This window comes from Chryseobacterium binzhouense (assembly GCF_007474545.1).
GTDB lineage: Bacteria > Bacteroidota > Bacteroidia > Flavobacteriales > Weeksellaceae > Chryseobacterium > Chryseobacterium binzhouense.
Window position 1 is genome coordinate 403,700 of record NZ_VKOG01000003.1, and the last position, 57,671, is coordinate 461,370.

A 57,671-nucleotide genomic window follows, 5' to 3' on the forward strand; every position below is an offset into this window, starting at 1 on the left:
AAAACCAACCTGAATATCTTTCAAATTTTTATTTCTTTTTTGAGTAATTTTTACAATTCTATCAACTGCTTCCTTACAAGCCTGTTGCGGATTTCTACCTTGTCGCATCAATTCAACCACCAAATGAGTTCCCACAGTTCTGATCACTTCTTCACCATGACCTGTTGCCGTCGCTGCACCTACTTCATTATCAACAAACAAACCTGCACCAATAATGGGAGAATCTCCTACTCTTCCGTGCATTTTGAAAGCCATTCCGCTGGTTGTACACGCGCCGGAAAGATTTCCCTGTGCATCCAAAGCGATCATTCCTATCGTATCATGATTTTCAATATTGACAATCGGTTGATATTTGCTGTCTTTCAGCCATTCTTTCCACTCTTTTTCAGATTCTGCAGTAAGAATGTTTTCTTTTTTAAACCCCTGAGAAACGGCAAACTGCAATGCTCCATCACCGACAAGCATCACGTGAGGCGTTTTTTCCATCACGGCTCTTGCTACAGAAATTGGATTCTTAATATTTTCCAAAGCTGCAACCGAACCGATATTGTAGTTTTCATCCATTATGCATGCATCCAAAGTTACTCTTCCGTCTCTGTCGGGACGACCTCCGTAACCAACGCTCCTTTCCATCGGATCATTTTCAACCAAACGTACACCTTTCTCTACTGCATCCAAAGCTCTTCCACCTTTTTTTAAAATTTCCCAAGCTTCTTCGTTGGCTTTTAAACCAAAATTCCAGGTTGAAAGTACAATAGGTTTATTTACCGGCTTACCATCTTCAGGTATATCTTTCGCAATCAAATCCAAAGGATTTAACAATAATGCTGAAGATATGAATGCTGTATTTTTTATAAATTTTCTGCGTGAAGACATTTTATATTAGTTTTTAGGTTGTGAGTTTTAGATTTCAGTTAAAATTAATTCGCTCCGATTTCATCTACAAAAAGCCATGCTTTTGAATCTGCTCCGGGATTTCCTGCAGGGATAATTCCTGCATTTTCTATTTTAATTTTAAGATATTTAGAGTTTTGATTTCCTACATTTAATTTTATTTTTCCCTGTAAGGAAAGAATTTCATCTTTTCCGATTTCTTTAATCATTTTAAAATCTGTACCGTCATCAGAAACAAAAACCTGAGCAGATTTTGCTAAATGAATCCAACTTCCTTTATTGTCTAAAGTATTAAAATAAACTTCTGAAAACTGAGTTTTTTGTCCGAAATTTATTGTTGCTACAACATCTTTACCCTGAAAACCTAACCATGTTTTTCCCAATTGTCTTTTATTCCCAATGATTCCATCAACTAAAGTAAATGCTCCACCAAACGAATAATTTTCGCTCGGTTGTTGTTCTAAAACAATACTTTTTCCTGTTGTTTTGGAAACAGAAAATGACTGTGAAGAAATTGCTGATTTTAATTTTGCATTCTCAAAATACGCTGATTTCACCGTTAATGATTTTGAAACAGGAATGGGATTTTCATATCTCTGAGAGTTTTCAGTCGGATCTGTTCCATCCAAAGTATATCTTATTCCGCTTGGATTTTGTGAAGTGGAAAGTTCGTAAAGTACACCATTATTTGCAGCAATCACTTTTCCTGAAATGTTGTAAATACTTTTCGCATAGTTTACGTTCATTTTATCTAAAACTTTAAAATGCTCTACCACTCTGTTTTCAAATTCTTTATATTTTTTTGGATCTGAAGTTCCCCATGCAACTTCCGAAAGCGCCATTAGTCTTGGAAAAATCATGTATTGAACCTGCCTAAAATCCAGAATATATTCCGTCCATAAATTTGCCTGAACTCCCAAAATATATTTTGCCTGATCTGCATTCAATTCAGTCGGAATAGGATTGTAAGAATAGACTTTATCCAAAGGGGTAAATCCTCCGAAAGCATTAGGTTCGGTTGCAGGATCTCCTTGGTAATGATCAAAATAACAATAAGAACCAGGAGTCATTACCGCAAAATGATTGCTTTTAGCGGCTTCAATTCCCCCATTTACACCCGTCCAGCTCATTACTGTAGCATTGGGAGCTAAACCGCCTTCCAAAATCTCGTCCCAACCAATGATTTTTCTGCCTTTTGAATTGACATACTTTTCAATTCTTTGGATAAAATAACTTTGCAGACCATGTTCATCTTTCAGATTATTTTTTCTGATTAATTCCTGACAATGCGCACATTCTTTCCATCTTGTTTTCGGGCATTCATCACCACCAATGTGGATATATTGCGATGGAAAAAGAGTCATTACCTCATCCAAAACATTTTCTAAAAATGTAAAAGTTTCATCTTTCGGACAAAAAACATCATCAAATACTCCCCATTTTGTAGCCGGTTCGAAAGGTCCTTTTGTACAAGCCAATTCAGGATAAGCCGACAAAGCAGCCAAAGCATGACCCGGCATTTCAATTTCCGGGACAACCGTAATATGACGTTCTTTGGCATATTTTACAACTTCTTTAATCTGTTCCTGAGTATAAAAATAGGGTCCATATGGTTTTCCGTCAAAAGTATTATCAACATAAGCACCGATCATGGATTCTTTACGTTTTGAGCCAACCTGCGTAAGTTTTGGGTATTTTTTAATTTCAATTCTCCAACCCTGATCGTCTGTTAAGTGCCAATGAAAAGTATTCATTTTATACATAGCGAGATAATCAAGATATTGTTTTACTTCTTCAACTGTAAAAAAATGACGGGAAACGTCTAAGTGCATTCCGCGCCAGGCGAATTTTGGCTCGTCCTGAATTTTCATTGCAGGAATTTTCCCTGAATTTTTGTATTGCTCAAATAACTGAATTAATGTCTGAAGTGCTAAAAAATATCCCTGTTCTGTATATGAATTAATTGTGATCCGTTTTGAAGTAATATGAATTAAATATCTTTCTTTTGACTGAATTTTACTCGAAGGTAAATGACTCAGTATAGGTGGAAATGGAGAATATATCAATTGAACAGCATCGTCTTTTTTCCCATATTTGAATCTCATTTTCTTACCTAAATGCTTTTTGAAATATTCTGTTTCCTGTTTTGGTAAATTTTTATCTAATATAAAATTCTTAGGGATAGTAAATTCACCTTCCTGAAACTCAATTTTCTGAGGATAAGGAATGAGATTGAGTTTTGTCTGGGAAAAGAATACTCCCGAAAATAATATTGAAAATAAAAGTAAAAAACGCTGCATTCCGAATTTGATTTGAGTTTAGCGAATATAATTCTTTTCTGAAAAATTTAATGAATGATTTAACTTATAAAGCTATAAAACATCTAATTTTGTAAAAAATAAATGATGAGAAAAACAATTTTATTAGTTGGCGGATTATTATTTTCTGTTTCTGCAAACGCACAAATTTTTGATGCTATAAAATCTACCGTTAAAAACCAAACAGGAGTTGACCTCAATAAACCTGTTAAAACGACAACAACTACTTCTACTACTACAACGGCTACCACTCCAGCTAAAAATTCTCCCATTAACCTTGGAAGTCTTACATCAACTCAAATATCATCCGGTCTGAAGGAAGCTTTGTCTCTAGGAGTTACAGAAGGTGTGAAAAAATTGGGCGTAACAGATGGTTTCTTAAAAAATGAAGCCGTAAAAATTTTAATGCCTGAAAAATTAAGAGTTATTGACACCAAACTCCGTGCATTCGGGTTGGGAAGTCTAGCCGATCAAGGTGTAAAATTGCTGAACAGAGCTGCAGAAGATGCCGTAGTTGAAGCTGCTCCTATTTTCACTAAGGCAATCACTTCAATGACGATTACGGATGCAAAAAATATTTTATTAGGAAGCAATAACGCAGCAACCAGCTATCTTCAGACAAAAACCCAAAATCAGTTATTTACTGCTTTTCAGCCAAAAGTAAAGGCTTCTTTAGGAAAAGTTGGCGCCGATAAAGTATGGACAAATTTAATTTCAAAATACAATACTTTAACAGGACAAGCTGTTTCTACAGATCTTAATGAATATGTGACCAATGAAACCATCAACGGTGTTTTTAAAATGGTTGCCGAAAAAGAAAGCGGTATCAGAAATACACCTGCAATGAGAACTACAAGTGTTTTGCAGAAGGTTTTTGGAGCGCAGGATGGGAAATAGTTTTTTTTATATGATTAACAAAAACGAATTCAAGTTTATTTTAATTTTTTCTTTTGTCTTGAAACAAAAGAAACAAAAGTTCAAGACTTGGAAACCTAAGCTAAAAATCTTCAGTAATTCCTAAAAAATCTAAACTTGCGCGGATTGTAGATTGATTTATTGAAGACCGATTTTTTCTCGCGCTTCAAACAATAGATTTTTCTTAACGGATTTTTTAAAGATTTTCTTAACGCCTCCGTTCCCTAAGTCGGTTATAATCGTGTACAAAAAGCAAAAAACCTTGTCGGTGTGACAAGGTTTTGTTTTATTTAGAATTGCATTTCAGGGATTTCTCCTTCAATGATGAGATCGGCTTCGGTGGATTTGATGATGTGTTCTACGGAAACTCCGGGAGCTCTTTCAATAAGCTTGAAACCTGCAGGTGTTACATCCAAAACTGCTAATTCGGTTACGACTCTTTTTACACAGTTTACGCCCGTTAAAGGAAGTGTACATTTTTTCAGAATTTTACTTTCTCCTGCTTTATTAACGTGCATCATCGCTACGATAATATTTTCTGCAGAAGCTACCAAATCCATTGCACCACCCATTCCTTTTACCATTTTGCCTGGGATTTTCCAGTTGGCAATGTCTCCGTTTTCTGAAACTTCCATGGCTCCGAGAATTGTAAGATCAACTTTCTGACTTCTGATCATCCCAAAACTGAAAGCCGAATCAAAAAATGAACCGCCATCTAAAATGGTAATGGTCTGTTTTCCGGCATTGATAACATCTGCATCTTCTTCCCCTTCAAAAGGGAAAGGTCCCATTCCCAAAACGCCGTTTTCACTCTGAAATTCTACATTGAGATTTTGAGGGACATAATTGGCAACCAAAGTTGGAATTCCGATTCCTAAATTAACGTAATATCCGTCTTTTACTTCTCTGGAAATACGTTTTGCTATATCTTCTTTACTTAACATATGTTTTAATTTGAAAATTTGTTGATGTAGCAACTTGAAAATTGACTACCATCTTTTTTTTAAACGCAAAAGGCGCAAAGATCTTTTTTAAATATCACCCCTTTTTACAAGTTCGCGAAGGCGTTCCACTCAGCAGAGGTCCCAAAAGATAATTATCCCTTTTTGTAGATAATTTTTATATCTTTTTTCTCACAGTTCGCTGTTCGATTCTTTTTTCAAACTTTTCTCCCTGAAAGATTCTTTGAATCATAATTCCTGGAATATGAATCTGATTGGGATCTAATTCTCCCGGAGCAACCAATTCTTCTACTTCAGCAATGGTAATTTTACCCGCTCCTGCCATAGGATGATTAAAATTTCTTGCAGATCCTTTGAAAATAAGGTTTCCTGCATGATCACCTTTCCAAGCTTTCACGATAGAATAATCTGCCTCAAATGCATGTTCCAAAATATGTGGTTTTCCTTTGAAATCTTTCACCTCTTTTCCTTCTGCTACTTCAGTTCCGAAACCTGCAGGTGTATAAAAAGCCGGGATTCCTGCTTGTGCAGCTCTGCATTTTTCGGCAAGTGTTCCCTGTGGTGTTAATTCCACTTCCAATTCTCCCGAAAGCATCTGTCGTTCGAATTCAGCATTTTCTCCAACGTAAGAAGAAATCATTTTTTTGATCTGCTTTTTCTGTAACAATAATCCCAATCCGAAATCATCTACTCCTGCGTTGTTTGAAATACAGGTAAGATCTTTTACATCACTTTCTACCAAAGCATTGATTGAATTTTCCGGAATTCCGCAAAGACCGAAACCGCCCAACATTAAAGTCATCCCATCCTGAATTCCTTCGATGGCTTCTTTGGCATTTTTTACTCTTTTATCTATCATTTTAAGTATAAAATTTTAAGGTCTTAAATTAGTGTTTTTATGCGGAACTGAAAAACTTGTGTTATTTAATAAAAACAAACATAGATTTTCACTTAGCGTTCCATGACTTTTGCTGATATGATTTTGTATATTTAATACAATTGGATTTACATCAAATCTCCAAATTTTTAAACTAGTTTTAATGCGCTTCCAGCCAGTTGTCTCCTACACCCACTTCAACCAATAGCGGAACCTTTGTTTCAATAGCCGATTCCATTTCTTTTTTGATGAGCTGTGTAGCAGTTTCTACTTCTTCAACAGGAGATTCAAACAATAATTCGTCGTGTACCTGAAGCAGCATTTTGGTTTGAAGATTCTGCGCTTGAAGTTGTTTATCTATTCTAATCATTGCAATTTTTACTACATCTGCCGCACTTCCCTGAACCGGAGCATTAACAGCATTTCGTTCTGCATGACCTCTTACCACAAAATTTCCGGAATTAATATCTTTCAAATGACGTTTTCTGCCTAAAATGGTCTCCACATATCCCAGTTCACGTGCTTTAGCGACCTGTTCAGACATATACGCTTTCAGTTTCGGATAGGTTTCAAAATAAGCTTCGATCATCTGCTTTGCTTCCGTTCTTGAAAGTCCGGTCTGCTCGGCTAAAGCAAAAGCACCCTGCCCGTAAATAATTCCGAAGTTGACCGTTTTTGCCTGACTTCTCTGCGTTTTAGACACTTCTTCCAACGGAATTTTGAATAATTTTGCTGCTGTAGAAGCGTGAATATCTTCTCCGTTCTGAAAAGCCTTAATCATATTATCTTCACCAGAAATTTCAGCAATTAAGCGAAGTTCAATCTGAGAATAATCGGCTGAAATGATTTTCTTTCCTTCACCGGAAACAAATGCGCCACGAATCTGCTGTCCTCTTAAAGTACGAATCGGAATATTCTGTAAATTCGGATTTACACTCGCCAGACGACCTGTTGCAGCCGTTGTCTGTGAAAAGTTGGTATGAACGCGGTTATCATCTTTATCAATCTGTGACGGCAATGCATCTACATAGGTAGATTTCAACTTTTGATATGTTCTATATTCTAAAATATGCTGAATGATTTCATGTTTTGAAGCCAGTTTCTGCAATATGTCTTCAGAAGTTGCATATTGACCGGTTTTTGTTTTCTTTGCTTTAGGATCAAGCTGCATTTTTTCAAACAAAATCTCTCCCAACTGTCTTGGAGAATTCATATTAAATTCTTCGCCCGAAATTTCAAAAATTTTTGATTCCAGCTGTCTTAAATCGTTCTCCAGATCAATACTTTCCTGAGCCAGCCACTTTTCGTCAAGAGAAATTCCAGCCAATTCCATTTTAGCCAGAACTTCCATCAGCGGCATTTCTATTTTGAAGAATAAATCTTCAAGGTTTTCTTTCTTAAGCTGCGGTGCAAACAATTCATACAACTGAAAAGTTACATCAGCATCTTCTGCTGCGTAATCAGTCTGTGTTCTAAGATCAGCATCTCTGAAATTACCCTGCTTCTTTCCTTTCTTTCCGATAATCGTCTCAATTGAAACCGGTTTATATCCAAGATAAACCTCAGAAAGATAGTCCATTCCGTGTCTTCCGTCCGGATTGAGAAGATAATGGGCAATCATGGTATCAAACATTGCTCCCTTAACGGTAATGTTGTATTGCTGAAGAATTTTATAATCATATTTAAGGTTATGAGCAATTTTGATTACATCTTCTTTCTCGAAAAATGGTCTGAAAATTTCCAAAGTCTGCAAAACTTCACCCTGATCTTCAGAAAGCGGGACATAATAAGCCAAACCTTTTTTATAGGAGAAGCTCATTCCTACTAATTCGGCCTCCATTTCGTTGAGCGAAGTAGTTTCTGTATCAAAACATACCGCTTTTTGGAGCAACAAATTCTGAACTAAAATTTTCTGTGCTTTCGGATTGTTTATAAACTGGTACAGATGATCGTTATCCTCAATAGTTGATTTCGTTGAAGTTGCCTGATCAAGTTCTTCATAGGTAGCAAAAAGATCTAACTGACCAACATTTGCTGCAACTTTCTGCTGTGGAGTCTGCTTCTCTTTTTCATGATTTCCTTCCAATTTTGCAGTATTGGTTTCAGCCGGAGCAAAAGCACGGTACAGATTTTCATATAGTCTTCTGAACTCTATTTCATCAAAAACTTCTTTTACTTTTTCAAAATCAGGAGTTTCTAGATCATACTGTTCCTGATGAAATTCAATTGGGGCGTCACAGATAATAGTAGCCAGTTTTTTAGATAAAATTCCACGTTCAGCAGATGCTTCTACTTTCTCTTTCAATTTACCTTTAAGCTGGTGTGTATTAGCTAAAAGATTTTCAATACTTCCAAATTCTTTGAGAAATTTCATAGCGGTTTTTTCGCCAACGCCTTCCAATCCGGGAATATTATCAACAGCATCTCCCATCATGGCTAAGAAATCAATGACCTGTTTCGGATCTTCAATTTCGTATTTAGCTTTCACTTCATCAACGCCTAAAATTTCTATATCACCTCCTTTTAAACCGGGTTTATAAATCTTAATTTTATCCGTAACCAACTGGGCAAAATCTTTGTCAGGCGTTACCATAAAAGTTGTATAACCTTCTTTTTCGGCTTTGCAGGCAATCGTTCCTATAACGTCATCTGCTTCGTAGCCTGTAACTCCCAAATGCGGAATATGCATGGCTTCCAAAATTCTTTTAATATAAGGAAGAGCAATTGTTATGGCTTCCGGTGTTTCACTTCTGTTGGCTTTATATTCAACGTAATCATTCGTACGTACACTTGCTTCACCAACATCAAAAACTACTGCCAAATGCGTAGGTCTTTCTCTTCTTATTAATTCTATCAAAGAATTAGTAAACCCGAAGATTGCTGATGTATCAATTCCTGTACTGGTAATTCTTGGACTTCTAATCAATGCATAATATCCTCTGAAAATCATTGCATACGCATCAATGAGAAAAAGCCTTTTATCTTGTGTTGCCTCCATAAGTTGAATAATGAGCAAATATATGAAATCGACTTGATTTGAAAACACAAAGAGTCATTAAGATGATGTGTACAGCTACAAAAAAAACCTCCAGAAAACTGAAGGTTAATTTTTTATTTTTTGATTGAATCTTTTTTCCAATTGGCTCTGAAATCACAGTTGTCATATCTGCCATCTATGGAAATGAATGTTGCAGGAAGTCTGGAATTGACAAACTTTTCTACCATTTCGTTTTTCCTTTTATTGAGCGCCATTTGTTTGATTCTGTCGTAATCGGTTTCCAGTTTTATCTGATGAGCGGGGATCACATCTTCAATTTTAATGATTTTTACTACTTTTCTGTCTCTGTCTGCAACATCATCAAAAGCATTTGTAATATCTCCTTTATTTAAACCCGCAAGTTCGTAACTGATTATTCCCGAAACATTTTCTCTTTCGATTTTGTTTGAACCATCATTTCCTGTAATAACTCCTGCATTAAATTTGGTTCTTTTATCATCTGAAAACTTGAAAGCAGCATCTTTAAAAGTGATTTTCTCTGCCAAAATCAGACCTTTGATACTGTCTAATTTTTTCCTTGCAGTCATCATTTCTGATTCTGTAGGAATTGCTTTCAGCAGAATATGTCTTGCATCATAATTCTTACCTGATTTTTTCACAAGCTGAATAATGTGATACCCAAATTCTGATTCTACCGGATCTGAAATTTCACCTTCCTGCAAATTGAGAGCTGCTGCTTCAAATGGTTTTACCATCTGACCTTTATTGATATTTTTGTACAAACCTCCGTTTGCCGCAGAACCTTCATCTTCAGAATAAATTCTTGCCTGGCTTTCAAAAGTTTCGCCTCCTTCAATATCTGCTTTTATTTTTTTAAGCTTGTTGATCAATTCATCTTTATGAGCTTCCGTAAGTTTAGGATACATCATAATCTGGGAAAGAGAAATCTCATCTTTGATTTCCGGAAGCTGAGATTTGTATAAATTATAAAAATCTGTCACTTCGTTTGGTGTAACGTCCGCTTTTTCGGTGATTCTTTGAAATTTTGCCTGCCCGTAATACTGATCGGTATCAATTTTTTCGATGGCATTTTTCAATTCATACTGGTTTCTGAATTTGTAAGCTGCAAGCATTGATTTTTCATCCGGAAACTGAGAAAGCAATTGATTGTATTTTGCATTTACCTGCTCTTTGATCATTGCCGAACGGTTTTCGATAAGAGTATCTCTCTTGGCTTCGTATACCAAAAGCTTATTATTGATTAGGTTTTCCAAAAACTCACATCTGTTGGTAACAGCAACCCCTTGCTGCTTTCCGTAATTGATCTGTTCTTCAACATCAGATTCCAGCACGATTTCGTCACCAATTACCGCTGCGATACCATCTACCAACTGTCCTTTTTTAAGCTGAGCATTGATGTTTCCTGAAAAAAACATCACCAATACTCCCAGAAGAAAAGTGATTTTTAGTTTATTTACCATTTTAAATTTTTAAACAAGTTGCAAATTTATAATTCTTAACGAATTGCACTCAATTTTTTATTATAAATATTTCTTAAAAAAAGAATATTACTGAAGTTCTACATTAAAAGTTGTCAATTCCTTAAATTGCTTCAACCTGTTTTGAATATCTGCCTCCTTTACTTCTTCCAATCTTTCGGTACCAAATTTTTCTACAGTAAATGATGCCATTGCAGAACCTACGATCAATGCAGACTTCATGGTATCAAAATCGAATGTTCCTTTTTTGGCAAGATAAGCTGCAAAACCTCCGGCAAAAGTATCTCCTGCTCCTGTCGGGTCAAAAACTTCTTCCAAAGGCAGCGCAGGAATTGCAAAAATTTTGTTATCATGAAATAAAAGCGCGCCATGCTCCCCTTTCTTAATGATTACAAACTGAGGACCCATTTCATGGATTTTTTTAGCAGCTTTTACCAAAGAATATTCTCCTGAAAGCTGTCTCGCTTCTTCATCATTAATGCTGATTACATCAGTTTTGGCAATCATCTGCTCAAGAATATCCATTGCAGAATCCATCCAGAAATTCATTGTATCCAAAATAACCAGCTTGGGACGGTTGTTCATTTTTTCCAATACAGAAAGCTGTACTCCCGGATGAAGATTTCCTAAGAGTAAAATCTCTGCATCCTGCATTGAATCCGGAATTTTAGGATCAAAATTCTCCAATACATTAACTTCGGTTACCAAAGTATCTCTCGTATTAAGATCATTATGATATTTTCCCGCCCAGAAAAAAGTTTTTCCTTCTTTTACAATTTCAATTCCTTCAATATTTACATTTCTGCTGGTAAACATATCAAGATGCTCCTGAGGAAAATCGCCTCCCACTACAGAAACAATTCCTGAGTCTACTCCAAGAATCGAAGATGTAATCCCGATATAAGTAGCGGCTCCGCCCAAAATTTTATCTGTTTTACCAAACGGCGTCTCAATTGCATCAAATGCCACGCTTCCTACGACTAATAGTTTCATATAATTATCTATTGTATTTTTTAAAGTTTATTTTTTCCATTCAAATGTGTCCAGAAGATGCATTACATCTCTTTTGATATAATCTACCGCAGGAGCAAGAGAATCGGGTTTCGGTCTTGAATTGAAGTACAGATAACCGGTAACAAAATGTTTTGTGCTGTCTGTTGCGTAAAACTGCAGGTTTGATGCAGCCTGACCTTTCAGTTCGTAAAAATTGCCAAAGACTTTCTTTTCAGGATATTCAAAAGATTTTGTATCAATTGAGCTGGCTTTTATGGTATGCTTATACACCATTTTTTCAGTTTCCTGAATCTGCTGTGCAAAATCGTTATTGATGGGATAATATGTAAGAAAGATCTTAGCTTTCATTTTAGGATAATTCAGATAATACCAGCAAGGTTTTTTAGCATCATAAATTTTAGCGAAATCTGAAATTTCGAAGGAATACATACAGTTGGGCTCAAACTTCTTATATTTTGGTGCAGGATATTCTAATCTGAGCTCACCGTAAGGCTTTGGTGATGCCTCCTTACCGCAGGAAATTATCATCAGCGAAACAAAAATAAAAATGACCTTTTTTATCATTTGGCAAAAATACAAATTAGATTTGACTTTGCAGAGAATGCACTTTAAATTTCACTTTTTCAACCGGTCTTGTAGATAATTTTCTAATGGTTTCGGAAAAGATCTCATTAATGATGATTCAAAGTTAGTGATAAGATATTCATTTTTTGATGTAAAATCATTCCAAACCTCTTCGGAAGAAATTTCAATATCATGTACTTCTATCGTTAAATTTTTGTGTGTAAGCTTGTGCTGTAAGGTTTTACTTCCTTTGTTAAACGGCTTCAAAGCTTCGGGAATTGAATTAGGAAATTCAAATAATTTTTTCCAGATAAAATCATCTTTTCTCTGCTGAATTAAAAAATTTCCGTTTCTGTGAACAAAAAAATAGCTCAGATCCAAATTCTCTGCTTTTACCTTTTTGGTCTTAACCGGAAATTCATTCGTTTTATTCAAAGAAAAAGCAAGACAGTCTTTGTTAAGAGGACATTCTAAACATACAGGATTTCGTGGTTTGCAGATCTCCGATCCCAAATCCATCATTGCCTGATTAAAATCTCCAACATTATCCGGCATAATAAGGTGGGACAATTCTGAAAAATACGCAAAAGCTCTGGATGATGAAATATCAAAATCATCAGCAAAAACACGGCTCAAAACTCTGTAAAAGTTACCATCTACCGCAGGCATTTTTCCATGAAAGCAAATACTTGAAATTGCAGCTGCAGTATATTTACCCACTCCTTTTAGTTGTAAAATTTCGTCATACTCAGAAGGAAAAATCCCATTGTAATCTGACATGATCTGTTTTGCAGCTTTGTGAATATTAATCGCTCTTGAGTAGTATCCCAAACCTTTCCAGTGCAATAAAACCTCATCTTCAGAAGCTTCTGCCAAAGTTTTCACATCAGGAAATCTTTTCACAAAATTATTATAATGATTCAATCCCTGCGAAATTCTTGTCTGCTGGAAAACAATTTCACAAATCCAGATTTTATAAGGATCTTTTGTTTTTCTGAAAGGCAGATCACGTGCATTTTGAGAATACCACTGGAGGAGCTTGTTTCCTAAATGAAGAAAATCTGAGTTATTATTTTTCAATTTAAAATGAAGAAAGTTATTATTTGCAACAAAGATAAATATTGTTTTCAGTGTTTTGAATCTGAAAATAAAAAAGCACGCTAAAAAACGTGCTTTCTAAACAATTACCAGATTTTTATTCTTTCTGCCGGTGCTTTGTACAATTTATCGCCCGGTTTTATATCAAAAGCTTTCATAAATGAATCCTGATTAACCAATGGACCAAAAGCTCTGAAGTATCCCGGTGAATGCGGATCTGTCTTTACCTGATTCATCATATACTGATCTGTAGATTTTGTTCTCCATACTGTTGCCCAACTCATAAAAAAACGCTGATCCTGTGTATAACCGCTTATCAATCCCGGATTTCCATGATCTTTAAGATACATTTGAAGTGCATCATAAGCAACTGCTACTCCACCCAGATCTCCGATATTTTCTCCGCTTGTAAACTTTCCGTTGACAAAACTTCCTTTTACAGGCTCGTATGCGTCGTACTGTGCAGCCAACTGACCTACTTTTGCATCAAAATTTTTACGATCCTGTTCTGTCCACCAGTTATTTAAGTTACCATCACCATCGAATCTTGAACCGCTGTCATCAAAACCATGTGAAATTTCATGTCCTATAACAGCACCAATTCCTCCAAAATTTACTGCTGCATCAGCTTTAGGGTTGTAAAAAGGAGGCTGAAGAATTGCTGCAGGAAAAACAATCTCGTTGTTTGATCCACTGTAGTATGCATTAACGGTTTGAGGAGACATTCCCCATTCTGTTTTATCAACCGGTTTGCCAACCTTTTCCAGACTTTTCTGGTATTGCCATGCTGAAACATTCTGCAGATTAGAATATAATGTTGCTCCCTGAGAAGGAGATCCCACTTTTAACTTAGAATAGTCTTTCCATTGATCAGGATATGCAATTTTTACTGAAAACTTAGAAAGTTTTTCCTGCGCTTTTACTTTGGTTTCAGGAGACATCCAATCCATCTCATCAATGTGATTTTTGAAAGATTTTAAAATGTAATCTATATACATTTCCATCTGTTTCTTAGATTCTGGGCTAAAATACTCATCCACATACAGCTTTCCAAACGCTTCACCTAAAACTCCGTTTACCAAAGCAAGACCTCTTTTATCCATCGCACGCTGCTCTTTTTGCCCCTGCAAATATTTAGAATAAAAATCGAAACGAATATTGTCGAGATTATCTCCAAGATAGCTTGCATTTCCATTGATGACATGGTATTTAAGGTAATCTTTCAGCAAAGAAAGATTTTTCTGGTTGATGAACTGATCCATATTCTGATAATATTTCAGCTCACCGATAATCACCTTATCTGTATTGACACCAGCTTCGGTAAGATACTTTGAAAGATTGACATTCTTTACCAAACCTGAAAGCTCCGAAACATTTTTAGGATTGTATCTTAAATTGGCATCTCTGTTCTGCTCAAGTGTTAAAAGATTATTAGCCAGCTGCTTTTCAAAATCAACTACATTTTTTGCTGCCTGATCAGAATTTTTATACCCTAAAACGCTGAACAGTTTTGACACATAATTCTGATATTCTGCTAAAGTTTTAGTATTGGCTTCATTAACTTTCTGATAATAATCTCTTCCCAGTCCCAAATCTGGTCCGCCAAGATAAACAGCATTCATTTTAGAGTTTTTCAGATCCGCACCTACCCGCCATCCATAGAAAGAATTATCGCCGAGCTTTGTGGCTTCTAACAGATATTTCTGCAGATCATTTACATTTTTGATAGCATCAATTTTAGCCAAATCAGACTTAATAGGTGCAATCCCTTGCGCATTTCGCTTTTCTACATCCATAAAAGATGCATAAAGATTCTGAATTTTCTGACCTTCTGTACCTTCTGCGTAGTTTTTGTTTAAAATTTTATTCAAAATACCTAAAGAAGCATCATCTACATTCTCCCGTAAAGCATTGAAAGAACCCCAACTTGCTTTATCTGAAGGGATTTGCGTGGTTTTGATCCAGTTTCCGTTTACATAATTGAAGAAATCATCCTGCGGACGAACAGTTTTATCCATGTAAGCAAGATTCAGACCTTCTTCTTTTTGTTCAGCATTTTTTACCGGTTCTGCACGGACTAAATCAATTGTTACTTCAGGTTTTTCAGCAGCTTGTTTAGCCGTTCCGCAAGAATTTAAAAATACAACACCTGAAAATGCAAGCGCTGCGATATTGAGTTTTTTCATATTGAGATTGATTATCTTAAATTATATTATTGATTTTCATTGGTGTTTTATACAAATCTTAAACTTATCGTAAGCTGCGAAGTTTATTCTATGCTAATAGATCAAATATAAGCAAATATGTTAAATCTCGATTAGATATTTATCACCCTAAAATATTACCTTTGAACTTTCAAATAAAGACAATGAACAAGCAGATTTTAGATTTTTGGGTAGGAGACTTCACAAGTGAAGATGATTTTTACCAATTTGTAGAAGAAGATGAAAACTATTACATCAACGAAGAATCTGATGACAGCTATGTTTCAAAATTTGCAGAATCTCAGGATACCGTATGGTTTGATCAGGATTTTCTGGAATACGGTTTTGAAAACAGCATCCAGCATTTTGCAGAATATTCTTTTGCCGAGCAATGGCTTCCTGTTCTTGTCAACCGAATAAATGAAATGAATCTGCAATTTGAAGTAAATTCTCTGATCTTCGTAAGTCACGGGCAAATTCCACAGCCAAAATCAGTAGAAAACGATAATTTTTCTTTGACTTATATAGGTGGAATTGAATTTGAATTTTAAGATTTTGTCTCACTTCTCAGTTCAGAAAGAAAATTACCTTTCAAAACATCATAAAGCGAATGTCTGCTGACCAGAATAGAAAAGATTGAAGAAATCATTCCTGCAAGCATCAGATGAAAAATAAGCGAATGGCGGTCTGTCATTTCCAGAACAATAATTGCTGATGTAAACGGAGCTCTCGTTATTCCTGTAAGAAAAGCGACCATTCCACCTAAAACAACAACGTTAGTTTCGTTTGGTGTTAAGTGAATTATACCCGAAATTACAGAACCAATACTTGCTCCCGCAGTAAGAGCCGGTGCAAAAATACCTCCTGCTCCGCCAGAAGTAAATGATAAAGCCGGCCCAAACATTCTTAAGACAGGAACATACCATGCTTCGTGCTTATCCTGAGTAAAAAGCACACGTTCCATGATTTCTTTTCCAGATCCGAGAATCTCGCGGCTGATAAAAAACGAAATACAGGCAATAATTAAAGCACAGCCAATCAGAAAAAGTATATTTGAACGATCTGTTTTCAGTTTTCTTTTTTTCCAGTGATTTATTCTAAGCATAATAACGGAAAGCTGACTGGCTAAAATCCCGGCAACTCCTGCCACCAAAATTATTGGAAACATCACCATTAAAGATACGTCATTGGTTTTGGGATATCCTAAATAAAGATATGATCCGGCCAAAGTCTGTGCTGTAAGACCAGCAATAATAACTGCGGTAAATAATGCTGTTTTAAAATAATTGATATGTGTTTTTGAAAGTTCTTCCACCGCAAAAACAATTCCTCCTAATGGAGTATTGAAAGCTGCTGCTAATCCGGCTGCAGCTCCGGTCATAATCATGTTTTTCTTTGAAATCTTGGGCCACCAGTCGGGAAGATACTCATTTACTTTCCTGAATATGGAGCCTGCAATCTGAATGGTAGGACCTTCTCTTCCGACTGCACCCCCACCAATCACCAAAACTACTGATGAGAGAATTTTAAAAATAATTATTTTTAAACTTAGAAGACTTCTTATCTTACGGTGTTCTTTCGGATTTGCCAATTCTACCGCTGCCATTACCTGCGGAATACCGCTTCCTTTAGCATTCGGAGCAAATTCTTTTACCAGCCACCACGAAAGAACAAAACCTATCGGTGCAATAATGAAAATCATCCAGTCGTGCCAGTTGAGAATAAAATGCAGAAGGTTTTCTCCCCAAGCAAAGATTTTAGCATACATTACGGCAAAAAAACCGGTAATCACAGATCCTATCCAAAAAGGAACCGCCTGAAGAAGATTGTTTTTCAACTGTTCGTTTCGGATATTGTCAAAAGATTTTTTGAGAGCTCTTCGGAAGTAGACCATTATTCTACGCATACTTCAAAATTAGGCTAAATTTTATTAAATCCGAAAAAAAATATTCAATAATGATGTTAAAATTTAGAAATCTATAATTTTAAAATTCCATCTTAAACATTTAACAAAAAACCTCCGATTTCTCGGAGGTTTATATCTGACTTAGCAATATCCATCATTGCCAAAAATTCATTACTTATATTTCTGTGTTCAGATCCCAGTTTTCAAGATAGTCATGAACATGTTTCAGCATCATTCCGCCTAAAGAACCGTCAACTACTCTGTGATCGTAAGAGTGAGACATAAACATCAGATTTCTGATCGCAATAACGTCACCATCCGGAGTTTCAAGAACTGCAGGCTTTTTAACGATTGCTCCAATGGCTAAAATCGCTACCTGTGGCTGAGGAATAATAGGTGTTCCCATAAGATTTCCGAAACTTCCTACATTTGAAATGGTATATGTCGCACCTTGAGTATCTTCAGGTCTTAATTTTTTATTTCTTGCTCTGTAAGCCAGGTCATTGATCGCTTTTGCCAAGCCTGATAACGACAGCTGATCTGCATTTTTAATGACAGGAACAATAAGGTTTCCGTCTGGCAAAGCTGTCGCCATACCAATATTGATGTTTTTCTTTTTGATGATATTTTCACCGTTAATAGAAACATTAATCATTGGGAAATCCTGAATTGCCTTTACAACTGCTCTTACGAAAATAGGCATGAAAGTCAGTTTTTCACCTTCACGTTTTTCAAAAAGAGATTTGTTTTTGTTTCTCCATTTTACAACATTGGTAACATCAGTTTCTATGAAAGAGGTCACGTGTGGTGCAATTTGCTTTGCTTTTACCATGTTTTCAGCAATGATCTTTCTCATTCTGTCCATCGGAATGATCTCATCACCTGCAGCAGCGGTAATAGTAGATGCCGGAGCAGACGGAGTTACAGGCTGAGAAACAGGAGCTGACTGCTGAACAGGAACAGCTTGAGGAGCAGGCTGGTTTCCTCTGTTTTTAACGTATGCTAAAATATCTTCTTTAGTGATTCTTCCTTCTAAACCGCTTCCTTTAATAGATTTCAGTTCAGTTTCAGAAATATTTTCCTGCTGTGCAATAGATTTTACAAGCGGAGAAAGATAAAGATCTCCCGAAAACTCAGTCGAAGCAGCTGTATTTAATGGTTCTTCAATAGTTTTTAAGGTTTCAGCATCCGGAGCTGAGGCAGTTTCAGCCTTTGCTTCTTCTGCAGAAGTACTTCCACCCTCACCTTCAATTTCTAAAATAGCGATGGCTTCCCCCACTTTTGCAACCTCATCTTTTTGCTTCAGAATTTTTACGATTTTTCCCGAAACCGGTGTCGGAACGTCTGAATCTACTTTATCTGTTGCAATTTCCACTACCGAATCATCTTCTTTTACCTGATCTCCTTCGTTGAACAACCAAGTGATAACTGTAGCTTCCATCACGCCTTCTCCCATCGAAGGAAGCAATAATTTGTATTCTGCCATTTTTAAATTTTAGATTTTGACAAATATATAAAAAAAATCGGTTTTTTTATGAAATAGATAATTTTAGAAAAATTCGATGTAGATATTTTCTCCTACATTGAGTCCGAAAAGTGTTTTAGCACCGTTTTTTTTACTGCCTTTGTAAATCGTGAGCTCCAACTGTCCGCTATCATTGAAGATTGCCGCAGATTGCCCGTGGTATTCGGTTTCTCTTTCCCAGTCTGCAACTACTTCACAATGGCTTGAATAGATTTTTGAAAGGCTCAGGTTTCTGAATTTAATCGTAAAATTTTCATAACCTTTTGCTAAAGTTTCAAAAAAATCTCTGCTGATATTTGATATTATATTTCCGAAATTATCAATGTACATTACTTCTCCTATAATCATACTTTCGTTTTCATTAAAAACCGGTCTGGGAAACAAAAGCTGTTTTGCGGCATCTATCTTCCGCCCGATCACCTCAGGAAGTCCGCCGTTTGCCAAATGCACCGCAACGGGAATAAAAACATCTGTAGATGTGAAGTTTACAATATCGTCGAAACGATTATTCAGCGTAATTTCATAAATAGCTTCCGGTTTTATATCAAAAAAAATCAGACTTAACAAGCCGTTATCTGCTGCAATAAAATAAGATCCGTCAGCTTTATATAAGATATTTTTTCTTGATTTATGAAAAAAACTGTCGACTGAAATGACATGAATGGTTCCTTTTGGAAAATATTTGTACGCATTTCTTACGATATATGAAGTCTGAATTAAATTGTGAGCCTGAATGTCGTGTGTAATATCAACTGTTGTGACTTCACTGTTTAAGGACAGAATTTTCCCTTTCATTGCTGAAACTCTGTAATCTATGCGTCCGAAATCTGAAGTGAGGGTAATAATTGACATGAGATATATGTGATAGAACTGCAAATTTATCTAAAATAAAAGGAAAGGAATAAAATTTGTGGATAAGAATTTTGACGAAGATCACAAAAAAACTATTAAATTTAAAAACTAAAAAAAATTTGCATGTTTGAATTAACGTATGACTTAGAAGGTATTGATGCAAAAAACTTTTACGGAGTTAATAACCAATATTTTAATTTAATCAAATCCAGCTTTCCTACATTAAAAATCACCGGAAGAGATCATTTTATCTTTGCCATGGGCAATCAGGAAGCTTTAGATATATTCAGAAAGAAACTTGATGACATTGTTTCTTACATATCACAAAATAATTCTATTGAGCTGAAAGATGTAGAAAATATATTAAACATCAAAGACGAAAACGAGAAACAGCTTGTTTTTGATCAGGATATCATCGTAAAAGGTGTTAACGGAAAAATTATTAAAGCCAAAACTACCAATCTCAAAAAACTTGTAAAAGAAACCGAGAAAAAAGATATGGTTTTTGCGATCGGACCTGCCGGAACGGGTAAAACATATACCAGCGTAGCTTTGGCAGCAAAAGCATTGCGTGATAAGGAAGTTAAAAGAATTGTTCTTACCAGACCCGCTGTAGAAGCCGGAGAAAGCCTGGGTTTTTTACCGGGAGATTTAAAGGAAAAGCTTGATCCTTATCTTCAGCCTTTATACGATGCGTTGCGTGATATGATTCCGCATGAGAAGCTTGAAGGTTTTATAGAGAAAAAAGTGATTGAGGTTGCACCCTTAGCTTTTATGAGAGGACGAACTCTGGACGATGCATTTGTCATTCTGGATGAAGCGCAAAATACCACTCATGCCCAAATGAAAATGTTTCTTACAAGAATGGGAATGAATGCCAAATTTATCATTACAGGAGATCCTACGCAGATTGATTTGCCGCCAAAACAGCATTCCGGGCTGAAAGAAGCCATGAGAATCCTGAAAGATGTAAAAGAAATAGGTTTTGTTTACTTAACGGAAGAAGATGTGGTAAGACACCCTGTTGTAAAGAAAATTATACTGGCGTACAACGAGGAAGAAAAGAGAAATCGGGAATAAGTTTTTTTAAATACACATAAGTTTTCAAATTTAAAAAAAAATATTTTGCACTTCTATAAAAAGTGATATATTTGGTGCCTAAAAATTATTATAAAAATTTGAAACTATGAAAAAACTATTACTAGTTGCTGCAGTAGCAATCATGGGAGCTACAGTTAGTGCTCAGGAAAACTCTATTAAAGCTAATCCAGCTGCTTTGTTAGGTGGTACAGATTTAATTTCTTACGAACATAAATTCGGAGATCATTTCTCAGGAGTTGTTGGTGCTGGATATGGTGGATTTAAATTAGGTGGTTATAAATATAACAGTATTGGAGGAGGTCTTCAGGGTCGTTATTATTTTACTGAAGCTATGACAGGGTTTTACGGTGCCGTTGTAGGTGATTATCTTAATGGAAATGTTAAGATTGACTCTAATGGATTTGGATTTAACTTTGATGGTATGGATATGGGAACCGGAACCAATACCGAAATTAAGTTTTCAGGATTCGGAGGAGGTCTTAGAGCAGGTTATCAGTGGATTTTTGACTCAGGATTTACATTGGATGTTAACCTGGGAGCTTCATACAGATCTTACACTTATGACTGGAATAATCAAGCTGAAGAATCTATGTATGAAGGTGCTTTAAAAGCTAGTGGTGTTCTACCTACTGGATCAGTAGGAATTGGATATTCTTTCTAAATATGATTTATAGAAATTAAAACTAAATGTTATAATAAAAATTCCGATTCAGAGTGACTGAATCGGAATTTTATTATAAATGAATTAACAATACTTTCTAAACAGTTCATTAACAATTAATTTGATATTTTTAAATGTATTGGGAAAAACTTCACTTTCTATCTGTGCTTTATTTTTCCACGCCACTTCTGTAATACCCTCTTCTATTTGCGGCTTAAATGTGTCTTCACCGTCAAAGAACATTTCAAACCAGTGGGTATACTTCAAAACCTGATCTCCGTTTCTTTCTGTGTAAATATGGTAGGTTGTATTGATAAAATCTTTTAACACTACATTTTTCAATCCTGTTTCTTCCTCAATTTCTCTTACAGCAGATTCTTCCCGGGACTCCCCTCTTTCCATTTTACCCTTCGGAAGATCCCATTTCCCAAGCCTTTTAATAAATAAAATTTCTCCTGAAGGTTTATTTACAATTCCGCCCGCTGCTTCTATAATTCTGAAAAGTTTTTTAAATGACTCCCAAATTTCATCAATATTTTCTCCGTAAACATTCAGTTCTGATGTTGAGGTATTCTGAAGAAGATCCAGCGCAATCTCAAAAGTGGTAAAATTTTCAAATGGAAGGATTTTCTCTAAGTTTTCGGGATTCTTAGATATTAATAATTTTTTTTCGTTCACAAAAACTTTATACATTTGTAAGAATTTAAATACAAAAATAAAAAATGAATTTAGAAGGACGAAAGATTATTGTCAATAAATCATCTAAAGACTTATCTGAACTGCTTAAATCTCCGGAAAATTACAAAGAATTTATGCCGGATGGTCTTCAGAAGTTTGAAACCAGAGAAGACGGCTTTAAATTCGGACTTCAGGGAATGCCGGAAATTGCTTTAAAAATTGACGAAGTCACCGACGAAAAGGCAGTTTTGAAATCAGCCAGCTCAAGTCTTGATTTTGCACTGACTGCAACATTAAAACCGCTGAACGAAAACCAGACAGAAGTTCAGATGCTTTTTGAAGGAAAATTCAACCCTTTTATCAAAATGATGGTCGAAAAGCCTCTTCAGAACTTTATCAATACTTTAACGGATAAGATTGAAGCTTATAAATAGTCTAAAAACCTTCAGAAATGAAGGTTTTTTTACGCAATAACTCCTGAACTGTGGTCGCAGAAACTTCCTGTGGCAGAAGACAGTATATTTATTTCGTTTCTGTATCTCAAAACGCCCATGAAAGCAAAAATCAGAGCTTCTTTGAAGTCAATAATTTCTTTTTGCGGAATCACGACCTGAGAAGAAGTTTTTATTTTAATTTTTTCAATCAAAAAGTTGTTGTACGTTCCACCACCTGTAAAAAGAACTTTTGAAAATTTAAATTTATTGAGAACTTCCGAAATCTGATGTGCAGCATGCTCAGTAAATGTTGCCAAAAGATCAAAATGATCTTTAACATAAAGCAAAGGCAAAATCTCAGCATTACAAAATTCAATTCCTAAAGATTTCGGATAAGTTTGTGAATAAAAATTAATATCGTTAAGTTTTTCCAAAAGATCGCAGTCAACAGTTCCCTTTCTTGCCAAATTACCGTTTTCATCAAATTTATGTCCCGCATTTTGTGCGAATTGATTTAAAACAATATTGACCGGGCAAATATCAAAAGCTATTCTTTTATTATTAAGCTTAAAAGAAATATTCGAAAATCCGCCCAAATTAACACAGGCATCATATTCTGCAAAAAGAAATTCATCACCAACCGGTACTAAAGGCGCGCCGTTTCCCCCCATCAAAACATCCTGAGAACGAAAATCGTAGACAACAGGAAGTCCGGTCTCAAGCTTTATTGCCCGTCCGTCCCCAATCTGTAGTGTAAACTTCTTATAAGGTTGATGAAATACGGTATGACCATGGGAAGCAATAAGGTCAACTTTTTCTATATTATTTTTTGAAACGAATTTTTTCACTTCTTTACCAAGATAAAAACCGTATTCCGAATGCAGAGCCAGCAAATTCTGCGACGATAAATGAATTGCATTTCTCAGCTGATTTTCCAAAACTTCGTGATAAGAAACAGTTTCAGCCTTTAAAATAGTGAATTTCCATCCGGAATCTTCTTTCAGGAATCTGGCAAAGCAGATATCAAGACCGTCAAGACTTGTTCCCGACATTAAGCCGATTGCATTGATCATCACACTATGGTTTTGGCTGAGCCATTTTAGCTTTGCTGATATCCAGATCTCCCGAATTTTTATAAAACGTATATTCGGAAAAATCATCTTTGGCTGTCATTCCGTTGGCGTGGACAAGTGTAGAACCATCTTCCATCGTGGCATAAACCGTATCTCTGGTGTAAATTCTTTTTCTTTTTTGATCCCAGAAAACACTTTGCGTAGCAAACCTCTGTCCGTCGCTGGTCAAAATCTTAACATCACCTCTTGCTTCGTAAAACTGCTTATATTCAAAAATTTTGGCATATTTAGCCGTAATATTTCCAGGATTTTTAGGCTTTTTCTTGTCGAAAAACTCAATGCGCATCCCTTTTTTAGCAACAATATAAGGACTATCAATCAGCTCATATTTTTCAATAATCGGAGCACTTGCCCGAAGTTTTACTAAGCCGGAATCTCTCTGGATGATTTTAGCATTGTAAATAATCTGCGACGGAAAATTTTTGTCATCGTTTCCATTCAGTTTCGTCAGATCTTCTTCACAGGAGGTGAATATAAAAAATATAGCACAACTAAAAAGGTATGCTATATTTTTAAATGTTTTATCTGAAATAAATTTCATTATTAATTGTAAAGAGATTTTCTAAACCATTTGTCTGCAAAGTTGAAACCAACTCTCACGTTTACAAAATTCTGATTGATAAGGTTATCCTTCAGAGTTCCTCTTTTTCCTACTTCAACACCAATTTCCAAACCGCTCATTCTGGTAATACTGCTGTTTTTGAAAGGAAGTAAAACTCCCGCAGAAACCCCGAACTTATTGATGCTGTTTCCGCTTAATTCAATGCTTCCTTTTTCATAGAAAGCTCCGTAACGGTAAACCACTCTCGAAAAATAACTTCTGAAGTTGTTGTAATTCGGCAAGTACCAACCTCCTGCAGAAATCCTGTAAGAATCTTTAAAATCAAAAGTATTTCCGAAATAGCTTACTGTTTCCCCTTTTTTGTAATCAATTTGTCCTGAAACAAACCATTGGTTTTCGCTACCGTACCCAACTCCTAAAGATGCCTGCAAAGGCAACAGGTTATTGGAGGTTGTATTTTTTCTTTCAATAACTGTCTCACCTGCTTTTATATCTACATCAGAATAATAATATGTACTGTTGATGTATTCATTTGTCATATCACTTGTATTTCCGAATGTAGCTGTAGCTCCGACAGTGAATTTTTTGTCTGTTCTTGTGTCTAATTTCTGATAACTTGTACCTAATGTAAAGTTGAAATTCTTAATGCTGTTTTTAGTCTCATAACCGTTGATCAATTCGGCATTTGATGAGGTAAATTCATTCAGATCATAAAGATTTCCAAAGTAATAATTGGCACGTGCACCTACTGAAAATTCAGAATTAATTTTGTAAGAAACAGCAGCCTGAGCCGTATTCAATGTCCCGCTCCCTTTAAATCTGTTACCATATACAGTACCGTCTGATAATGTTTCGGTATGAATTATATCATAGCTTTTTGAGCTGTAGGGCTGATAAAGAAGTCCCATTTTCACTTTGGATGAAATAGGAAAAGCTAAAGCGATATTGGATAAATAAGTAGAATGTTTTGTAGATTTTGTATTGTTGTAATTGGTTTTAAAGTAATTATTTTCATTAGTAGCTTCAAGTCTGATGCTTGTCAGATCAAAATTACTGTTATTTGCCGGGTTTCCGAAGTTAAAATTGCTTGTAAAGTCACTGATATAAGCAGTAGATATACCTCCCATGGAAGCAGTTTCAATCGTATTATCATATTTTACATCTCCAATTCCATAAACTGCGTAAGGAGAGTTGCTTAAACTCTGCGCGTTAAGGAAATATCCCACCGAAATGAATGATACTACAAAAATTTTTTTCATTCTAGATTTTTAAAATAATGCGCAAATATCTTAAATATTAATGAATTGTAAAAATTTACTGAGGTTAAAGTTTGTTAAGGGGAATTTGTTGCGAATTTCTACAATGAATAGTGAATCAGCTTTGCTGTGAATAGTGAATTTCCAAGATCAATTAAATAGCAAATCATTTGATAAATTAACGATTGACTTGCAAAGCAAAATTGACTATTCAAAAAATATGCGTTCTAAAAATTCTTATCTTTGAAACATGAATTGGGAAAAAATTACCGGACAGCAAAATCTTAAAAAATTACTGAAAGACAGCATTACTGAAAACAGAGTGAGCCACGCCCAGCTTTTCATAGGAAAAGAAGGCTACGGAACACTGCCATTGGTTTTAGCATACGCTAAAGAGATTCTGATGAGTGAAAATGAGCATGCCGCATCCAAAGTCGAACATCTTAACCATCTTGATCTGCACTTTAGTTTCCCAGTTTTTACTGAGGGAAAAACTTCAGTAAGCAAAAACAGATTCGACGATTTCCGGGAAATGATTCTTCAATCTCCGTATGCAAGCTATGAGGATTGGTCTGCCTATCTGGAATCTGAAAACAAACAGCTTTTTATCTCTGCTGATGAGATTGATGAGCAAAATCAGAAATTTTCCCTTAAAAGCTTTGAAGGTGGTACAAAAATCCTGATTGTCTGGAGAGCTGATAAGATGAATATCGCAGCATCCAACAAATTTCTCAAATTTTTGGAAGAGCCGCCTGCAAAAACCCTCATTTTTCTTACAGCAGATTCTACAGATGATATTCTGCCTACCATTTTATCCAGAACTCAGATTATTGAAGTTCCGAGGATTTCAGATGAAGATCTTGAAGCTTACCTGAAAAAAAATACTGAAGCAGCAGAAGACAAAATCAAAGAAATCGTGCATCAGGCACAGGGAAATCTCAATGATGCATTACGATATTTAAAATCTGAAACTAAAAACCCTGAGTTTGAAAAATTATTTGTCCAGTGGGTTCGGGATGCTTTTATGGTCAAAAAGAAACCGGAATTTCTAAAAAATATTATTTTGTGGGCGAGGGAAATTGCAGGATGGAACAGAGAAAAACAGAAAAATTTTTTAGATTATGCTTCTGAAATTTTTAGGTTGGCATTGCTGCAGAATTATCAGTCTCAAAATCTGGTGTACAAAAAAATTGATGCCAACGGATTTAACTGGGAAGGATTTTCAAAATTTATCAGTGGAGCTAATATCAGCAGTATTTTAGATGAGATCAGCACAGCAGACCTTCACTTGACCAGAAACGGAAATCCCAAAATAGTATGGACGGATTTAGGAATTAAATTATCCAGATACATCCATAAAAATTCTTAGTCTTTTTATCATTAATTATAATCTTGCGTTTTCTTTCTCAGAAAGCGCTTTTTTATTTAATTATTTCATTTTGATCACGCTTAATATTATTAAAAATAAAAAATCAATCAATCGTTTGATTATATTGAAATATAATGTAACTTTGCACCCGTAAAACATCAATCTTATGATTTCAAAAGAAGAAAATATTTTATTTGCCGCCGAAAAACTCTTTGCTGAGAAGGGATTTCCCGGAACCTCGACAAGAGAAATATCAAAAGCCGCAAACGTTAATATTTCGATGATTTCTTATTATTTCGGATCTAAAGAAAAATTGTATGAGAAACTTGTAGAGTACAGAACCAACGAAGGACAGTTTTTCGCCAAAGATATTTTAGAAAGAACAGATATTGATGAAGGGCAGAAAATGATGATTATCGTAGATAAATTTGCAAGCCGTATCCGTGAGCAAAAATATTTCTACAGAATTATGCAGCGCGAACAGCTTTATAGCGAAAATCCTCAGATCGTAAAATCTTTAAAAGACACCAAAATAAGTTTCCTTAATACCTATTCTAAAATATTAGAAAGCGGAATCCGCAAAGGAGTTTTTACTAAAAACCCACCGATATATCTTCTCCACTCCACGATCAGCGGAACACTTTTCTACGCTTCCAACTCAAAGGAAATGTACAAAGAGTTTCTTAAAAACAGCGAAGAAGAAGATTTGTTTGAAAAAAATTACTACAACGAACTCACACAACATATCAAACATATTTTAAAAGACCTTTTAGGTTATGAAGAGAATAAATAATTCAGTCATTGCACTGCTTTTTTGGGGAGCAATGTCTTTTTTTCAGGCGCAGGAAGTAAAACAGCTAAGTCTTGATGAAGCAGTACAGCTTGGAATAATGAACAGCAAAAGTCTAAAAATTGATGCTGCAAAAATTGAAGAAGCCACAGCAGATCTTCTGGAAGCTAAAAACAGACAGCTTCCGGAGCTGAAAGTTTCGGGAAGTTATATGTATCTGCCTTTGAAGCCAACTATTGATCTGAAAATCCCTGGTGTTTCCACAGAAGGCGGACCGGAAGTTCATCAGGTAGCATTTAGTTCTGCCAATCTGAGCGTTCCGCTTTATAGTGGCGGAAGAATTAAATACGGCATTCAGTCTGCAAAATATCTTGTAGAAGCTTCTAAACTGAATACAGAGAATGATAAAATAGCCATTGCTTATAATATTGCACAGGCATACAACAATTTGTTTAAGGCCAATCAGGCAATTAAAGTACTGGAAGAAAATCTTACTGCATCACAAAAAAGAGATGAGACTTTTCTTAAACTGGAAAACAATGGCGTTATCGCCAGAAATGACCGCCTGAAAGCAAATCTTCAGACCTCCAATATTGAGCTGCAGCTTTTAGAAGCTAAAAACAACTACAATATTGCCAATATCAATATGGATTTGCTTTTGGGACTTCCCGAAACTACAGAATTAAAGGTTGACGAGAATTATATTGATGAAATTTCAGATTTAAAACCCGTCAATTACTATCTTACTGAAGCACAGCAAAACCGTAAAGATCTTCAGGCACTTGACCAGCAAAAAAAAGCAGCCGAATTGGGAACAAAAGTAGCAAAAGCTGAAAATTTACCTTCGATTGCATTAACAGGAGGCTATGTTGCAGCAGATATTCCGAAGTTTTTCACAGTTTATAATGCAGTGAATTTTGGTGTGGGCATTTCGTACAACTTATCAAATATTTGGAAAAAGAACTCCTCTCTACAACAGTCGATGGCAAGAGAAATGCAGCTATCTGCAACCAATGATCTGTTGAACGACAATATTAAATTAGAAGTTAACAAAGAGTATCAAAATTCAGATTATTCAAGAAAAAGAATTGCCGTCTTTGAGAAATCAGCCGAACAGGCTAATGAAAACTACAGAATTACAAAAAATAAATACGACAACGGTCTTGCAACAATGACCGAACTTCTGGATGCTGATGCTGCCCAAATTTCAGCCAATGTAGGCGTAATCAATGCTAAAGCCGATGCAGCTCTGGCTTACAGAAAGCTTTTACAGACCACAGGAACATTAACTATCAAATAATAAACAAAGAATATCATCCAAAATGGAAAATAACAATACAAGCAATATTGAACCTAAAAAGAAAAAAAGTTTAGTTTTTCCCATTATTTTAGCTGCAGTTCTCATTGGAGGCGGTATTTTCGGATACAGATCTTATACATACAGCCAATATCATGAGGAAACCGATGATGCACAGATTGCCTCCAACATGAATCCTGTAATATCTAAAATATCAGGGTATGTGGCAGAAGTAAAAGTAAAAGATAACCAATTTGTAAAAAAAGGAGACACTTTGGTCATTTTAGACAATAAAGATCAAAAAATGGCTTTGGAACAGGCTCTTGCCGCTTTGGGAACAGCAAAAAGCAATATTTCATCTGCACAGTCTGCTACCAATGCCACTTCAAAAAACATCAGCAGTTCTGAAGCAGCCGTAAAAACTGCCAACGCACAGATTGAAGCTGCCAAAGTTAACGTCTGGAAAACCTCTCAGGATCTAAAAAGATATGAAATTTTAGTAAAAGACCATTCTATCACCCAACAGCAGTACGAACAGGCTTTAGCAGCAAAACAATCTGCCGACAAACAACTGCAGGTACTGGTAGATCAGAAAAATCAAATTGCACAGCAAACCAATATTGCATCTTCGCAAACTGCAGCAAGCACTCAGCAGATCTCTGTTGCCAGTTCTATAGCAAAACAAAGAGAAGTAGATGTAGAAAATGCAAGACTGAATCTTTCTTACACAGTAATTTTAGCTCCGGAAGACGGTTTCGTAGGAAAAGTTCCTATTCAGGCGGGACAATTCTTACAGGCTGGTTCACAGCTTTTTTCACTTATAAAAAACGATCAGAAATGGGTAGTTGCCAATTTTAAAGAAACCCAAGTTGCAAAAATGGCAGAAGGTCAGAAAGTTCATATTGAAATTGATGCTTTTCCTGGTAAAGATTTTGAAGGAAGAGTAAGCTCTTTTTCTCCGGCAACAGGTTCTACATTTTCTATTCTTCCTCCGGATAATGCAAGCGGAAACTTTGTGAAAGTCGTACAGCGGCTTCCGGTGAAAATTGATTTTGTAAACTTAGACAAAACAATTGTTCAAAAACTGAGAACAGGAATGAATGTAAAAGCAGAAGTTTCTTTAAAATAATATTGAAATAGCGAATTGTCAGTTTTCCTGAATCATATCAATTATAATCGGAATGAATAATTGATGGTATTCTGGAAATGTAGCAGTAAAATTAGCCATAAAGTTGATTGACCGCTGACAATTTACTTTTTACATTGTAAAAAACTATGCAGGATTCATTAGTAGAATACGGAGCACGGCGGGTAATCATTACGATTACTGCCATTCTATGTGCTTTGCTTGAAATTGTAGACTCAACCATCGTCAATGTTGCGCTGAATGAGATGAAAGGAAATCTTGGTGCTACGCTTTCTGAAGTGGGCTGGGTAATTACAGCATATGCTATTGGTAACGTCATCATTGTTCCTATGACGAGCTGGCTTTCTCAGCAGTTTGGAAGACGGAATTACTTTGCGGCTTCCATTATGATATTTACTTTATTTTCATTTTTGTGCGGTAATGCGACCAATATCTGGGAACTTGTTTTCTTCAGACTGATGCAGGGAATTGGAGGCGGAGCTCTGCTTGTCACTTCACAGACTATTATAACCGAATCTTATCCGGTTGAAAAACGCAGCATGGCTCAGGCGATTTATGGTTTAGGAGTAATTATTGGTCCTACTCTTGGTCCGCCATTGGGAGGATATATCGTAGACAATTACAGCTGGCCATATATTTTCTATATTAATATTCCGATTGGAATTGCAGCAACTTTAATGACACTACAGTTTGTAAAAAGTCCGAAATTTTCTGAAAAAAGAAAAGTTTCTGATGTTGACTGGCTCGGTATTATGTTGTTGGCATTAACGGTAGGATCTCTTCAGTTTATTTTGGAAAGAGGACACGAAGAAGATTGGTTTGAAAGCGGAATGATCGTAACATTTACAGCAACTGCAGTTATAGGATTTATTTTATTTCTGTGGCGTGAGCTTACCTTTAAATATCCGATTGTAGAATTAAGAGTCTTAAAAAACGGAAACCTCAGAATCGGAACCGTAATGTCTTTCGTTTTAGGTTTTGGTTTGTACGGTTCCACTTTTATAGTTCCTTTGTATACTCAAAGTATTTTAGGGTGGACGGCGTTACAGTCAGGAGCTTTAATGATCCCTGCCGCTCTCACAACAGCTTTTATGATGCCGATTATCGGAAGATTATTATCAAAAGGAGCGAAACAGCAGATTTTAGTTTCATTAGGATTACTTATATTTTTCATTTACAGCTTTTGGGGATATAAAATTCTTACTCCCGACACCAGTAAAGATGCATTTTTCTGGATGCTGATTGTACGGGGAATGGGATTAGGGTTACTGTTTATTCCTATAACATCACTTTCCTTAAGTACATTAAAAGGACAGGAAATCGGACAGGGCGCCGCATTTACGGGAATGATGAGACAATTGGGTGGTTCTTTCGGAATTGCTGCAATTACAACCTTTATTGCTAATGCGAGCCAAAAATACAGGGTGAATCTCATCAGTCATTTAGACTCCAATGACTTCGATGTACAACAAAGGTTGCAGGGCTTAAAAGCCAGTTTCATAGCAAAAGGAATGACTCCCGATGCCGCAATGAATGCTGCTTATAAAATCCTTGACCTGAATGTCACCAAACAAGCAACCGTTCTATCTTATATGGATGTTTTCCTCTATCTCGGTGTAGCGTTTTTAATTTGTATTCCGTTTATTTTATTTATAAGAGAAAGGAAAAGCAAAGAAAAAATAGATTTGAGCGAAGCATTACATTAAACATCAGCCTCTGAAAATTTTCGGAGGTTTTTTGTTTATTTATAAGCTTCAAAACTCATTGAAAAGCATAAAAAAACAGCTTACTATTTTAGTAAGCTGTTTAAGTAATCAGTAGACCCACAGGGATTCGAACCCCAGATGACTGAACCAAAATCAGTAGTGTTACCGCTACACCATGGGTCTCTGTTTGTTTTGTGGTGCAAATATACAGCGTTTTTGTTTATTTGCAAATACTTTTAAAACTTTTTTTTAAATTTACTCAGAATTTATAAGGCTTACAACGTGAAAATCGACTTCAATAATCTCAAAATTAATCAATTAAATCCCGAAAATAAATTTCAAAAAAAAATCATTTTTTTTTTAGAAGAATGGTTGTCTCACACGGAAAAAGTCAAAATTCAGACATCCGGCTCTACCGGAACACCCAAGATTTTTGAAATCGAAAAAAGCAGAATGCTTAGTTCCGCAAAAATGACCTGTGATTTTTTAGATTTAAAAAAAGAAAATTCAGCTTTGCTGTGTCTTCCTATTGAATATATCTCAGGAAAAATGATGATCGCAAGAGCTTTTGAAAGAAAACTTACACTGATAACAAACGAACCTTCCACAAATCCGCTGCAGGAAATTAATGATTTCATTGATTTCTGTGCAATGACTCCTTTGCAAGTAGAAAACTCCTTAACCAAAATTCACTGGATTAAAAATTTAATTATCGGCGGAGCTTCTGTTTCAGAATCATTAAAGAAAAAAATCTCTCAAACTCTGATAAACTCCAACTCATTAACCCGAATTTTTGAAACTTACGGAATGTCTGAAACGCTTTCTCATATTGCATTAAAACAACTTTACCCGGTACAGGAAGAGTTTTTCACAATTTTGGATGGCGTTAAAATCTCTACGGATGACAGAAAATGTCTTACAATTTCTGCCCCGAAACTCAACCCGGAAATTCTGCAAACGAACGATATTGTAGAATTAATCAGCGAAAAACAATTCAGATTTTTAGGACGGCATGATAACGTTATCAATTCCGGAGGCGTAAAAATTTTTGCTGAAGAACTCGAAAATTTAGTTAAAAGAAATATTGACGGAGATTTGATATTCATCGGAAAGCCAGATGAAAAATTGGGCGAAAAACTGACTCTGGTTATTGAGGGTATTGCAACTGAAGAAATCAATCATCACCTTTCTCAGATTAATTATGAAAGTAAATTTCATATTCCAAAAGAAATTCTATTTTTAGAAAAATTTCCCAGATCAGAAAACGGAAAAGTTTTAAGACGAGAAGTTTTAAAATTAATTTAAAAGACATTTCCCATTTTAGCATGAAAAAATTCCAACACGAACTTTCTTACAAAACCTCACGAAGCAGCGGAAGCGGCGGGCAAAACGTAAACAAAGTAGAAACTTCTGTAACCGTCATGTGGAAGATAGAAGATTCTGCTGTTTTTACCGAGACTGAAAAAGAAAGAATTTTTTTCAAGCTTAAAAACAGAATAAATTCCGAAGGCATTTTACAATTCACCGTTTCAGAAAGCAGAACCCAGCTGCAGAACAAAAAAATTGCAGCCGAAAAAATTCAGGAAATTGTAAATCTTGCATTGATTATTCCCAAAAAAAGAATTGCCACCAAACCCGGTAAAGGAAAAATTGAAAAACGTCTGGAAAATAAAAAGAAAATTTCCGAGAAAAAAGAAAACAGAAAATTCAGATATTAAATCCCCTTATTTAGAGAAAAACTCTATTTTTGCAAAAAAAATTTAATAATGCTTAAAAAACTAATAATTGCAGGAGTTATTTTCGCTCCTTTTCTTTTTTCAGCACAGGATACAGAAGTGAAAGTTTCGGAATCTAAGGTTGCAATCATTCCTTCGGTAGGATATGCGTGGAGACTTGCTAAAATGCCTTCAGGAATCTCAAAAGACACAAGAGATTATCTGAAAGGACTGAAAAGCGGTGTAGATGTAGGCGTTTCTGCGTATTACCTTATCAAAGGAAATGTTGGTGTCGGATTAAAATATTCAGGATATTTCGCTTCAAGCAATGGGAGAATTACCGTACAGGATAGTAACGGGCAAACGGTCGGAGGATTTGTAAGTACAGAAGATCAGATTCACTTTATAGGAGCTGCTTATATGTTTTCAAACTTCAGCAGCGACACAAAGCACAAACTATTTTATGACGTTGCATTAGGAGTTATTACTTATAATACTACAACCGGCAACATCAAAGGAACAGGATCAAATTTAGGTGCTGAAATCAATTTTGCTTATCAATATGCCATTACCAACAATATATTTATAGGACCAAAAATCGGAATGACCGGAGGTACTTTAAGTAAAATGAAACTGAACGGAACAACAGTAGATTTAGGAGATGAAAAAGAAGGTTTAACAAGACTTTCTTTGAGCGCAGCCGCTACTTTCCGTTTTTAAATTTTATCTTTGCAAAAAATAAAATAATGAGCAAGCCGATTACCGAGTTTATAGAAAAATATTACCTGCACTTCAATGCAGCTGCTTTGGTAGACGCATCAAAAGGATACGTTGCCCACCTTAAAGACGGCGGAAAGATGATGATTACTCTTGCAGGAGCAATGTCTACCGCAGAATTAGGAAAAATTTTAGCAGAAATGATCCGTCAGGGAAAAGTTGATTTTATTTCCTGTACAGGAGCCAATCTTGAAGAAGATCTGATGAATCTTGTCGCTCATTCTCATTATGAAAGAGTTCCTCACTACAGAGATCTGACAGCTCAGGATGAATGGGATCTTTTAGAAAGAGGCTTAAACAGAGTAACTGATACGTGTATCCCGGAAGAAGAAGCTTTCAGAAGACTGCAGAAACACATTGTAGAAATCTGGAAAGATGCCGAAGCTAAAGGTGAAAGATATTTCCCGCACGAGTTTATGTATAAAATGATTCTTTCCGGAGTTTTGGAACAGTATTATGAAATTCCGAGAGAAAACTCGTGGATGATTGCTGCAGCCGAGAAAAATTTACCAATTGTGGTTCCAGGATGGGAAGATTCTACGATGGGAAATATTTTTGCTTCTTACTGCATTAAAGGTGAGCTGAAAGCAACCACTATGAAATCAGGAATTGAATACATGACTTATCTTGCAGACTGGTATACCAAAAATTCCGCAGGAAAAGGTGTAGGATTTTTCCAGATCGGCGGTGGAATTGCAGGAGATTTCCCAATCTGCGTAGTTCCGATGCTGTATCAGGATATGGAGATGCATGACATTCCTTTCTGGTCTTATTTCTGCCAGATTTCAGACTCTACAACATCTTACGGTTCGTATTCGGGTGCTGTTCCTAATGAAAAAATTACCTGGGGAAAATTAGACATCACAACCCCAAAATTCATTGTTGAAAGTGACGCTACCATTTGTGCTCCTTTAATGTTTTCATATATTTTAGAAAATGCATAGACACTATTAAGTAAATTATTTTACTCAATATATTTAAGGAAGTTACCATTGATTTTTTTCAGTGGTAACTTTTTTTATTGCGATAAAAGCTTAAATTAGCCTTAAATTATACACAAATGATTTTAGATTTGTTATTTCCCAACCGCTGTCTGGAATGCAACCGGATTATCGAAAGCGAATCATTGGTTTGCCCAGTCTGTTTCAGCCAGATTCAATTTGCTTATCATGACTTTTTATCTGAAAATTCATTAAAAGAAAGATGTAAATTACTCTTTCCGCTGGAAAATGCTTTTGCACTGATGGAATTTGAAAAAGAAAGCCTTAGCCGAAAAATTATTCATGAATTAAAATATAAAAGCAGAGAAAAAACCGGAAAGATTTTAGCAGAATGGACTACAGAATATCTTGATTTTAAAGATGAGAAACCAGACTTACTGGTTACCGTTCCACTGCATCCCAGGAAAACAAAAGAGAGAGGATATAATCAGCTTCACCTTTTTACCGAACAGCTTTCCGGATCATATCAAATCCCTTTTGACCATACTTTAATCAAACGAAATTATTATTCATCAGCACAGGCTCTCAAAGACAAGAAACGCAGGCTCGAAAACCAAAATACATTTTCGGTCACCAAAACAATCGAAGACACTCATATACTGCTTATTGATGATGTATTTACAACAGGAAACACGCTGGCTTCCGTTGCATGGGAAATTTTAAAGAAAGGAAATAATAAGATAAGCGTCTTGGTTATGGCAATGGATGTGTGACGAAATAAAAAAGCTGTCCTTGTAGACAGCTTTTAATTCTTATCATTTGAAAGGGTTACTCCACTTCTTATTTGTATAAACATCTGTTCCGGATAGTGTTTTCAGAAATGCTACAACGGCATTTACTTCTGTCGCGGTAAGATTTAATTTTTGTCCGTTTCCGTTTGGTCTTAGGCGCGGATCTAAATTTGTATTTCCGGGAGCAATATTGATATTTCCGTAATGTCCGATTACCTGTTGTAATGTAGTGAAAGCTCCGGTATGCATAAACTGTCCGTTTTCTATACCATTAGGGTTGGTTATATTTCTCAAACTTGGCGCTCGGGTATTTGTAATATCAATGCCGATTCCACTGATATTTCCGATGATTCCGTTGTTTCTTGAATTAGGGTCAATATCAAATTCAGGCGCACCATGACAGCCGGCACAGCCCAAACCGCCGCCGGTTCTGCTTCCTGCAGCATCAAAAACAGGAGGTGATAAAAACAAATTTTTACCCTGATTTTCCTGTGCTGTAAAATTTGGAAAAGACTGCTGGTCATTAGCGCTTACTGCTCTGCCTGCATCATATTTAGAATCAAAAGACTGTATACTTCTGATGAACTGCGCCAAAGCACTCTGAACTCTTGCTTGGGTAACTGCAGCATCACCATAAACAAATTTGAACATTTCCTGATAATATTTTAAATTTTGAAGTTTTGCAATCAAATCCTGAAAGTTACCGTCTCCATTAGTTCCGCTAAAACCCATTTCAATATGATCCTGAATTGGAAAAGTCGTTTGTGCTTCCAGAGTCGCTGCTCTCTCGTCCCAGAAAAACTTTGCTTCGTTTCCAAATCTTGCGTTGACTAGTCTCATAGAATGTCTTCCGGTAGTTCCGTTTACACCCACGCTTGCCACAACGTTATCTCCAAAAGCCAATTCCTGCTTATGACAGCTTGAACACGAGATAGTATTATTCTTAGAAAGATTTTTGTCGTAAAACAACATTCTTCCCAAAGTAGCTCCTTTATCGGTAATAGGATTACCTGCGGAATTATCTCTTGTTATATAATTGGGTTTCGTCTGGTTGGCGTAATTTTCAAGACTGCTAAGGTTGATATTAGAACCGAAAGCCGCCAAAATTCCCGGATATTCATCTGAAACAGGCGTTCCTTCATAAACATCGTCTCCGGAACAGGAATACAAAACTGCTGCAACAGCGAGAACAGGAACAATAAGTGTTCTTATCATTTTTTTCATAAAGAGGTTTTTAAGTTTTATTAGGTTAGTATTTTTTCAGATTTTTAAATTGACTTAACGAGGTGGCTTACCTGGTCGATTAAACAAGTTTTCAAACTCATCAATAAGATGATCAAAATCCTGCAACTGATCGGGATAGCAAATTTTTCTGATATCCTGAAAGTGTTCAAAATTGATTTTCTCTGTTTCCATACTTATTTTTCCGATCTGCTGAACCAGAGAATCTTCTTTTTTCTGATTTTTATTTTTTAATAATGAATAATACTGCGTTTTCATATCCATCATTTCGTGTTCTTTTTCTCTAATCTGCATTCTGTGCTGTTCAATCAGTCCGTCATACTGCTGTACCTGTTTTTCATCAAAATGCAGCCGTTGTATAATGAGATCTCGCGGACCAGAATGATGCGGAGGTTTTCGCGTAAGCATGAAGATCACCAACAGAAGATTGGAAATCAGCAAACCGACAATCATAAAAATATAAAACCTGTTCTTAGTCATAAGAAAAAGTATTTTCTGGTTTCATCATAAACAAAGTTTCAAAATCTGATCTTGAAGAGTCTTTTGTATTTTGAATAAGTTTAATATTAAAACTGATCAGAATAACAATAACTGCTGCAGCTGCGAAAATCCATTTTGGAGAAACTACATCTTTCCTATGATTCTCAATTTTACTGAGAATTTTTTCATATAATTCTGAAGGGGCTTCCACTTTCTGAATTTTTTCTAATAGCTGCAACTGATCTTCCATTACATACTTAGACGAGTTATTTTTCATATTCCTTCTGTTGATTTAGTTTTTGGATAAGATTTTTTTTGGCGCGCTGAAAAAGAGATTCCACAGCTTTTTGACTCACATTCATGATTTCAGCGGTTTCCTGCTGAGAATTCCCTTCAATTTTCAGTAAGATAACTGCTGTTTTCTGATCATTCGGAAGCATATTAATAAAGCTGAAAATTTTCATCACTTCCTCCTTCTGTTCCAGAACAACACCTGGATGATTAAAATCTACCGGTTCGTACTGCCTGTTTTCAGAATCATCTTTAAACAAACCAAAAAAAGATTTTTTATTTGAGTTTTTGGATTTTATGTAATCCAAAGAAGTATTAATCGTGATACGATAAATCCATGTTTTTAGAGATGACTCATTTTTGAAGCCATCTATTTTTTGTGATATTTTCACAAAAACATCCTGAGTTATTTCTTCTGCATCTTCTGTATTCTGGGTGTACTGCAAAGCAAGATTATACACCATTTTCTGATACTGATAAAAAATAAACTCGAAATTCATATTTCGGTTTTCATTACAGTCACTTTTTTAATTAGACGAAAAAAAATATTTTTTCCTTCGCTTTTTTAAAAATTAGTTTCCGTAAATTTAGCAGAATTTAGAATGCAAAATTATTTGAGGAAAAATAATTTATCGCTGTAATTTTTCGCCGTAGCTGAGATCTCCGGCATCGCCCAATCCTGGAGTGATATATCCTTTGGAAGTAAGATTTTCATCAATAGCTCCAACCCAAATCTTTGCGTTTGGGTACGCTTTTTCGATGGTTTCAACACCTTGTCTCGAAGCAATAGCAGCAACAATATGAAGTTGTGTTGGTTTTCCATTTGTTAAAAGATCTTTGATGGCTTCAATAAGAGAAGCTCCGGTTGCCAACATAGGATCGGCAACGATTAAAGGTCTGCCTTCGATATTCGGACACGTTAAATAATCCTGTTTAATAGAAAAATAATCGTTGGCATCGTGTTTTCTGTAAGCGGCAACAAATCCGCAATCTGCTTTATCAAGATAATTCAAAATTCCTTCAAACAAAGGAACTCCGGCTCTCAAAATGGTGGTAATCACAGGCTGAACCGCAATTTCCTTCACTTTAATCGTATCCAGAGGTGTCTGAATTTCAATTTCTTTCTGCTCCAGTGTTTTGCTGATCTCGAAAGCAGCAATTTCGCCGATTCTTTCCATATTTCTGCGGAATCTCATACGATCTTGCTGGATTTCTACGTTTCTAAGTTCATTGATCCAGGAATTAACTAAAGAAAATTGTTCTGATAAAACGATGGTGTTCATTATTTTGAAAAGCTTTTAGCTAAAGTATAAAATTTAATTAAGAATAAAATCCCTCTCAGGAAAATCTGAAAGGGATTATAATTTATTTTTGTCTGAAATACACTTCGATAGGAACTCCGGTAAACCCGAACTCTTTTCTCAGCTGGTTTTCAGTAAATCTTTTGTATGGTTCTTTTACATACTGAGGTAAATTGCAGAAGAATACAAACTGTGGTGACGGCGTTGGAAGCTGTACGCAATATTTAATCTTGATATATTTGCCTTTGTTTGCAGGTGGCGGTGTTGCTTCAAAAATCGGAAGCATCACTTCATTCAGTTTTGAAGTTTTGATTTTTTTCTTACGGTCTTCATAAACAATCATTGCCGTTTCTACTACTTTTAAAATTCTCTGCTTTGTAAGTGCAGAAACAAAAAGAATTGGAATATCACTGAACTGACCGATTTTATCTCTGATAGATTTTTCAAAATCCCTTACTGTATTTGTAGTTTTATCTTCAACCAAATCCCATTTATTAACCACAATCACGATACCTTTTCTGTTTTTCTGAGCCAGACCGAAAATATTCATATCCTGTGACTCCCATCCCAAAGTAGCATCTACCATGATAATTACCACATCAGAATATTCAATAGAACGGATCGAACGCATCACGGAATAAAATTCAAGATCTTCCGAAACTTTAGATTTTCTTCTCATTCCGGCGGTATCTACCAACACAAATTCGTGTCCGAATTTATTATATAAAGTCTGAATACTGTCTCTGGTAGTTCCTGCAACATCGGTTACGATATTACGGTCTTTATCGAGCAGGGCATTGGTAAGTGTTGATTTTCCTACGTTAGGACGACCTGCAATTGTAATTTTCGGAAGCCCTTCAAAAGGATCTTTATATTCTGTAGTAGGGAAATCTTTCACCACATCATCCAGCAATTCTCCGGTTCCGCTTCCTGTTGCAGATGATAATGTATAATATTTTTCTATTCCAAGCTGATAAAATTCTGTAGCATCCAGCTCTTCTTTAGAAGAATCTACTTTGTTGACCACAATATACACCGGTTTGTTTGATCTTCTCAGCATCTCATGAATTTCATAATCTGTATCTGTAAGACCTTCTTCCACATTCAGCATGAAAATAATTGAAGTTGCCTCATCTACGGCAAGCTGCACCTGTTTTGAAATTTCGCCCTGAAATACATCATCATTATTTACATCATAACCACCGGTATCAATAACGGTAAACTCTACTCCGATCCAGTCAGATTTTCCGTAATGACGGTCTCTGGTAACACCTGCAGTAGAATCTACAATAGCTTCTCTCCTTTCTAGCAAACGATTAAATAACGTGGATTTTCCTACGTTGGGACGCCCAACAATGGCAACAATATTTGACATAAAATTTGTTTCTTTTAGACAAAAAATAAAAGAAAAACAATCTAAGAGATTTTCTTAAAAATCTTTAAACCGCTAATTTCCAAATCTTTTGCCGTACTTATTAAGAATGGGTTACTTCGTCTTTCGAAGCCCAAAATTTTTTGCAAAGATAAGTCTTTATTGTCTATAATGCATAAAAATGATTTTTGTAATTAAATATAAACTCAAAAAGCCACTATTTTTTTGTACTTTTAATTGATTAAAAATTATTAGGATTAAGATGCAATTGCAATAAATGAAAAATAAAAATTCCCTATGAAAAAAATTCTTGTCGTACTACTGGTTGCTTTCATTATGATTCAGTTTTTCCCGATTGATAAAACAAATAAACCTGTAAATCCCGGAATGGATTTTTTGAAAATAAAAAAAACTTCTCCAGAGATTTCAAAACTAATCAGTAACTCTTGCTACGACTGCCATTCGGATGAAACGAAATACCCGTGGTATTCCAGCATTGCACCCGTATCCTGGTGGCTTAAAAATCATGTGGATGAAGGCAGAAAACATCTTAATTTTTCCATTTTTGCAACCTACGAACCCAAAAGACAGATTCACAAAATGGAGGAATGCGTAGAAATGCTGGAAAAACATGAAATGCCTCTAGAATCTTATTATCTAGGACATCAGGATGCAAAAATAACCGATGCCGAAAGACAAGAACTCATACAATATTTCAAAAGAGAAATAGAAGAAACCAAAATTAAAATGAAATAATCTATGCCGGAAAAATGGGAAGAAAAACATATCGTTTTCTACGATGGAGAGTGCGGATTTTGTAACTTTTGGGTACAGTGGATTTTGGAGCGCGATAAAAATGATGAATTTATGTTTGCTTCATTACAGTCAGATTTCGGACAGCGATTTCTAAAGGAGCGAGGCTTAGATACAAATGAACTTAGCACATTGTATCTTTGGAAACCTCATCAGTATTATCTTGTAAAGTCTAAAGCTGTTCTTAAAATTGCCAATTTGCTGGGCGGAATTTTTAAAATTTCTTCTGTTGCCAATTTATTTCCCAGAATAATCACCGACAGTATTTACGATAAAATCTCAAAAAACAGAATGAAGCTTGCCAGTCAGAAATGTTTTTTGCCGGATCAGCATCAAAAAAAGAAATTTATAAAGATGTAAATTAACTCCAGGTTATTAAAATTAAAATGCCCCAACATCGGGGGCAATTTTTTTAACTTGTATTTTATTACTGATTAAGTGACCAAACCGAATAGCTTTTCGGCGGACACTGAATTTTCACCCATTTGTCTCCCTGAGTAGTCGGATGCCAGTTGGAGTGTCCTGTAAAGTCTTTAATCTGCTGATTGCTCCAGTTGGTTTGAATCCATCTTTCCTGCCAGTTTGATGAATTGTTGATATAAACAACCAGACCCGGATTTCCGTTGTAACCGTTACGTCTAGCAATATATTCGTCATTATCCGTGTAAAGAATAGAAGTATTCCCTGTTGCTTTATTATTATGGATCCAGATCAGGTTATTCAGTCTTTCTTTATTCAGCCACTCTTCATAATCTCTGTAAAAAATGGTAGGATAACCTTCGTGCGTTAAGATATAAGCATACGCCAGCATTTTGTTCCAGATAATATCCGTATCATGATTGGCTACAAATGTTACTGCTTTAAACGGATTCCTTTTCCACATCATATCGTCATTTAATATATTCAGGTTTCCGTTATCAAATGCCTCGTCCATCTTATAATATGCTGCAAAATCAAATACAGAGCTGTTAGCATTATTTGCCCACCATTCCAATGTATTCACATTTGAATCCCACAATTCTCCCACGGAAAATCCTCCGATATTAGAATTCCATGTATTGACCACCCATGGTCCGAAACCTTTCACATAATCAAATCTCCAACCGTCAAATTTCATCACGTTTTTATAATACTTTCCTACAGAATCTTCCCTTCCCCACAACCAGCTCTGCACATAAGGATTGGCATGACACAAATCCGGAAAACCACCAAAAGCCCCCTCGTCATTATTTCCGTATGAGTTTTTATAAAAATCATTGTAATTTCTAGTAAACTTCCCTGAAGCTACGCCAGAAAAATTTGTCCATGTATTGGTTCCGGTAAAAGGATTGGCTTCAGACTGTCCTCCGCTGTTATGGTTGAGTACAATATCAGCATACACCTGCATATTTTCCTCATGAGCCTTTGAAATCAATGCTTCAAGTTCAGATCGGGATCCAAAACGTGTTTCAACAGTTCCATTTTGGTTGTATTCTCCAAAATCATAATAATCTGTAGGATCATATCCCATTGAGTATGGACCATTTTGCGCTTTTGATACAGGAGGAAGCCATAATGCACTAATTCCGGCATTTGACCAGTCTGTAAGTTTCCCACTTACTGTATTCCACCAGTTTCCGCCTGCTGGAACATCCCAATAAAAGCCCTGCATTAAAACTCCGCCACCCGGTCCTGCTACAAATTTTCCGTTGAGGTTTCCTCCTGTACTAAAAGGTCGCCCATCGTGATTGGTAACATTTACTATCTTGTCATGAACTTCTAATTGATTCGAAGTTTTATCAACCAATTCGTCATTCTGACAAGAAGACACTAAAACTAGCGTCAATACAGACGCTAAAAAATGTAATTTTTTCATTTAAATATTTTTTTTGAATTAGTTTATAAATTGCAATTTTAATAAATTATATTCAATAAATACAAATTTTAAATGAAAATATAAATACTTAAAGTTATTTAAATTAAATAATTTATATTATGTTAAATTTAAATTAAATAAAATTTTATCCCTCGTTAATCTGTCCTGATCAGAACTTATATTATGATAGCAATGTTCATATATAAAAAAAATTTTCGAGTGTTTTTTTATTAATCCATATATTTGCATTACTATGGAATATAATACCCAAAAAACACATCTTAATATGCCGGAATACGGCAGAATTATACAGCAGCTGGTTGAGCGTTGCAAAGAAGTTTCAGACAAAGGACAAAGAAACGAAATGGCAATGGCAATCATTGATTTTATGGGTCAGAGAAACCCACAGCTCCGTGACGAAGAAAATTACAAACATAAACTTTGGGATCACCTTTACATTCTTGCCAATTATGATCTGGATGTAGACTCTCCCTACCCTTTTCCTACAAAGGAAGAACTGGAAGAAAAGCCTAAAAGAATGGAGTATCCAAAACTTCAGGGTGATTTTAAGTTTTACGGAAAGAGTATTCTTCAGCTAATCGAAAAAGCAATTGAACTTGAAGCAGGTGACGAGAAAGAAGCCTTAATAGAGGTAATTGCCAACAATATGAAGAAATCTTATAATGTTTATAACAAAGAGCACGTTACGGATGATGTGATTTTCCGACATTTAAAGGAACTTTCGCAAAACAGATTAGACCTCACCGGAATTGACAGCCTGGAGAAAAGTAAAATCTACTACGCCAACAATGCCAACAGGAATAACAACAATAATAAAAACTCAAACAACAGAAATCAGCCTGCTAAAAGAAGATTTAATAATAACAATCACAAGAACAGAAGATAATAATGAGTGGAACATTTCAAATAAGAGGAGGGAAAAGACTGCAAGGTGAAATCACTCCACAAGGAGCAAAAAATGAAGCGCTTCAAATTTTATGTGCAGTTTTACTGACAGATGAAGAAGTAAGAATAAAAAATATTCCTGATATTCATGATGTCAACAGACTTATTGAAATTTTAGGTGATTTTGGTGTGAAAGTTACCAAAAATGCTCATGGAGATTACACTTTCAAATCAGACAAAGTCAATTTTGAGTATATAAAATCTAAAGAATTTAAAAAAGACGGTGCAAAACTGAGAGGATCTATCATGCTGATGGGTCCAATGCTTGCTCGTTACGGTGAAGCCTATATGCCGACTCCGGGTGGTGACAAAATCGGAAGAAGAAGACTTGATACACATTTTCAGGGATTGGTAGAATTGGGTGCGGAGTTCAATTATGATGAGGAAGAATCTTTCTATTCATTAAAAGCCAAAGAGCTCAACGGTAAATTTATCCTTCTGGAAGAAGCTTCTGTAACAGGAACTGCCAATATCGTTATGGCAGCAGTTTTAGCGAAAGGAAAAACAAGAATTTATAATGCAGCCTGCGAACCATACCTGCAGCAACTGTGTAAAATGCTCAACAGAATGGGAGCAAATATTTCCGGAATCGGATCTAACCTTCTTACTGTTGAAGGTGTTACCCATTTGCGCGGCACAGAACACACAATGCTTCCGGATATGGTAGAAATTGGGTCGTGGATTGGTCTTGCTGCCATGACGAAATCTGAAATTACCATAAAAAATGTCAACTGGAATCAGCTGGGTGTAATTCCAAACACATTCAGAAAACTGGGAATACAGCTTGAGCAGAGCGGTGATGACATTTATATTCCGGCTCAGGAACATTATAAAATACAAAAATTCATCGACGGATCTATCTTAACAGTATCAGATGCACCTTGGCCTGGTTTTACACCAGATTTACTTTCTATTATATTAGTAGTGGCAACTCAGGCAAAAGGCAGTCTTTTGGTACATCAGAAAATGTTCGAATCAAGATTATTCTTTGTTGATAAACTTATTGATATGGGGGCACAGATTATTTTATGTGATCCTCACAGAGCTACAGTTATCGGCTTAAATCAGGAAGCACCTTTAAGAGGAACAACTATGGTTTCTCCCGACATCAGAGCCGGAAATGCTTTATTGATCGCTGCTCTTTCTGCAGAAGGAAAATCTATCATTCACAACATTGAGCAAATTGACCGAGGATATGAGAATATTGACGGAAGACTAAAAGCAATCGGTGCAGATATTGAAAGAATTTAGAAATTTTTGATTCACATATTTTATCGAAATAAAAAACGTTCAGAGTTTATCCTGAACGTTTTTTTATGAAAAAAAAGCGCCCAATATTATTGGAACGCTTATCAAACTATATGGACTTACATTTATGAATATTTTCGGCAGGTATACTCTACCGTGGTATTTAAAAGCTTGTTTTTATTAAGGAAAAACTCAACCTGTTGAGATTCTTCATGAGTTGCATAAATACGTAATTGAAATGAACCGAAATTGTTTCCGTCAATATACTCCACATTTGCATTGAGTAATCTGTAACAAATGCCCATTTTCTGATTTATAATATCCAGAATCTGATCAAATTTCATCTTTCCGTTCAATTCTACCTCAAGAATAAGATCTTTCTTGATACTGTTGGCTATTTCAGATTTTGTCTGCACAATTGGAATAATCATCACTAAAACATTTTTAGGTTACACTTCAATTACATTTTTAATCATTAATTCTTAGCAAAAATATAAAAAATAATTAGTCTACCAAATTAGTAGGGTAAATATTTTACATAAAAAAACAACCACTGAAAATTCAGCGGCTGTTTTTTGCTTTTAGTAATGGGCTAAATATTTAAGATTATTACTTTCAATTATATAAAAAACTTTAATGTAAACCCTGCAAAGAGTCTTAGACTCACAAATGCTTTACTTTCACTTCTCAACTCGTAAAGTCGTTAAAATTTATTGAAGTTTGCAAAGATTTTCGATATAATTAATTACTAATATTCAAAAATTATTTAACAGTTTCCATTTTCTTTTCAGCAGCTTCGCTTTTTGAAGCTTTTTCCCATCCGTCTTCAGGCATTAGTGTAGCAATCACTTTTTCTTTAGTTAAATATTTCTTAGCTACGTTCTGTAAATCTGCAGTTGTGAGATTGGCAAAAGCAGATTCCATGTTTAGGAAACCATACTTATCTCTTCCATCCAATTGTGGCTGAGAGATCTGCCCCAACCAGAAATTATTTTCTTTCAGTCTGGTCTTATAATCATTAAGCTCTCCTTCTTTATATTTGTTGAGATCTTTTTGTTCTGGTCCTTTTTTAATAATTTTATCCAGCTCAGCTAATGCAATCTTTGTCAATTTATCCGCATTTTCAGGACCACAAGGAAACTGCATACTGAAAGAATATGAAGAATAAGGAATTCTGCCCATTCCGCCGTTTGCACTCGTTGTATAAACACCTCCTGCTTCTTCTCTTAACTGTTCAGTTAATTTTATTTTTACCACTCCGCCTAACGCTCTTAGTGCAAGATCTTCTTTTTCATTGTAAGGAGCTTCTCCTGAATAAGTAATCTGAACCATACTTTTAGGATCCTTTCCTTTTTTGTAAGTCTTATTAATTTCTCCTTTCAACTGTCTGTATCCAACATCTTTAAATGTTGTGCTTGTTCCTTTTGTAGGCAGACTTGCAATATATTGTGTCACCAATTGCTTAAGTTCCGCTTCATCAATATTTCCTACAAAATAGAAATGGAAATTACCGGCATTACCAAATTTTTCTTTATAAATATTGTATGCTTTGTTATAATCTGTATTATCCCAATCTTCTTTTAGAGGAATAATATTGGTAAATCTTGGATTTTTCTGGTTCATATACTTCATATGCTCGTTCATGAAATAGAACTGAGGATTTGAAAGCATATTATCTAAGAAAGCAGACTGCTTCGTTCTGAAAGCATTGAAACTTGCCGGATCATTATTAAGCCCCGTGAAATAAGCATACAAAAGCTCCATCATCGCTGCAAAATCTTTTTTGGTGGATCTTCCTGTGAACCCTTCAAATAAACTGCTGATTGTAGGATTTACAGAAACCTGTTTTCCTGCCAAATATCTGGTTACGTCGTTTTGTGTAAATCCGTTAACCCCGGCTTCTGTTAAAGCAGCGAAGGCGTGCTGTGTTTTCAGAACATCAGAATCAGAAAGAAGAGAAGTTCCTCCTAAGCTTCTTGCAGAAAACATAATTTCATCATCTTTAAAATCAGTTTTCTTGTAAGTAACTTTTGCTCCGTTACTTAGGGTAAAAGTTGTAGTTCCTAATTTGCTGTCTGTTTCTGTTTTAGCAATGCTTCCAGTTGACTGGAACGGCTTCACAAGGTTTTTAATGCTTTCTTTTTCCTGATAAGGCTCTATTTTTGCCATTTTCAAATCAGAAAACACTTTCAAAACATCTGCTTCAGCAGGATATTTTATCGTCTCTTTTTTAGGTCCGGTAATAACAATTACTCTACTGTCTTCTTTTACATACTTCTTTAAAACATTATTGGTTTGTTCAAGAGTAATTTTTGGCAGTTCTTTTTTGTACTGTTCGTATTCCCAGGCAATACCAGGAATAGATTCCTTTTCTAAGAAATTTCTTACGTATTCGCCAATCAATCTTCCGCTTTCGGTTTTGTCTCTATTATTGTAAGATTCTTCATATCCTGAAAGTAATTCGGTTTTTGCTCTTTCCAATTCAGATGCAGTAAATCCAAATCTGTTGGCTCTTTCTACCTCTTCCAGCAAAACTTTCAAAGCTTCCAGCTGACCTCCTTCTTTGGTCATAGCATATCCTTGAAACGCCTCCTTGGTTCTTCCCCAAGATCCGCCGTGATAAACATATCCAAAAGTAAACGGAGGATTATTAGATTCCACCATATCATTATAGCGGTTGTTTATCATTGTAGTAACTACATTATCTAAGATACTCTTATTAAAATCTTCCACAGTAAGATCCGGCGTATAATTTTCAGTGTCTTTCATTACAAACTGAACGCTTGAGCCTGTAGCATCGGGATCACTTTCAATAGAAACTAAAGTTTCCTTGTGATTGGGAATTTCAAAAACATTTCGTTTTCTTGGAGACGCAGGATTTTTATATTTACCAAAATTAGCTTTTATCTTCTGCTCGATCTCATCTACATTAATATCTCCTACCACTACCAATGCCATTAGATCCGGACGATACCAATCTTTATGAAATCTTCTCAGTACATCTGGATTAAATTTTTCTAAAATTTCTTTTTTCCCTATTGGAAGCCTTTTTGCATATGCAGAATTATACATCATTTTTGGCAGCCATTTATCCATCATTCTTTTATCTGCACCTAATCCCAAACGAAGTTCTTCCAAAACTACTCCTCTTTCTTTGTTGATCTCTTTGTCGGTAAGAAGCGCATTAAAAGCCCAGTCTTCCATTACTTTAAGACCTGTATCCAGATTACCCGGCTTATCTAAAGGAACGGGGAGCATATAAACTGTTTCATCAAAACTGGTATAGGCATTAAGATGCTGACCAAACTTAATTCCTATGGATTCTAAAGCATCAACCAATTTGTTTCCTGGAAAGTTTTTAGTTCCGTTAAAATTCATGTGCTCCATGAAGTGAGCCAGGCCTTGCTGATCCTCATCTTCCAAAATAGAGCCAGCATCTATAGCAAGGCGCATTTCTACTTTTTTTTCAGGCTTTACATTTTTTTTAATATAAAACTTCATTCCGTTGGGAAGAGTACCCGTTCTCACAGAGGGATCCATCGGTATGTTCTGTGCAAAAGCACTAGCCGACATCACTACAATGGCGACTGCAGACAAAAACATTTTTTTCATAGATGTTTATTATTTATTTTATGGTTTAAATATACTATTCACTTAACGAAGAAATAATAACAATATTATATTCAAATTGAATATGTAATTTTAGTTGTTATATAAAGAGAGAGATAAATTCAGAAACAGAATGTTCTAATGTAGACTGTAAGGTATTTTTTCATCATTTATTAATTTCAGACAAAAATAGAACAATCTTAAACAAACTAACGGTTTGTTTATAGTTAAATATTAGTTAAAGTACCTTAAATAATAAAAAAACCGGAATAAATCCGGTTATATTATGTTAAATTAATAATTTTCATTTAAAGTCTGTTTCACTTACTCCTGAGTTCAGGGTTACTTTGTTGGTTTTAATAACTACTTTCTGACCGCCGCCTTCTGCTTCAATTACTTCGGGAAACTTTATGCCATCAACACTGATATAACTCTTGATTACAGCACTGCTTTGCGCATTAACTGTTTTGTAAAGCAGACCTGTAGAACTATCAAAGTAAAGCTTAGTTCCATTAGAAATCAAAACATTATAGTCTTTACCTTCTGATGATTCTGAAGCTGCAGTATATTTTGAAGCTTCAAAGCCCAGCGCATCAATTGTTCTTCCCTTTTTCAGTTCCAAAATCCTGTCAGAGGTAAAGTCCATTCTTTGTCCTGTCTGATTAGAATATCCTTTTTCCCCATCAAATACACTTACAATTTCTCTCCCCATAATGGTCTGCACAGACTTAAATTTATTGCCCATCTTTTTAGTAACCGAGCTGATTTCTACGCCCTGAGTAGAAATCATATCCTCGCTGATGGAAGATTTTACAGATTCAAGTTTAGATTTACCGCCTACCGCTTCAATATATTTATCTATAATCTGTTGTGGTGCAAGCTGATATTCTGTTTTTACAACTGTTATATCAGTTTCTGTACAATTTGCACTCATAGTTGAAGACATCAATACTGCACAGAAAAATGGAATGATTATCTTTTTCATTTTAAAATTTTAAGAGTAAATATATGAAATAATGATTTATAAGCTCAATCTGAACATCAAAAAAGCCTTAAGAACATCCTAAGGCTTCAGATAATAATATTAGAATATGGAAATAATGTTATTCTTTGATGAATTTTGTTGTCTTTGTGTTCCCGTCTCTGTCTATCATTTGTAAGATATAATTCCCTTTGGAAAAGCTGCTTACATTAAGATGTGTAGTTTCGGAAGTATTTTTTTGTGAATATATTTTTTGACCCACCATATTAAAGACATTAAGCTCTACCACATCACGGGAAGATTTTATGTACACAAAATCTTTTGCCGGGTTAGGATAAATTGATAAAGAATCATCCAATTCTACAGACTTAACACCAAGTGCATCTAAAGCATTAATTTTAACATACGAAAAATTTGCATTAGCCACACTTCCTGTTGACTGTAACCAGCATGCACTGAAAAGTGTTCCGTATCCTGCAGAAGAAGTTCCGGCAGCATGAGTGGAAGCAGAGCTTCCGTCACTTCCTGTATGTCGGATTTCTATTAAAAGATTGGTTCCGGTATACAGATAGGGAGTATCAAAAACGATGTCAAAAGTAAAATTATTAGGATTTCCTCCGGCAGTTAACGATCCCGCCGGAATTACAAGGCTTCCTGAGCGAACCTGGGTTTGGGTTCCAACCACATTGGCTGCAAAATTAAGCTGTCTGTTAGCCGGATCTACACTGTTGCTCAGATAAATCTGATAATCCGAAAACGTAGTATTAGTTGCAGGCCATGGATTTGATACAGTTGTTGGCAGCCGAAACGAAATTGAAGTGATGTATTTACCCGAAAGTGTGGTAAGCTGTGAATCATCAATTAATAACTGATTGCTTCTTGTACTGTTGGCAAGTGGTCCTAAAAATGCGCCAGTAACAAAGTTTTCAGGGACAACTTTAGAATTTTGAGCAAATGCATTTCCTGACGTAAAAAGAAGTATGAAAAAACAAATAAGCAAATTATATTGCTTGACCGCAAAAGTAAAATTGTTTTTTTGTGAATTAAAAATAAGTAAAGGTTTAATCATAATGTGAAGTTTTTTATAATCAGTAAGATACAAAAAAATATTAATATTATGCATTGCATTCAAAATCACACATAGGTGTAAAAGATATATGCTGAAACCTGCTTCATAGAACAAAAAAACCTCCGAAAATTTCGGAGGCTGATATTATATATGTAGAAAAATTATTTCTTTAATTCTTCTAAAAACTCGTCATGAGAGATCTGAGTTTCTTTTTTTGTAGCTTTTTCAAGAATTACATCTTTCAATTTAGTCATCGCAACTTCAGAAGAAATCTGTCTTACCTGCTCCTGATCTTTTAACATTTCAACAGCATATTTTTGAATTTCTTCATCTCCTAAATGATGAATTCCGTAAATTGCCAATTGATTTTTCACCAATTGCTCTGCCTGAGCCAAAACATCAGCATAATCCAGCTGAATTTCGTTCTCACTCATCAGTTTACCTTCAATGATCTGATATTTTAACTGGTTTTTCTCAGCAGCAAGAATTTCTTTCGCCTGATCTTCATTCTGGATGTTCTGATTAGAAAATAATAACCATTTTACCAGAAAATCTTCAGGAAGCTTTACTTCTTCTTTTTCAGAAACCTGCTCAAGAATTTTGTTTACAAAATGTACATCTGCATTTTGCTGAAAATATTCATCCAATTCAGATTTTACTTTTTCTTTAAGCTCTTCTTCAGTTTTGATGTTTCCTTCACCATAAACTTTATCAAACAATTCCTGATTAAGCTCTGCAAGGTTCAAAGAATAAAAATCTTTTACTTTTACCTCAACCTCAGCATGGTGTAAATGTTCAGCTTCTTCTTTAGAAAATCCTAATTCTTTTGCTAAAGTTTCATCACCTGTAAGTGTTTCTTTAGAAACTTTTACAGACTCATCCATTTTCAATGACTTCACCAGCTTGAAAGCTGCTTTGTTTTCAGCAGTAATCGTAGCCATTTTCGGAGCGTGATTATGCTCTCCTTCTGCGCCTTTTTCAACTACCTGAGTAATTTCTAAAGAAACATAAGAGTCTTTTGTAATTTTGTCTTGAGGAACCTGCTCAGCAAAACGTTTCTGCATGTTTTCAATACTCTTGCTGATTTCTTTTTCAGAAGCTTCTACTTTATAGTGTGGCGCTTCATATTTAGAAAGATCGATAGAAAATTCAGGCTCGAAACCTACTTCAAAAGCCACTTCCAGTTTCTCTGCATTATGATTAAAATCATTTACAGGCTGCGGAACCGGCTGACCAACCAATCTCAACTTATTTTCGTTGATATAATTGTTCAAAGCATCAGAAACCTGCTTGTTGATCTCTTCAAATGCAATACCTGCTTCATATTGCTTTCTTACCATACTTAAAGGCACTTTTCCTTTTCTGAAACCAGGAACCTGTGCGTTTTTCGCATAGTTAATCAATTGTTTTTCTACTTTATCTTTGTAGTCAGATTTTTCTAATGTAACTGTAAGCAATGCACTTACATCATCATGATTTTGAGCTGTAACGTTCATTATCGATTAAAATTTTAGGTTGCAAAAATATGAATTTTTTATTAAAATAAGTCATTCATTTTATTATAATAAGTTAAAATACGGCTCTGCACTAAAAAACAGTTGGTAAAACCTTTGTAAACACAATTATTATGATACTTCTACTTTTTAAAATCACATACATTCAGGTGTAAATTCATCCGAGAACTATAACATTGTGTGTTTCTTAAAATGAAGGTATTCCTAAATTTTTTGAATTTTGATTTAATTTAAAATAAAATTGATTATCCTTTATTAATCATAATGCTTTATTAAACATAAAAGGATCACTAAGATTCTTTTATATATAAACAATTCTTTATTTCGCAAAAGCGTTTGACTTCATCGAACCTTAGATCCACTCAGCAAAGAACTCAAAATGTTTCAGTCATGATAAGTTATGGACAATCATTAAAAAAAAACGCTCCCAAATTCATGGAAGCGTATTTAAAATATTATATAACTAACTTTTAATATTTTTAAACATTAAATCTGAAATGCATAATATCACCGTCCTGCACGATGTATTCTTTACCTTCTACGGAAAGTTTTCCGGCTTCTTTTACTTTTGCTTCTGAACCGTAATTCACGTAATCATTATACTTAATAACTTCTGCACGGATAAAACCTTTTTCAAAATCGGTATGAATAACGCCTGCAGCTTGAGGAGCCGTCCAACCCTGCCCGATCGTCCAGGCTCTAACTTCTTTTACACCCGCCGTAAAATACGTCTGAAGCTTTAGCAAATCATAAGCTTTTCTTATCAAACGATTAACTCCGGGTTCTGTAAGACCTAATTCGTCAAGAAAAATTTCTCTTTCTTCATAGGTTTCCAGTTCGTTGATATCGGCTTCAATCTGAGCTGCCAAAACAACAGTTTCAGCACCTTCATTTTTTGCCATTTCTTCAATCTTCCCAACCCACTCGTTTCCGTTCTTTATAGAATTTTCATCCACATTACAAACATACAACACCGGCTTGTTAGTCAAAAGCTGAACATCGCCAATGATAGATTTTGTCAGATCATCAACTGCAAATTCTCTTGCATTTCTACCGTCTTCAAGATGTTTTTGTAACTTTTGAAGTGTTTCATAAGTCAGAATATCTTCTTTTTTTCCGGATTTGATAAACTTCTTTGCTTTTTCAACAGCTTTTCCCACTGTTTCCATGTCTTTCAGCTGAAGTTCAATATCTATAATTTCTTTATCTCTTAACGGATCTACAGAGCCTTCAACATGCACAATATTTCCGTTATCAAAACATCTTAAAACATGGATAATCGCCTCACACTCACGAATATTGGCAAGAAACTGATTTCCCAAACCTTCTCCTTTACTGGCCCCTTTCACAAGACCTGCAATATCTACAATCTCTACAACGGCAGGCAAAACTCTTTCAGGATTTACCAGCTTTTCAAGTTCGAATAATCTATGATCCGGTACAGAAACCGTTCCTAAATTCGGCTCGATGGTACAGAAAGGATAATTCGCCGATTGTGCTTTAGCATTGCTCAAGCAGTTAAAAAGAGTTGATTTACCTACATTCGGTAAGCCTACGATTCCACATTTCATAACGTTAGATTCAAAGTTTGGGTTTAAAGTTTAAGGCTGTTTTTACCTTTCGCTTTCAGCGTGCAAATATAGTTATTTTGCGGCGTATTAAAAAATGATTTACTTATAATTGGATTTTTGGATGAAGTTGTACATTTCATGAGTAATAGAAACAATTTTATCATTGTCTTTAAAATCATCCCAAGTGATTTCTTCTTTTTCTGTCAATTCTAAAACTTTATAACTTACTTCAGACTTATTCATCAAAGTTCCTTCAGCTTTATCCCAAATTTTATTTAATTCAGGAACATTTGCTTTAATATTTTTCAAGAGTTTTCCAATATATGAATCTTTATAAGTTTCTTCCTTTTTCCTTTTTAGAGAATTCGATATTAGATTCTGAATTCTTTCAATTTCTTCTTTTGTTTTTACTTTTCTTTTGTTACAAAAATGAATTAAGATTTTATCCCAGACTTTAAACGGTAATACATTTTCTATTTCTTTATAATCTTTAGTAGTTTGATAAATAAAATTTTCATTTTCATCTGCTATCTGCTGATAAATTTGATGTTTATTATCCTTGTATTCACCGTCATAATCAGAAATCAAGAATATCTTATTATTAATTGAAAAAGCATTAATTTTTTCTTTCAATTCTTCTTCATCAAAATTATAGTGGTCAATATTACTTCCAGCATATTCAATAAAAGCAAATTCAATATCTTCTTTGGGATAAGTAATCTTTTTATCTCTACAGTATGCCTTCAAAAATGCTTTCAGATAATTGCGGTCGGAAATTCCTTCAACCCAAATTGAACAGTTTGCAAGAAACACTGAAGAATTAGTAACTCCTAAATATTGTAGTGCGGAATTATCTCCATGATTAACATTTTTTATTACAAACTTATCCTTATTAACCTTATTAAAAAGGAAAACAGAGACATCGTCCTTTTCAATGGTAAGATCCAAAAAGTGATTGGAATGTGTAGAAATAAAATAAGTTAGATTTTTTTCTTTTAGGAATGGGTTTGTGGTAATTTGCTCTAAAAATAAGCGCTGCATTCCGGGATGAAGATTTATTTCCGGTTCATCAATAAAAATTAGACTGTCGTTCTCACAAGTATAAATTTTATACATCAAAATAAACAATGCCTGAATCCCATCCCCTAATTGATGCAAATCATTACTTTCTCCATCTATATACACATTAATTATTTCTGAATCATCTTTACCATCATGCTTATCATAAATATTAAATTTTGCAACAATTTCTATTTTCTTATTTTGGAAAAAATTTTCTGACAGAAATTCTTCAAATTTTTCGAAAGATTCTCTTTTCTCTTTTATATCGTTTCTGGTGTTGACAATTTGATAATATAAATCTAAACCTGTGAAAATTTCAATCTTTTCATCTGATTTTAATTTATGAGTATGGGAAATTGTTTGTTTAAATATATCTTTTGAAATTTTTGAGTAATTATCATCATCTTTACTTTCAAAAAGAGAATGGGCAGTTCTTAAAGTTGGTAAGAAAATATTTTTAACATTTCCAATTTTATTATTTAATATCTCACTCAGTTTATTATTTAATTGATTTAAATAATAAAAATTATCAGATGATATTTGTTTGCCTATTAAACTAGAATAATTACTTAATACAGCATTGGAAAAATACCTCACATGAAAGTTTAAAACACTATTATTATGGTTCAAAATTTTGTTTACGATTCTTAACGATAACCTTTCTGAAAAATCAAAAAGTATAAACTGTATTTGATTATCTTGTAAAATATTTTTAAACTCTGATGTAAATGGATTGTCATTACGTAAAAAGAATCCTTTGAACGCAATAGAATTAAGAAATTCATTATATTTTATAGCTAATTTTTGAATTTTATCTATGTCAAAAATTTGATATTCAAGGTTAGTGAATAGATTTCTAATAAACCTGCTTTTACCACTATTATTTGCTCCTATGAAAAGATTAATATTAGAGGAATCTCGCAAGAAATTAAGTGCAGAATTGTTTTCATTAAAATAACTTTCAAAACCATTTTTGCTTGGGAAGATAATATCGAACTTCTCACTCATAATTTTTAGTTTTTTCCAAAAATACCAAAAGTAAATCACAAAAAAAATCTGCCAAGAATTTTGACAGATTTTCAGAAATAATTTTAATATTGTTATCTTTAAGGATTGTCTCCTGTTGCATCCTGCGCCAAAGGAACATCATTGGGTGCAGATTCCAGTGCTTTGTCTAATGTAAATAATGATTCGTTAGATGCCTGATCACCTCCTGCAATTTTCAGCTTATCAATAAGATCTTGGGCTAAAGTTTCTTCTTCGATCTGTTCCTGCACAAACCACTGCATAAAGTTCCATGTTGCCCAGTCTTTTTCATCCAGTGCTCTGTCAACCAATTTATAAATAGACGTCGTATTATCAACCTCATGCCTGAAAACATTGTCGAAACATTCCGTTAGAGACTGCGGATCATCGGGAGGAGCCGGAATCATATCAACTTTTGGTTTTCCGCCACGGTTAAGGACATATTCCATAAATTTTATAGAATGGTTTCTTTCCTCCTGCGCATGACGGTACAGAAAATTAGCAATTCCCTGATATCCTTTGTCATCTGCCCATATTCCGTAAGATAAAAATGTGTGGGAAGCATGAATTTCTTTATTCATCTGATCACTCAGTGCTTTTTCCATTGCAGGTGAAAGTCTGTTGGTATTCATAATTGTATATTTTATTGTGATTATGATTAAAAATACAAAAATGATTCCCTGAAGGTAATTTTAACGAAAATTTAAACATCAGTAGAAATAATCATCTATATTACAGATAATTACGAATATAATTTATAGTTAGTCTAAAATAAAAAAGCGAATATCAGTTTAGTCAGTAAAACAATGAAAACAGATTATTTATTTCTTTTTATTAGTTTAGCCAAGTACGAATCATCATCCTGTGCCAGCTTCTCTATTATAAAGCCATTATTTTCAGCAGCATTTTTTAAAGTATTAAAATCAAGATAAAGCCATTTTATAGGATCTTCTGACTGACCTTTGTAATGAACAATGTAATCTAGTTCTCCGTAATAGCCTTCAGCGGGAATATAAACTCCGCCATCTTCATCCTCATCAAACATATAAAGAATATCTGTGCTGTCGATCAATATTTGTCCGCTGTTATTGAGCAGCAAATGAAGCTTCTGAAGGTAAATATCAATTACTTTCAGACTTTGAAAAATTCCGGTTCCGTTCATTAGCAGAAGAATAGTATCGTATGTTTCTCCTGAAAATTCAAGCATATTCTTCGCAACAGCGTGTTTAATTCCTCTCAGTCTGCAAACCTCAACTGATTTTGGCGAAATATCTAATGCAGTAACC

The 57,671-nt window shown here is 35.0% G+C and carries 52 protein-coding genes and 1 tRNA gene (2 of these 53 running past the window's edge); 19 read left to right on the forward strand and 34 right to left on the reverse strand.

All coding sequences use genetic code 11. The features are described 5' to 3' along the window. Nucleotides 1-876, reverse strand: partial view of an isoaspartyl peptidase/L-asparaginase family protein gene (locus FNE73_RS10500; protein WP_143884558.1) — the 5' portion only. The gene continues 117 nt to the left of window position 1, outside the view; 876 of the gene's 993 nt are visible here — the first part of the coding sequence; it begins with the start codon at nt 874-876; the stop codon falls past the left edge of the window. 44 nt (nt 877-920) lie between these two features. Further along, nucleotides 921-3,194 carry a family 20 glycosylhydrolase gene (locus FNE73_RS10505; RefSeq protein WP_143884559.1) on the reverse strand — a complete coding sequence of 758 codons (2,274 nt, stop codon included), beginning with the start codon at nt 3,192-3,194 and terminating at the stop codon, nt 921-923. A gap of 105 nt (nt 3,195-3,299) precedes the next feature. On the opposite strand from FNE73_RS10505, the gene FNE73_RS10510 reads away from it, so the two are divergent. Next, on the forward strand, nt 3,300-4,109 hold the full coding sequence (locus FNE73_RS10510; RefSeq protein ID WP_143884636.1) for a DUF4197 domain-containing protein: 810 nt from the start codon (nt 3,300-3,302) through the stop codon (nt 4,107-4,109). A 308-nt stretch (nt 4,110-4,417) separates the two neighbouring features. Here the strand turns inward: FNE73_RS10510 and FNE73_RS10515 are convergent, their stop codons facing one another. From FNE73_RS10515 to FNE73_RS10550, 8 genes are all read right to left on the reverse strand, one after another. After that, nucleotides 4,418-5,071: a CoA transferase subunit B gene (locus tag FNE73_RS10515; RefSeq protein ID WP_143884560.1), complete on the reverse strand. Its 654-nt coding sequence runs from the start codon at nt 5,069-5,071 to the stop codon at nt 4,418-4,420. Between the two features lie 175 nt (nt 5,072-5,246). Then, complete coding sequence (locus FNE73_RS10520) at nt 5,247-5,948, reverse strand: CoA transferase subunit A (RefSeq protein WP_143884561.1); 702 nt, start codon at nt 5,946-5,948, stop codon at nt 5,247-5,249. Between the two features lie 178 nt (nt 5,949-6,126). Continuing rightward, complete coding sequence (gene polA / locus FNE73_RS10525; RefSeq protein WP_143884562.1) at nt 6,127-8,964, reverse strand: DNA polymerase I; 2,838 nt, start codon at nt 8,962-8,964, stop codon at nt 6,127-6,129. Between the two features lie 113 nt (nt 8,965-9,077). Further along, nucleotides 9,078-10,445, reverse strand: a complete 1,368-nt coding sequence (locus FNE73_RS10530) for a peptidylprolyl isomerase (RefSeq protein WP_143884563.1) — start codon at nt 10,443-10,445, stop codon at nt 9,078-9,080. Nucleotides 10,446-10,532: 87 nt separating this feature from the next. Further along, a complete protein-coding gene (locus tag FNE73_RS10535; protein ID WP_143884564.1) occupies nt 10,533-11,456 on the reverse strand; it encodes a PfkB family carbohydrate kinase in 924 nt (307 codons plus the stop codon). A gap of 27 nt (nt 11,457-11,483) precedes the next feature. Further along, complete coding sequence (gldD, locus tag FNE73_RS10540) at nt 11,484-12,041, reverse strand: gliding motility lipoprotein GldD (protein ID WP_143884565.1); 558 nt, start codon at nt 12,039-12,041, stop codon at nt 11,484-11,486. A 51-nt stretch (nt 12,042-12,092) separates the two neighbouring features. Further along, entirely contained in the window at nt 12,093-13,121 is a 1,029-nt protein-coding gene (mutY, locus tag FNE73_RS10545; protein WP_143884566.1) for an A/G-specific adenine glycosylase, read from the reverse strand. A 104-nt stretch (nt 13,122-13,225) separates the two neighbouring features. Next, nucleotides 13,226-15,325 carry a M13 family metallopeptidase gene (locus FNE73_RS10550; protein ID WP_143884567.1) on the reverse strand — a complete coding sequence of 700 codons (2,100 nt, stop codon included), beginning with the start codon at nt 15,323-15,325 and terminating at the stop codon, nt 13,226-13,228. 182 nt (nt 15,326-15,507) lie between these two features. Here FNE73_RS10550 and FNE73_RS10555 point away from each other — a divergent pair, with 182 nt between their 5' ends. Next, nucleotides 15,508-15,894 (forward strand): immunity 22 family protein, encoded by a 387-nt coding sequence (locus FNE73_RS10555; RefSeq protein WP_143884568.1) that lies wholly within the window; start codon nt 15,508-15,510, stop codon nt 15,892-15,894. Here FNE73_RS10555 and FNE73_RS10560 read toward each other — a convergent pair. From FNE73_RS10560 to FNE73_RS10570, 3 genes are all read right to left on the reverse strand, one after another. Further along, nucleotides 15,891-17,249 carry a chloride channel protein gene (locus FNE73_RS10560; protein WP_143884569.1) on the reverse strand — a complete coding sequence of 453 codons (1,359 nt, stop codon included), beginning with the start codon at nt 17,247-17,249 and terminating at the stop codon, nt 15,891-15,893. The genes FNE73_RS10555 and FNE73_RS10560 overlap by 4 nt on opposite strands. Nucleotides 17,250-17,424: 175 nt before the next feature. After that, the gene (locus tag FNE73_RS10565; RefSeq protein WP_143884570.1) at nt 17,425-18,735 is read right to left on the reverse strand and encodes a dihydrolipoamide acetyltransferase family protein; all 1,311 of its coding nucleotides are present in this window, start codon (nt 18,733-18,735) and stop codon (nt 17,425-17,427) included. Nucleotides 18,736-18,798: 63 nt separating this feature from the next. Then, a complete protein-coding gene (locus tag FNE73_RS10570) occupies nt 18,799-19,626 on the reverse strand; it encodes an SAM hydrolase/SAM-dependent halogenase family protein (RefSeq protein WP_143884571.1) in 828 nt (275 codons plus the stop codon). A gap of 123 nt (nt 19,627-19,749) precedes the next feature. On the opposite strand from FNE73_RS10570, the gene FNE73_RS10575 reads away from it, so the two are divergent. Further along, nucleotides 19,750-20,706 (forward strand): PhoH family protein, encoded by a 957-nt coding sequence (locus tag FNE73_RS10575; protein ID WP_089745300.1) that lies wholly within the window; start codon nt 19,750-19,752, stop codon nt 20,704-20,706. Nucleotides 20,707-20,812: 106 nt separating this feature from the next. Further along, complete coding sequence (locus FNE73_RS10580) at nt 20,813-21,388, forward strand: DUF3575 domain-containing protein (protein ID WP_143884572.1); 576 nt, start codon at nt 20,813-20,815, stop codon at nt 21,386-21,388. 84 nt (nt 21,389-21,472) lie between these two features. Here FNE73_RS10580 and FNE73_RS10585 read toward each other — a convergent pair whose 3' ends face one another. Continuing rightward, nucleotides 21,473-22,081: an NUDIX hydrolase gene (locus FNE73_RS10585; RefSeq protein WP_143884573.1), complete on the reverse strand. Its 609-nt coding sequence runs from the start codon at nt 22,079-22,081 to the stop codon at nt 21,473-21,475. Nucleotides 22,082-22,110: 29 nt separating this feature from the next. Here FNE73_RS10585 and FNE73_RS10590 point away from each other — a divergent pair, with 29 nt between their 5' ends. Then, nucleotides 22,111-22,500 (forward strand): hypothetical protein, encoded by a 390-nt coding sequence (locus FNE73_RS10590; RefSeq protein WP_034674362.1) that lies wholly within the window; start codon nt 22,111-22,113, stop codon nt 22,498-22,500. 29 nt (nt 22,501-22,529) lie between these two features. Here the strand turns inward: FNE73_RS10590 and FNE73_RS10595 are convergent, their stop codons facing one another. Genes FNE73_RS10595 through FNE73_RS10605 form a run of 3 tightly spaced genes read right to left on the reverse strand, consistent with a single transcriptional unit; the run spans nt 22,530 to nt 25,454 of the window. Continuing rightward, entirely contained in the window at nt 22,530-23,573 is a 1,044-nt protein-coding gene (locus FNE73_RS10595; protein WP_143884574.1) for an anhydro-N-acetylmuramic acid kinase, read from the reverse strand. A gap of 4 nt (nt 23,574-23,577) precedes the next feature. Beyond that, nucleotides 23,578-24,174 (reverse strand): LPS export ABC transporter periplasmic protein LptC, encoded by a 597-nt coding sequence (gene lptC / locus FNE73_RS10600; RefSeq protein ID WP_143884575.1) that lies wholly within the window; start codon nt 24,172-24,174, stop codon nt 23,578-23,580. 2 nt (nt 24,175-24,176) lie between these two features. Next, nucleotides 24,177-25,454: a hypothetical protein gene (locus tag FNE73_RS10605; RefSeq protein WP_143884576.1), complete on the reverse strand. Its 1,278-nt coding sequence runs from the start codon at nt 25,452-25,454 to the stop codon at nt 24,177-24,179. A gap of 247 nt (nt 25,455-25,701) precedes the next feature. Between FNE73_RS10605 and FNE73_RS10610 the strand changes: the two genes are divergently transcribed. The 5 genes from FNE73_RS10610 to FNE73_RS10630 all read left to right on the forward strand — a co-directional run bounded on the left by FNE73_RS10610 (nt 25,702) and on the right by FNE73_RS10630 (nt 31,760). Further along, nucleotides 25,702-26,820 carry a DNA polymerase III subunit gene (locus FNE73_RS10610; protein ID WP_143884577.1) on the forward strand — a complete coding sequence of 373 codons (1,119 nt, stop codon included), beginning with the start codon at nt 25,702-25,704 and terminating at the stop codon, nt 26,818-26,820. Nucleotides 26,821-26,986: 166 nt separating this feature from the next. Beyond that, complete coding sequence (locus FNE73_RS10615) at nt 26,987-27,613, forward strand: TetR/AcrR family transcriptional regulator (RefSeq protein WP_143884578.1); 627 nt, start codon at nt 26,987-26,989, stop codon at nt 27,611-27,613. Further along, nucleotides 27,597-28,910: a TolC family protein gene (locus FNE73_RS10620; RefSeq protein WP_143884579.1), complete on the forward strand. Its 1,314-nt coding sequence runs from the start codon at nt 27,597-27,599 to the stop codon at nt 28,908-28,910. The genes FNE73_RS10615 and FNE73_RS10620 overlap by 17 nt, the downstream gene beginning before the upstream one ends. A 22-nt stretch (nt 28,911-28,932) precedes the next feature. Then, nucleotides 28,933-30,036, forward strand: coding sequence for an HlyD family secretion protein (locus FNE73_RS10625; RefSeq protein WP_143884580.1), 1,104 nt, complete (start codon nt 28,933-28,935; stop codon nt 30,034-30,036). Nucleotides 30,037-30,182: 146 nt separating this feature from the next. Then, a complete protein-coding gene (locus FNE73_RS10630) occupies nt 30,183-31,760 on the forward strand; it encodes a DHA2 family efflux MFS transporter permease subunit (RefSeq protein WP_143884581.1) in 1,578 nt (525 codons plus the stop codon). Nucleotides 31,761-31,872: 112 nt separating this feature from the next. On the opposite strand, the gene FNE73_RS10635 is transcribed toward FNE73_RS10630, so the two are convergent. Continuing rightward, nucleotides 31,873-31,943, reverse strand: a tRNA-Gln gene (locus tag FNE73_RS10635). A gap of 99 nt (nt 31,944-32,042) precedes the next feature. Here FNE73_RS10635 and FNE73_RS10640 point away from each other — a divergent pair. From FNE73_RS10640 to FNE73_RS10660, 5 genes are all read left to right on the forward strand, one after another. After that, the gene (locus FNE73_RS10640) at nt 32,043-33,065 is read left to right on the forward strand and encodes an AMP-binding protein (protein WP_143884582.1); all 1,023 of its coding nucleotides are present in this window, start codon (nt 32,043-32,045) and stop codon (nt 33,063-33,065) included. A 20-nt stretch (nt 33,066-33,085) separates the two neighbouring features. After that, on the forward strand, nt 33,086-33,478 hold the full coding sequence (gene arfB, locus FNE73_RS10645; RefSeq protein ID WP_143884583.1) for an alternative ribosome rescue aminoacyl-tRNA hydrolase ArfB: 393 nt from the start codon (nt 33,086-33,088) through the stop codon (nt 33,476-33,478). 48 nt (nt 33,479-33,526) lie between these two features. Continuing rightward, nucleotides 33,527-34,195, forward strand: coding sequence for an autotransporter domain-containing protein (locus FNE73_RS10650; protein WP_143884584.1), 669 nt, complete (start codon nt 33,527-33,529; stop codon nt 34,193-34,195). Nucleotides 34,196-34,221: 26 nt separating this feature from the next. Beyond that, the gene (locus FNE73_RS10655) at nt 34,222-35,196 is read left to right on the forward strand and encodes a deoxyhypusine synthase family protein (protein ID WP_130913818.1); all 975 of its coding nucleotides are present in this window, start codon (nt 34,222-34,224) and stop codon (nt 35,194-35,196) included. A gap of 116 nt (nt 35,197-35,312) precedes the next feature. Next, the gene (locus FNE73_RS10660) at nt 35,313-35,966 is read left to right on the forward strand and encodes a ComF family protein (protein WP_143884585.1); all 654 of its coding nucleotides are present in this window, start codon (nt 35,313-35,315) and stop codon (nt 35,964-35,966) included. Nucleotides 35,967-36,008: 42 nt separating this feature from the next. Here the strand turns inward: FNE73_RS10660 and FNE73_RS10665 are convergent, their stop codons facing one another. The 6 genes from FNE73_RS10665 to der all read right to left on the reverse strand — a co-directional run bounded on the left by FNE73_RS10665 (nt 36,009) and on the right by der (nt 40,673). Next, nucleotides 36,009-37,208, reverse strand: coding sequence for a cytochrome-c peroxidase (locus tag FNE73_RS10665; protein WP_143884586.1), 1,200 nt, complete (start codon nt 37,206-37,208; stop codon nt 36,009-36,011). Between the two features lie 54 nt (nt 37,209-37,262). Beyond that, the gene (locus FNE73_RS10670; RefSeq protein ID WP_143884587.1) at nt 37,263-37,706 is read right to left on the reverse strand and encodes a Spy/CpxP family protein refolding chaperone; all 444 of its coding nucleotides are present in this window, start codon (nt 37,704-37,706) and stop codon (nt 37,263-37,265) included. Further along, nucleotides 37,699-37,983 carry a hypothetical protein gene (locus tag FNE73_RS10675; protein WP_143884588.1) on the reverse strand — a complete coding sequence of 95 codons (285 nt, stop codon included), beginning with the start codon at nt 37,981-37,983 and terminating at the stop codon, nt 37,699-37,701. The genes FNE73_RS10670 and FNE73_RS10675 overlap by 8 nt, the downstream gene beginning before the upstream one ends. Beyond that, on the reverse strand, nt 37,973-38,497 hold the full coding sequence (locus FNE73_RS10680) for an RNA polymerase sigma factor (RefSeq protein WP_143884589.1): 525 nt from the start codon (nt 38,495-38,497) through the stop codon (nt 37,973-37,975). The genes FNE73_RS10675 and FNE73_RS10680 overlap by 11 nt, the downstream gene beginning before the upstream one ends. Before the next feature lie 129 nt (nt 38,498-38,626). Beyond that, nucleotides 38,627-39,280 (reverse strand): uracil phosphoribosyltransferase, encoded by a 654-nt coding sequence (gene upp, locus FNE73_RS10685; RefSeq protein WP_143884590.1) that lies wholly within the window; start codon nt 39,278-39,280, stop codon nt 38,627-38,629. Between the two features lie 82 nt (nt 39,281-39,362). Then, nucleotides 39,363-40,673, reverse strand: a complete 1,311-nt coding sequence (gene der, locus FNE73_RS10690; RefSeq protein WP_143884591.1) for a ribosome biogenesis GTPase Der — start codon at nt 40,671-40,673, stop codon at nt 39,363-39,365. Nucleotides 40,674-40,967: 294 nt separating this feature from the next. Here der and FNE73_RS10695 point away from each other — a divergent pair, with 294 nt between their 5' ends. Continuing rightward, nucleotides 40,968-41,426, forward strand: coding sequence for a heme-binding domain-containing protein (locus FNE73_RS10695; RefSeq protein ID WP_143884592.1), 459 nt, complete (start codon nt 40,968-40,970; stop codon nt 41,424-41,426). A 3-nt stretch (nt 41,427-41,429) separates the two neighbouring features. Continuing rightward, nucleotides 41,430-41,843 carry a thiol-disulfide oxidoreductase DCC family protein gene (locus tag FNE73_RS10700; protein ID WP_143884593.1) on the forward strand — a complete coding sequence of 138 codons (414 nt, stop codon included), beginning with the start codon at nt 41,430-41,432 and terminating at the stop codon, nt 41,841-41,843. 67 nt (nt 41,844-41,910) lie between these two features. Here the strand turns inward: FNE73_RS10700 and FNE73_RS10705 are convergent, their stop codons facing one another. Then, nucleotides 41,911-43,338 (reverse strand): alpha-amylase, encoded by a 1,428-nt coding sequence (locus FNE73_RS10705; RefSeq protein ID WP_143884594.1) that lies wholly within the window; start codon nt 43,336-43,338, stop codon nt 41,911-41,913. 253 nt (nt 43,339-43,591) lie between these two features. Between FNE73_RS10705 and FNE73_RS10710 the strand changes: the two genes are divergently transcribed. Together FNE73_RS10710 and murA are read left to right on the forward strand one after the other, a co-directional pair. Beyond that, nucleotides 43,592-44,245, forward strand: coding sequence for a DUF4290 domain-containing protein (locus FNE73_RS10710; RefSeq protein WP_143884595.1), 654 nt, complete (start codon nt 43,592-43,594; stop codon nt 44,243-44,245). A gap of 2 nt (nt 44,246-44,247) precedes the next feature. Continuing rightward, nucleotides 44,248-45,555: a UDP-N-acetylglucosamine 1-carboxyvinyltransferase gene (murA, locus tag FNE73_RS10715; protein WP_143884596.1), complete on the forward strand. Its 1,308-nt coding sequence runs from the start codon at nt 44,248-44,250 to the stop codon at nt 45,553-45,555. A gap of 122 nt (nt 45,556-45,677) precedes the next feature. Here murA and FNE73_RS10720 read toward each other — a convergent pair whose 3' ends face one another. The 9 genes from FNE73_RS10720 to FNE73_RS10760 all read right to left on the reverse strand — a co-directional run. After that, nucleotides 45,678-45,983, reverse strand: a complete 306-nt coding sequence (locus FNE73_RS10720; RefSeq protein ID WP_143884597.1) for an NIL domain-containing protein — start codon at nt 45,981-45,983, stop codon at nt 45,678-45,680. Nucleotides 45,984-46,314: 331 nt separating this feature from the next. Then, on the reverse strand, nt 46,315-49,164 hold the full coding sequence (locus FNE73_RS10725) for a M16 family metallopeptidase (RefSeq protein WP_143884598.1): 2,850 nt from the start codon (nt 49,162-49,164) through the stop codon (nt 46,315-46,317). Between the two features lie 301 nt (nt 49,165-49,465). Then, complete coding sequence (locus FNE73_RS10730) at nt 49,466-50,146, reverse strand: hypothetical protein (RefSeq protein ID WP_143884599.1); 681 nt, start codon at nt 50,144-50,146, stop codon at nt 49,466-49,468. Between the two features lie 118 nt (nt 50,147-50,264). After that, nucleotides 50,265-51,212: a T9SS type A sorting domain-containing protein gene (locus FNE73_RS10735; protein WP_185147331.1), complete on the reverse strand. Its 948-nt coding sequence runs from the start codon at nt 51,210-51,212 to the stop codon at nt 50,265-50,267. A 161-nt stretch (nt 51,213-51,373) separates the two neighbouring features. Further along, a complete protein-coding gene (locus FNE73_RS10740; RefSeq protein WP_143884601.1) occupies nt 51,374-52,708 on the reverse strand; it encodes a trigger factor in 1,335 nt (444 codons plus the stop codon). A gap of 497 nt (nt 52,709-53,205) precedes the next feature. Beyond that, nucleotides 53,206-54,297, reverse strand: a complete 1,092-nt coding sequence (ychF, locus tag FNE73_RS10745) for a redox-regulated ATPase YchF (RefSeq protein WP_143884602.1) — start codon at nt 54,295-54,297, stop codon at nt 53,206-53,208. Between the two features lie 99 nt (nt 54,298-54,396). After that, the gene (locus tag FNE73_RS10750) at nt 54,397-56,367 is read right to left on the reverse strand and encodes an AAA family ATPase (protein WP_143884603.1); all 1,971 of its coding nucleotides are present in this window, start codon (nt 56,365-56,367) and stop codon (nt 54,397-54,399) included. A gap of 98 nt (nt 56,368-56,465) precedes the next feature. Continuing rightward, nucleotides 56,466-57,017 carry a ferritin gene (locus FNE73_RS10755; RefSeq protein WP_143884604.1) on the reverse strand — a complete coding sequence of 184 codons (552 nt, stop codon included), beginning with the start codon at nt 57,015-57,017 and terminating at the stop codon, nt 56,466-56,468. Nucleotides 57,018-57,202: 185 nt separating this feature from the next. Beyond that, on the reverse strand, nt 57,203-57,671 hold the 3' portion of the coding sequence (locus FNE73_RS10760) for a class I SAM-dependent methyltransferase (protein ID WP_143884605.1). 242 nt of this gene lie beyond the right edge of the window; the window shows 469 of its 711 coding nt (coding positions 243-711); its start codon lies off the right edge, out of view; the stop codon is at nt 57,203-57,205.

Bases quoted from the DNA above. Each gene is read 5' to 3' on its own strand.
- FNE73_RS10515 (WP_143884560.1), bottom strand. From the start codon at position 5,071: ATGTTAAGTAAAGAAGATATAGCAAAACGTATTTCCAGAGAAGTAAAA.
- FNE73_RS10575 (WP_089745300.1), top strand. From the start codon at position 19,750: ATGTTTGAATTAACGTATGACTTAGAAGGTATTGATGCAAAAAACTTT.
- FNE73_RS10675 (WP_143884588.1), bottom strand. From the start codon at position 37,983: ATGAAAAATAACTCGTCTAAGTATGTAATGGAAGATCAGTTGCAGCTA.
- gldD (WP_143884565.1), bottom strand. From the start codon at position 12,041: ATGATAAAAAAGGTCATTTTTATTTTTGTTTCGCTGATGATAATTTCC.
- lptC (WP_143884575.1), bottom strand. From the start codon at position 24,174: ATGAAATTTATTTCAGATAAAACATTTAAAAATATAGCATACCTTTTT.
- FNE73_RS10605 (WP_143884576.1), bottom strand. From the start codon at position 25,454: ATGAAAAAAATTTTTGTAGTATCATTCATTTCGGTGGGATATTTCCTT.
- FNE73_RS10630 (WP_143884581.1), top strand. From the start codon at position 30,183: ATGCAGGATTCATTAGTAGAATACGGAGCACGGCGGGTAATCATTACG.
- FNE73_RS10555 (WP_143884568.1), top strand. From the start codon at position 15,508: ATGAACAAGCAGATTTTAGATTTTTGGGTAGGAGACTTCACAAGTGAA.
- FNE73_RS10625 (WP_143884580.1), top strand. From the start codon at position 28,933: ATGGAAAATAACAATACAAGCAATATTGAACCTAAAAAGAAAAAAAGT.
- FNE73_RS10730 (WP_143884599.1), bottom strand. From the start codon at position 50,146: ATGAAAAAGATAATCATTCCATTTTTCTGTGCAGTATTGATGTCTTCA.
- FNE73_RS10615 (WP_143884578.1), top strand. From the start codon at position 26,987: ATGATTTCAAAAGAAGAAAATATTTTATTTGCCGCCGAAAAACTCTTT.
- FNE73_RS10650 (WP_143884584.1), top strand. From the start codon at position 33,527: ATGCTTAAAAAACTAATAATTGCAGGAGTTATTTTCGCTCCTTTTCTT.
- FNE73_RS10710 (WP_143884595.1), top strand. From the start codon at position 43,592: ATGGAATATAATACCCAAAAAACACATCTTAATATGCCGGAATACGGC.
- FNE73_RS10550 (WP_143884567.1), bottom strand. From the start codon at position 15,325: ATGAAAAAACTCAATATCGCAGCGCTTGCATTTTCAGGTGTTGTATTT.
- ychF (WP_143884602.1), bottom strand. From the start codon at position 54,297: ATGAAATGTGGAATCGTAGGCTTACCGAATGTAGGTAAATCAACTCTT.
- FNE73_RS10735 (WP_185147331.1), bottom strand. From the start codon at position 51,212: ATGATTAAACCTTTACTTATTTTTAATTCACAAAAAAACAATTTTACT.
- FNE73_RS10750 (WP_143884603.1), bottom strand. From the start codon at position 56,367: ATGAGTGAGAAGTTCGATATTATCTTCCCAAGCAAAAATGGTTTTGAA.
- FNE73_RS10720 (WP_143884597.1), bottom strand. From the start codon at position 45,983: ATGATTATTCCAATTGTGCAGACAAAATCTGAAATAGCCAACAGTATC.
- FNE73_RS10595 (WP_143884574.1), bottom strand. From the start codon at position 23,573: ATGATCAATGCAATCGGCTTAATGTCGGGAACAAGTCTTGACGGTCTT.
- FNE73_RS10535 (WP_143884564.1), bottom strand. From the start codon at position 11,456: ATGAAACTATTAGTCGTAGGAAGCGTGGCATTTGATGCAATTGAGACG.
- FNE73_RS10520 (WP_143884561.1), bottom strand. From the start codon at position 5,948: ATGATAGATAAAAGAGTAAAAAATGCCAAAGAAGCCATCGAAGGAATT.
- FNE73_RS10725 (WP_143884598.1), bottom strand. From the start codon at position 49,164: ATGAAAAAAATGTTTTTGTCTGCAGTCGCCATTGTAGTGATGTCGGCT.
- FNE73_RS10655 (WP_130913818.1), top strand. From the start codon at position 34,222: ATGAGCAAGCCGATTACCGAGTTTATAGAAAAATATTACCTGCACTTC.
- FNE73_RS10585 (WP_143884573.1), bottom strand. From the start codon at position 22,081: ATGTATAAAGTTTTTGTGAACGAAAAAAAATTATTAATATCTAAGAAT.
- FNE73_RS10740 (WP_143884601.1), bottom strand. From the start codon at position 52,708: ATGAACGTTACAGCTCAAAATCATGATGATGTAAGTGCATTGCTTACA.
- arfB (WP_143884583.1), top strand. From the start codon at position 33,086: ATGAAAAAATTCCAACACGAACTTTCTTACAAAACCTCACGAAGCAGC.
- der (WP_143884591.1), bottom strand. From the start codon at position 40,673: ATGTCAAATATTGTTGCCATTGTTGGGCGTCCCAACGTAGGAAAATCC.
- murA (WP_143884596.1), top strand. From the start codon at position 44,248: ATGAGTGGAACATTTCAAATAAGAGGAGGGAAAAGACTGCAAGGTGAA.
- FNE73_RS10610 (WP_143884577.1), top strand. From the start codon at position 25,702: ATGAATTGGGAAAAAATTACCGGACAGCAAAATCTTAAAAAATTACTG.
- FNE73_RS10505 (WP_143884559.1), bottom strand. From the start codon at position 3,194: ATGCAGCGTTTTTTACTTTTATTTTCAATATTATTTTCGGGAGTATTC.
- FNE73_RS10705 (WP_143884594.1), bottom strand. From the start codon at position 43,338: ATGAAAAAATTACATTTTTTAGCGTCTGTATTGACGCTAGTTTTAGTG.
- FNE73_RS10590 (WP_034674362.1), top strand. From the start codon at position 22,111: ATGAATTTAGAAGGACGAAAGATTATTGTCAATAAATCATCTAAAGAC.
- FNE73_RS10530 (WP_143884563.1), bottom strand. From the start codon at position 10,445: ATGGTAAATAAACTAAAAATCACTTTTCTTCTGGGAGTATTGGTGATG.
- FNE73_RS10570 (WP_143884571.1), bottom strand. From the start codon at position 19,626: ATGTCAATTATTACCCTCACTTCAGATTTCGGACGCATAGATTACAGA.
- FNE73_RS10680 (WP_143884589.1), bottom strand. From the start codon at position 38,497: ATGAATTTCGAGTTTATTTTTTATCAGTATCAGAAAATGGTGTATAAT.
- FNE73_RS10670 (WP_143884587.1), bottom strand. From the start codon at position 37,706: ATGACTAAGAACAGGTTTTATATTTTTATGATTGTCGGTTTGCTGATT.
- FNE73_RS10695 (WP_143884592.1), top strand. From the start codon at position 40,968: ATGAAAAAAATTCTTGTCGTACTACTGGTTGCTTTCATTATGATTCAG.
- FNE73_RS10565 (WP_143884570.1), bottom strand. From the start codon at position 18,735: ATGGCAGAATACAAATTATTGCTTCCTTCGATGGGAGAAGGCGTGATG.
- polA (WP_143884562.1), bottom strand. From the start codon at position 8,964: ATGGAGGCAACACAAGATAAAAGGCTTTTTCTCATTGATGCGTATGCA.
- FNE73_RS10755 (WP_143884604.1), bottom strand. From the start codon at position 57,017: ATGAATACCAACAGACTTTCACCTGCAATGGAAAAAGCACTGAGTGAT.
- FNE73_RS10580 (WP_143884572.1), top strand. From the start codon at position 20,813: ATGAAAAAACTATTACTAGTTGCTGCAGTAGCAATCATGGGAGCTACA.
- FNE73_RS10660 (WP_143884585.1), top strand. From the start codon at position 35,313: ATGATTTTAGATTTGTTATTTCCCAACCGCTGTCTGGAATGCAACCGG.
- FNE73_RS10620 (WP_143884579.1), top strand. From the start codon at position 27,597: ATGAAGAGAATAAATAATTCAGTCATTGCACTGCTTTTTTGGGGAGCA.
- FNE73_RS10510 (WP_143884636.1), top strand. From the start codon at position 3,300: ATGAGAAAAACAATTTTATTAGTTGGCGGATTATTATTTTCTGTTTCT.
- upp (WP_143884590.1), bottom strand. From the start codon at position 39,280: ATGAACACCATCGTTTTATCAGAACAATTTTCTTTAGTTAATTCCTGG.
- FNE73_RS10665 (WP_143884586.1), bottom strand. From the start codon at position 37,208: ATGAAAAAAATGATAAGAACACTTATTGTTCCTGTTCTCGCTGTTGCA.
- FNE73_RS10700 (WP_143884593.1), top strand. From the start codon at position 41,430: ATGCCGGAAAAATGGGAAGAAAAACATATCGTTTTCTACGATGGAGAG.
- FNE73_RS10560 (WP_143884569.1), bottom strand. From the start codon at position 17,249: ATGCGTAGAATAATGGTCTACTTCCGAAGAGCTCTCAAAAAATCTTTT.